45 protein-coding genes and 1 pseudogene are annotated in these 47,151 nt (G+C 61.0%); 7 read left to right on the plus strand and 39 right to left on the minus strand.

Translation table 11 applies throughout. The features are described from left to right. Positions 1–12: 12 nt before the first annotated feature. On the minus strand, positions 13–552 hold the full coding sequence (locus BA899_RS01075; RefSeq protein ID WP_159299466.1) for an SDR family NAD(P)-dependent oxidoreductase: 540 nt from the start codon (positions 550–552) through the stop codon (positions 13–15). A 53-nt stretch (positions 553–605) separates the two neighbouring features. Further along, complete coding sequence (locus tag BA899_RS01080; protein WP_200833022.1) at positions 606–941, minus strand: type II toxin-antitoxin system Phd/YefM family antitoxin; 336 nt, start codon at positions 939–941, stop codon at positions 606–608. A 50-nt stretch (positions 942–991) separates the two neighbouring features. On the opposite strand from BA899_RS01080, the gene BA899_RS01085 reads away from it, so the two are divergent. Further along, positions 992–1,879 (plus strand): fructosamine kinase family protein, encoded by an 888-nt coding sequence (locus BA899_RS01085; RefSeq protein WP_159299467.1) that lies wholly within the window; start codon positions 992–994, stop codon positions 1,877–1,879. Between the two features lie 202 nt (positions 1,880–2,081). On the opposite strand, the gene BA899_RS01090 is transcribed toward BA899_RS01085, so the two are convergent. Both BA899_RS01090 and BA899_RS01095 read right to left on the minus strand, forming a co-directional pair. Then, on the minus strand, positions 2,082–2,351 hold the full coding sequence (locus tag BA899_RS01090; RefSeq protein ID WP_159299468.1) for a Txe/YoeB family addiction module toxin: 270 nt from the start codon (positions 2,349–2,351) through the stop codon (positions 2,082–2,084). Continuing rightward, positions 2,348–2,620: a type II toxin-antitoxin system Phd/YefM family antitoxin gene (locus tag BA899_RS01095; RefSeq protein WP_159299469.1), complete on the minus strand. Its 273-nt coding sequence runs from the start codon at positions 2,618–2,620 to the stop codon at positions 2,348–2,350. Before BA899_RS01095 ends, BA899_RS01090 begins: the two co-directional genes overlap by 4 nt. A gap of 213 nt (positions 2,621–2,833) precedes the next feature. On the opposite strand from BA899_RS01095, the gene BA899_RS01100 reads away from it, so the two are divergent. Then, complete coding sequence (locus BA899_RS01100) at positions 2,834–3,385, plus strand: DUF1186 domain-containing protein (RefSeq protein WP_255425089.1); 552 nt, start codon at positions 2,834–2,836, stop codon at positions 3,383–3,385. A gap of 43 nt (positions 3,386–3,428) precedes the next feature. Here the strand turns inward: BA899_RS01100 and BA899_RS01105 are convergent, their stop codons facing one another. Beyond that, a complete protein-coding gene (locus BA899_RS01105) occupies positions 3,429–3,647 on the minus strand; it encodes a hypothetical protein (protein WP_159299471.1) in 219 nt (72 codons plus the stop codon). Positions 3,648–3,895: 248 nt separating this feature from the next. Between BA899_RS01105 and BA899_RS10080 the strand changes: the two genes are divergently transcribed. Then, positions 3,896–5,422 (plus strand): O-antigen ligase family protein, encoded by a 1,527-nt coding sequence (locus tag BA899_RS10080; protein WP_159299472.1) that lies wholly within the window; start codon positions 3,896–3,898, stop codon positions 5,420–5,422. Positions 5,423–6,925: 1,503 nt separating this feature from the next. Here the strand turns inward: BA899_RS10080 and BA899_RS10085 are convergent. The 16 genes and pseudogenes from BA899_RS10085 to BA899_RS01195 form a co-directional block, all read right to left on the minus strand. After that, positions 6,926–7,720 (minus strand): annotated as a pseudogene (locus tag BA899_RS10085) (glycosyltransferase family 4 protein); the annotation flags it as partial. Positions 7,721–7,880: 160 nt separating this feature from the next. After that, positions 7,881–9,080: a hypothetical protein gene (locus BA899_RS01120; protein ID WP_200833023.1), complete on the minus strand. Its 1,200-nt coding sequence runs from the start codon at positions 9,078–9,080 to the stop codon at positions 7,881–7,883. Further along, positions 9,073–10,011 carry a Wzz/FepE/Etk N-terminal domain-containing protein gene (locus tag BA899_RS01125; protein WP_159299474.1) on the minus strand — a complete coding sequence of 313 codons (939 nt, stop codon included), beginning with the start codon at positions 10,009–10,011 and terminating at the stop codon, positions 9,073–9,075. The genes BA899_RS01120 and BA899_RS01125 overlap by 8 nt, the downstream gene beginning before the upstream one ends. Before the next feature lie 14 nt (positions 10,012–10,025). Further along, positions 10,026–12,446 carry an SLBB domain-containing protein gene (locus tag BA899_RS01130; protein WP_159299475.1) on the minus strand — a complete coding sequence of 807 codons (2,421 nt, stop codon included), beginning with the start codon at positions 12,444–12,446 and terminating at the stop codon, positions 10,026–10,028. A gap of 105 nt (positions 12,447–12,551) precedes the next feature. Beyond that, the gene (locus tag BA899_RS01135; RefSeq protein WP_200833024.1) at positions 12,552–13,928 is read right to left on the minus strand and encodes a capsule assembly Wzi family protein; all 1,377 of its coding nucleotides are present in this window, start codon (positions 13,926–13,928) and stop codon (positions 12,552–12,554) included. 217 nt (positions 13,929–14,145) lie between these two features. Further along, positions 14,146–14,556 (minus strand): type II toxin-antitoxin system VapC family toxin, encoded by a 411-nt coding sequence (locus BA899_RS01140; RefSeq protein ID WP_159299477.1) that lies wholly within the window; start codon positions 14,554–14,556, stop codon positions 14,146–14,148. After that, the gene (locus BA899_RS01145; RefSeq protein WP_159299478.1) at positions 14,556–14,816 is read right to left on the minus strand and encodes a type II toxin-antitoxin system prevent-host-death family antitoxin; all 261 of its coding nucleotides are present in this window, start codon (positions 14,814–14,816) and stop codon (positions 14,556–14,558) included. Before BA899_RS01145 ends, BA899_RS01140 begins: the two co-directional genes overlap by 1 nt. A gap of 206 nt (positions 14,817–15,022) precedes the next feature. Next, a complete protein-coding gene (locus tag BA899_RS01150) occupies positions 15,023–15,184 on the minus strand; it encodes a hypothetical protein (RefSeq protein ID WP_159299479.1) in 162 nt (53 codons plus the stop codon). 174 nt (positions 15,185–15,358) lie between these two features. Beyond that, the gene (locus BA899_RS01155) at positions 15,359–15,787 is read right to left on the minus strand and encodes a type II toxin-antitoxin system VapC family toxin (protein WP_159299508.1); all 429 of its coding nucleotides are present in this window, start codon (positions 15,785–15,787) and stop codon (positions 15,359–15,361) included. After that, a complete protein-coding gene (locus BA899_RS01160; RefSeq protein WP_159299480.1) occupies positions 15,787–16,029 on the minus strand; it encodes a type II toxin-antitoxin system Phd/YefM family antitoxin in 243 nt (80 codons plus the stop codon). Before BA899_RS01160 ends, BA899_RS01155 begins: the two co-directional genes overlap by 1 nt. 384 nt (positions 16,030–16,413) lie before the next feature. Beyond that, the gene (locus BA899_RS10090; protein ID WP_370456293.1) at positions 16,414–16,650 is read right to left on the minus strand and encodes a zinc ribbon domain-containing protein; all 237 of its coding nucleotides are present in this window, start codon (positions 16,648–16,650) and stop codon (positions 16,414–16,416) included. 12 nt (positions 16,651–16,662) lie between these two features. Continuing rightward, complete coding sequence (locus tag BA899_RS01175) at positions 16,663–17,598, minus strand: RNA-guided endonuclease TnpB family protein (RefSeq protein WP_159299483.1); 936 nt, start codon at positions 17,596–17,598, stop codon at positions 16,663–16,665. Positions 17,599–17,608: 10 nt separating this feature from the next. Next, positions 17,609–17,893 (minus strand): hypothetical protein, encoded by a 285-nt coding sequence (locus BA899_RS01180; protein ID WP_159299484.1) that lies wholly within the window; start codon positions 17,891–17,893, stop codon positions 17,609–17,611. Between the two features lie 268 nt (positions 17,894–18,161). Beyond that, complete coding sequence (locus BA899_RS01185; protein ID WP_159299485.1) at positions 18,162–18,377, minus strand: type II toxin-antitoxin system HicB family antitoxin; 216 nt, start codon at positions 18,375–18,377, stop codon at positions 18,162–18,164. 444 nt (positions 18,378–18,821) lie between these two features. After that, complete coding sequence (locus tag BA899_RS10095; protein WP_370456295.1) at positions 18,822–19,121, minus strand: DUF433 domain-containing protein; 300 nt, start codon at positions 19,119–19,121, stop codon at positions 18,822–18,824. A gap of 102 nt (positions 19,122–19,223) precedes the next feature. Next, complete coding sequence (locus BA899_RS01195) at positions 19,224–19,532, minus strand: type II toxin-antitoxin system RelE/ParE family toxin (RefSeq protein ID WP_159299487.1); 309 nt, start codon at positions 19,530–19,532, stop codon at positions 19,224–19,226. Between BA899_RS01195 and BA899_RS01200 the strand changes: the two genes are divergently transcribed. After that, positions 19,531–20,778: an RNA-guided endonuclease TnpB family protein gene (locus tag BA899_RS01200; protein ID WP_159299488.1), complete on the plus strand. Its 1,248-nt coding sequence runs from the start codon at positions 19,531–19,533 to the stop codon at positions 20,776–20,778. The two genes, BA899_RS01195 and BA899_RS01200, sit on opposite strands and share 2 nt — an antisense overlap. Before the next feature lie 30 nt (positions 20,779–20,808). Here BA899_RS01200 and BA899_RS01205 read toward each other — a convergent pair whose 3' ends face one another. The 3 genes from BA899_RS01205 to BA899_RS01215 all read right to left on the minus strand — a co-directional run bounded on the left by BA899_RS01205 (position 20,809) and on the right by BA899_RS01215 (position 23,086). Next, a complete protein-coding gene (locus BA899_RS01205) occupies positions 20,809–21,039 on the minus strand; it encodes an antitoxin (RefSeq protein WP_235013274.1) in 231 nt (76 codons plus the stop codon). Positions 21,040–21,141: 102 nt separating this feature from the next. After that, a complete protein-coding gene (locus BA899_RS01210) occupies positions 21,142–22,314 on the minus strand; it encodes a site-specific integrase (RefSeq protein WP_159299490.1) in 1,173 nt (390 codons plus the stop codon). A gap of 13 nt (positions 22,315–22,327) precedes the next feature. After that, on the minus strand, positions 22,328–23,086 hold the full coding sequence (locus BA899_RS01215) for a hypothetical protein (RefSeq protein WP_159299491.1): 759 nt from the start codon (positions 23,084–23,086) through the stop codon (positions 22,328–22,330). A gap of 707 nt (positions 23,087–23,793) precedes the next feature. On the opposite strand from BA899_RS01215, the gene BA899_RS01220 reads away from it, so the two are divergent. From BA899_RS01220 to BA899_RS01230, 3 genes are read left to right on the plus strand one after another with little or no spacing between them, the layout of a single operon-like run. Beyond that, positions 23,794–24,804, plus strand: coding sequence for a hypothetical protein (locus tag BA899_RS01220; protein WP_159299492.1), 1,011 nt, complete (start codon positions 23,794–23,796; stop codon positions 24,802–24,804). Further along, positions 24,797–27,199, plus strand: coding sequence for a hypothetical protein (locus BA899_RS01225; RefSeq protein WP_159299493.1), 2,403 nt, complete (start codon positions 24,797–24,799; stop codon positions 27,197–27,199). The genes BA899_RS01220 and BA899_RS01225 overlap by 8 nt, the downstream gene beginning before the upstream one ends. 1 nt (position 27,200) lies before the next feature. Continuing rightward, the gene (locus BA899_RS01230) at positions 27,201–29,516 is read left to right on the plus strand and encodes a site-specific integrase (RefSeq protein WP_159299494.1); all 2,316 of its coding nucleotides are present in this window, start codon (positions 27,201–27,203) and stop codon (positions 29,514–29,516) included. A gap of 96 nt (positions 29,517–29,612) precedes the next feature. Here BA899_RS01230 and BA899_RS01235 read toward each other — a convergent pair whose 3' ends face one another. The 15 genes from BA899_RS01235 to BA899_RS01305 form a co-directional block, all read right to left on the minus strand. Further along, positions 29,613–30,929 (minus strand): nucleotide sugar dehydrogenase, encoded by a 1,317-nt coding sequence (locus tag BA899_RS01235; protein ID WP_159299495.1) that lies wholly within the window; start codon positions 30,927–30,929, stop codon positions 29,613–29,615. Positions 30,930–30,959: 30 nt separating this feature from the next. Continuing rightward, complete coding sequence (locus BA899_RS01240; RefSeq protein ID WP_159299496.1) at positions 30,960–32,135, minus strand: glycosyltransferase family 4 protein; 1,176 nt, start codon at positions 32,133–32,135, stop codon at positions 30,960–30,962. After that, positions 32,128–34,047, minus strand: coding sequence for an asparagine synthase (glutamine-hydrolyzing) (asnB, locus tag BA899_RS01245; RefSeq protein ID WP_159299497.1), 1,920 nt, complete (start codon positions 34,045–34,047; stop codon positions 32,128–32,130). Before asnB ends, BA899_RS01240 begins: the two co-directional genes overlap by 8 nt. Positions 34,048–34,060: 13 nt before the next feature. After that, positions 34,061–35,161 carry a glycosyltransferase family 4 protein gene (locus tag BA899_RS01250; RefSeq protein WP_235013275.1) on the minus strand — a complete coding sequence of 367 codons (1,101 nt, stop codon included), beginning with the start codon at positions 35,159–35,161 and terminating at the stop codon, positions 34,061–34,063. Further along, positions 35,145–36,029, minus strand: coding sequence for a glucose-1-phosphate thymidylyltransferase RfbA (gene rfbA / locus BA899_RS01255; protein ID WP_159299498.1), 885 nt, complete (start codon positions 36,027–36,029; stop codon positions 35,145–35,147). The genes BA899_RS01250 and rfbA overlap by 17 nt, the downstream gene beginning before the upstream one ends. A gap of 15 nt (positions 36,030–36,044) precedes the next feature. Next, positions 36,045–36,587 carry a dTDP-4-dehydrorhamnose 3,5-epimerase gene (gene rfbC / locus BA899_RS01260; RefSeq protein ID WP_159299499.1) on the minus strand — a complete coding sequence of 181 codons (543 nt, stop codon included), beginning with the start codon at positions 36,585–36,587 and terminating at the stop codon, positions 36,045–36,047. Then, positions 36,584–37,501 (minus strand): dTDP-4-dehydrorhamnose reductase, encoded by a 918-nt coding sequence (gene rfbD, locus BA899_RS01265; protein ID WP_159299510.1) that lies wholly within the window; start codon positions 37,499–37,501, stop codon positions 36,584–36,586. The genes rfbC and rfbD overlap by 4 nt, the downstream gene beginning before the upstream one ends. Positions 37,502–37,716: 215 nt before the next feature. Beyond that, positions 37,717–38,883, minus strand: coding sequence for a glycosyltransferase (locus BA899_RS01270; protein WP_159299500.1), 1,167 nt, complete (start codon positions 38,881–38,883; stop codon positions 37,717–37,719). A 16-nt stretch (positions 38,884–38,899) separates the two neighbouring features. Then, positions 38,900–40,042 (minus strand): glycosyltransferase, encoded by a 1,143-nt coding sequence (locus BA899_RS01275; protein WP_370456294.1) that lies wholly within the window; start codon positions 40,040–40,042, stop codon positions 38,900–38,902. 60 nt (positions 40,043–40,102) lie between these two features. Continuing rightward, positions 40,103–41,254, minus strand: coding sequence for a glycosyltransferase (locus tag BA899_RS01280; RefSeq protein WP_159299502.1), 1,152 nt, complete (start codon positions 41,252–41,254; stop codon positions 40,103–40,105). A gap of 45 nt (positions 41,255–41,299) precedes the next feature. After that, positions 41,300–42,667 carry an IS5 family transposase gene (locus BA899_RS01285; protein ID WP_235013276.1) on the minus strand — a complete coding sequence of 456 codons (1,368 nt, stop codon included), beginning with the start codon at positions 42,665–42,667 and terminating at the stop codon, positions 41,300–41,302. 176 nt (positions 42,668–42,843) lie between these two features. Beyond that, complete coding sequence (locus BA899_RS01290) at positions 42,844–43,857, minus strand: glycosyltransferase family 2 protein (RefSeq protein WP_159299503.1); 1,014 nt, start codon at positions 43,855–43,857, stop codon at positions 42,844–42,846. 769 nt (positions 43,858–44,626) lie between these two features. Further along, the gene (locus BA899_RS01295; RefSeq protein ID WP_159299504.1) at positions 44,627–44,983 is read right to left on the minus strand and encodes a glycosyltransferase; all 357 of its coding nucleotides are present in this window, start codon (positions 44,981–44,983) and stop codon (positions 44,627–44,629) included. 3 nt (positions 44,984–44,986) lie between these two features. Further along, entirely contained in the window at positions 44,987–46,741 is a 1,755-nt protein-coding gene (locus BA899_RS01300) for an ABC transporter ATP-binding protein (protein WP_235013277.1), read from the minus strand. A gap of 189 nt (positions 46,742–46,930) precedes the next feature. Next, a partial coding sequence (locus tag BA899_RS01305; RefSeq protein ID WP_159299506.1) for an integrase core domain-containing protein occupies positions 46,931–47,151 on the minus strand: 221 nt, incomplete at its 5' end.

The raw sequence follows: 47,151 nt of genomic DNA on the forward strand, positions 1-47,151 counted from the left end.
GAAATAGCGCAGCTACGGCACTGAACAGTGCGGATCGGCGGCGGAGAGATCCATAAGGATGCGCTCGATCATCTCTTTGGAGGTGCCATAGGGGGTGGCGGGGCGACCCACCGGGGCGGTTTCGGGGATGGGGACATGGGCGTGATCACCATAGGCCGTGGCCGATGAGCTGAAGATCAGCCGCCGCACGCCAGCCCCCGCCATCGCGCGGGCCAGGGCGAGGGTCCCGCCGACGTTGTTATCGTAATAGGAAAGCGGCTGTTCAGTGCTCTCACCCACGGCCTTGAGACCGGCGAAGTGCATAACGGCATCCACCGGACCCCTGACATCGGCATCACCGCCGGCAAGCAGGGCCGCAAGGCGTTGCTCGTCACGAATATCCGCCTCGACCACGGTCAAAGGCCGACCGCTCAGTGCCTCGACCCGCTCGAGCGCCGTTGGCGAGCCGTTGACGAAGTTGTCCAGACCGATCACTTCGTGACCGGCGTCAAGGAGGGCCAGCGCGGCATGGGAGCCGATATAACCGGCCGCGCCGGTGACGAGGATTTTCATGGGAAGTAGTCTAGCAAAAGGGGGATCGTGCGCTCACGCTGAACGTATCGACGCTAAAAACGTTCACTCTCCCGCGCCCGACGCATGAACAAACCGAATTCCTCTTCAGCCATCGGCATCTGATCAGTCAACGCGCACAGCCTGTCGGCATTAATGGGCTGGCGTTCGACCTCGACGGGGACAAGTCGGACAACTGGCCGTCCGTGCCGAGTGATCGTCACCGACTCACCCCGTTCGGCACGATCCGCCAGCTCATGGAGATGTGCCCTGGCCTTGGAGAGCGTTATGGAACCGGCATCCATCGTCATGCACCGCTTGGTGACCAATGTTTCGTGCAAGGTAGTCGCTGTTGCCGCGCTCAGCAACGCATTGATGCGAATCGCATCCACAGCGAGGATGGTATGCGGTTCAACACCAGCGACACGTCACGGGGCATGAAATGATTGACGACTGCTGGGCCCGCATTGAGCAGGCCATCGCCGAGGCGTCGGGTCATGCACCCGCGTCCATGCAGCGCACACCGGTTGGTGGTGGCGATATCAATGCCGCCTATCGGCTGGAGGGGCCGACTGCACGCTGGTTCGTCAAGCTCAACCGCGCCGATCGGCTGTGGATGTTCGAGGCCGAAGCGGCGGGGCTCGCGGCCATGGCCTCGGCCGCTGAAGGTCCGCGCGTGCCGCGACCACTGACCACCGCCGTCGCGGGCAATCGCAGTTATGCGGCGATGGAGTGGATCGATCTGCATCCGCGCGGGGATAAAACGGCGCTAGGCCATGCGTTGGCGAACATGCACGCAGTGACGGCGGATCAATACGGCTGGGATCGCGACAACACCATCGGCGACACCCATCAGGTCAATCCCTGGGGGCGCGACTGGGTGGCGTTCTACCGCGAGCATCGACTGCGGTTTCAGCTCGACCTCGCACGTCGTAATGGCTTTGGCGGGCGGTTGCAGGACCGTGGCGAGGCGCTGGCGGAACGGTTAGGGGCGTTTTTCAGTGACTACACCCCGCTCCCCTCACTGCTGCATGGTGATCTCTGGTCGGGGAATGTCGCGTTTGACGGGACGGGCGCACCGGTGCTCTATGACCCGGCGGTGTACTTTGGTGATCGGGAGAGTGACTTGGCGATGTCCGAGCTCTTCGGCCGACTGCCGGCGGCGGCTTACTCGGCCTACGAGGCGGTGTGGCCGCTGGATGCGGGATATCCCGTCCGCCGCGAGCTCTATCAGCTCTACCACATCCTCAATCACGCGAATCTGTTCGGTGGGCCGTATGCCCGAGAAGCGGAGGGGATGATTGATCGATTGCTGGTGGCGGTTGAGTGAAGGGAGCGCTCGGCATTTAATCGGCGATAGCGGCGCGAGCGTGCTCAGTCAGCAGCTTCAGGCTATCGATCTGTCGCGTGGATGCTTAAGCATTATTAAGTAAACAATAATCGTATTTATGAATATTTCTATGTATCGATCAGTACACACTCGCCGTGTGCACGGGGTGGGAAATACGTGACAGGGGTCGCGACCGCCAGCATCATCCCTCGTAGTGCCCGCCGAGCGCATAGATGTAGATCGCGGTCTCATCAAAGCGGTAGATAATGCGATCCCGGGCAGAAAGCCGCCGCGACCAGAAGCCCGAAAGCCTGTGTCTCAGTGGCTCCGGCTTCCCCGTACCGATGGCAGGGTCATCACACCGAATGAGTTCACGAATCACGCGGCGTGTTGCCTCATGAAGTTTGCGATCGCGCCGGCGCATCTCCTCGTAGGCGTCCCAGGTTCGGCCCTCAAAAACCACCGCCCTCATTCAGCGTTAATTTCCTCAAACTCGTCGGCCGTCGGGCGGTAGCCCCCACGCTCGCCGTGTGTCCTGATCGACTCGGCGATCTGCTCCATCAAATGACTGTTTTGCAGGACGTAGAGCGTCTCCTGCTCTCGCTCCCAGTCCGCCGCGCTCATGACCACGAAATCCTCGCCCGAACGGCGGGTAACCCGCAGCGGTTCGTGCTCGCTCAGGCAGCGCTCAACAAAGGCTTTCAGATTGTCGCGAAACTGATTCACGCTCACTGTCGCCATCGTATTACTCCAATCTGTACGGTGTTTCGGTACAGAATAGAGAAGACGGACGACCGGGACAAGCACGACGTAACGCTGAAGGGACAGGGCGACGCATCACCAACCCGCTCTCGCCCCCACTACCGGCTTTGCTAGACTCCACGGCAGACTTTCCACGACTCGCTGCTCGAGGCGATTCCCGTCGATACGATCGAGGCTTGCCTGGAGCATCTCATCCAGAGCGAATCCGGACAGGACGAGGCGGGTTACCCCCGATCGCTCATGGAGCAGGCGCTGGTGCATCGCGAGGCGATCATGCCGCTGCTACTCATGGAGATCGAAGCCGCGGCTGCGGATCCGGCGCCCTGGATCGAGGGCGATAACGCGCCACTGCTATTCGCCCTGGTGCTGCTTGGCCACTGCCGGGTGCTGGAGGCGCATGACACGCTGCTGCGGCTCGCGGCCCTGCCGAATGATGACGCCGAAGCACTGCTGGACGATGCCACCACCGAGCTGCTGCCCGTGCACCTGTGGCAGACCAGTGGCGGTGAGACCGCCGGGCTTCGGTGGCTGCTGGACGATAAAACGCTGGCCCACGCCGACGAGCAAGCCGACTCACTGACATCAGCGAAAAGGACCTGGATCAAGTACTGGCAGAGGGGAGTTCTTCTGCCCTCGCCGCGGCCCGCGAGCGCGCCGCGCGGCGGTTTCCGGAATCCATTCACGGTTATCTCGTGTACTGGGCGGGTTTTCAGTCGCCGGCGGGGGTCTGGATCATCTGCCTAGCCTGTAAGAGCCGACAACGGCGATGTGGGGTTCTCGGGTAGGTTCATGCGTGGATTCCAGCTTCGTTATTAATCGGCGTGATTTTCGCGGCAGGAAGACTCTCCGCCTCGGCCGCCGGCCGCTCGAACCCGGCCACGCACTGCGTCAGGATCTGTTCCGCCCGCGAGACATCCTGCGCGCGGCTGGCGTCGTCGAGTTCGTCCAGACGCGCCACATCCCCGATGGTGTGGAATCGGTGGCCCAGATCGTGAGTATTCCGCATCCATCATCGAGAATGGTGCAAAGGCCTCAAAGCTCTCTTCGATCCTCGCTGTTCTTGCTGCACTCGATCTCGAGTTCAGGGTCGCTGAGCGCTCTAAGGGGCGAGCGCAGGATATTGAGGCGCTTTTCTAATCGCCGCTGCGGGCAACAGGCTGGCCAATCCGATGGCCGGCCAGTTTCCCAAAAGATGTGTTCAAGCCCCAATGCCGGTACATTACGCGCTGATCACCGACGACCGGACCCCATGAATTGACCACCGCCAGCGCATCCAACCCACCCACACCAACGCCACCGACGGCGCCCCTCACCCGCAGCGAGCAGTTCATCACCGCCGCGGTGTTCCTGTTCCCGGCGCTAGCACTCACCGTGCCGGATGGCTACTCCATCGGCGCGGTGGCGCTGCTCATCGCGGCGATCACCCACCTCGTCATCAATCGCCGCACCTGGGTGCAACACCCGCCCCTGCCAGGTGCCGTCAAGGCGGTGATCGCGTTCATGATCATCTACGCGCTCTTCTGGATGGGGGACGCGGCCCTGCGCGGCGAGGGCGTGCGCGAGTTCGACCGACCCAGCCGCTTTCTGCTCGCCGCGTTCTGCCTGAGCGTCTTCGCCCGGGCGCGCATCCGACAGGCCGCCTTGTGGTTGGGGCTGGCTGTGGGCGGCATCGGGACCGGTGGCCTCGCCGTTTGGCAGAAACTCATTGAGGGCCACTCGCGCGCGAGCGGCTTCGCGCAGACCATCCAGTTCGGCAACGCCGCCATGCTGATCGGGCTGATGTGCTTGGCCGGCCTGATCTGGGCGGTTAGCCAACCCACAACACGACGCGGTCGTGCGTTCGCGATAGTGATCCTCATCCTCGGCGGCATTGGCGGACTAACGGGCTCTTTTCTCTCGGGGAGCCGCGGCGCGTGGCTCGCCCTTGGCCCGGCACTGCTCCTTGGGGGCTGGGCCGCCACACAGCTTGGCTACACACGGCGCTATCTCGTCCTCGCCCCGATCGTACTGACAGCCCTGATCGCCACCGTCTACCTCCAGCCAGCCACCGGCGTGGCGCACCGCATCACCAGTGCCACACAGCAGTTGGAGCACTACATTGATGGCACTGACCGCACCACCAGCGTCGGCTACCGGCTTGATATGTGGAAAGGCGCCTGGCGGCTGTTCGAGTCAAAGCCACTGACCGGCTGGGGCGAGCGTGGCTACATCGAGAGAACGCGTGAGCTCGGCAGCTCGGGCTACATCGCGGCTGGCGCCGGGCGATTCACCCACGCCCACAACGAGTGGTTCAACACGCTCGCCAAAAAGGGCGTCATCGGCGGGGGGATTCTGCTGGGTCTCTACTTGACGCCAGCGGTGTGCTTTGTGCGATCACGCCGGCGCGCTTCTGCGTATGCCTCGCGATCAGTGAATACGCCCTCGCTCGCAATCGCCACTGCCGGGCTTTTATTCACGTTCGGCTTCCTCGCAACAGGACTCACCCAGGTGAACTTTAACCACAACATCGGTGCGATGACCTTCGCATTCACGATGGCGGTGCTGGTGGGCCTCTCGACGGGTGCAGCGCGGCAATCCACCACCAATGGCACGCCGAGGCGGAGACGACGGCGGATTTGGGCCAAACCTATCGACGGAAGGCGGTACAGCCGAAGAGCGAGACTGCCGCGTATCAAGGCTCGCCGTGATACCCAACGCCCACACCGAGGTGACGATGACGCCACACAACGGATCGTGACTGACCGGCCAGAGCAAAAACGCGCCAAGAACCGTCCACAGTAGCCCATATGCGGTGATGACTTGGACCAGCGGCCAGGCCTTAAAACGACCGGCGCGCGAAATCGATCGCGCCCATACTCCAGTCAAACCGACAAAGAATCCTAGCGCCGGCAACCCCCCTATAAGTAGCAATGATGCGTAAGCAGACCGCTCGGCCGGCAGAACCGCCTGGGTCCCCTGATCGGCCATAACCGATCGTCCAGTCCCCGCGAGAGGGTGCTGCGCCGACGCGCGGATCACTGATCGCCAGTCATCAAGTCTTGAGACAACGCCGGGATAGCGCGTCTGCGCCTCGGTGGTCGCGCCACCGAGAGAGAAGAACGTCGCCTGAACCGGTCCCCAGTACTGCTCATCAAGCGATACGCCCGGCGGCTTAAAGGTATTCGCGAGCAGGCTCCCAAGCAGCACGGTCATGACCGTTCCGCCCACAACGCTGATACGAAGCGCACGTTGCTCGGTCGATCGCGTGGCCACAATCGCCATGGCAAAAAGTCCAATCAATCCAGCCGCGACCGCCGATTGCAATGACAGGCCGAGCAGCAAAAGGAGTAGCGTCGTCACCCCAAGGACCGCGCTCGCCAGGCTCGCCCGTGCGCGCCAACGCCGGGTGTAGCTCGCAACCCCATAGGCACCGGCACCGACCAGCACCACGAGCATCAGCGCGATGAGCAAGCCTCCGGTCTCGACACTGCCCCAGTAATCGGCGGTTCGCACATACCCGGCCTCGAGCATCTTCCAGTCCGCGGCGTACGCCCAAGCGCTAATGAGCGACACCACGGCGAGTGAGAAAAGGAGCAAAGCATGATGCCGGTAGCGCGCGAGCCACCAACCAAGCGGCAGTGCGAACACACCGGTCATCCACATTGCCGGGAGCCAGGCACTCACCACTGCTTCAGGCCGTAGGAAAACAGCCAGGGTCATCCAACCCGCCATCAGCAAGGACAGCTTGGCAATGGCAAGTTCTCGCAACGCAAAGAAGATCGCCTTTCCTTGGGCGAGCGACGCCAATCCGACCAACGCGACTCCGACAATGACCGCCCAGCCAAGACCCGCCGGCAGACCCAGGGCAACGATGTACATCCCCACAAGCGCCATGCGATCGATCACCGGTAACCGGTCCGCATCCGATCGCGCCAACGACGCCCGCAGCCGCCGGAGCGCCTTCGTGGTGCGCCACGCGTAGCGCACGAAAAAATAGTGAGCACCGGCGACAAGCAAGAGGGCCAGCCCGAGCAGCACATCGGGGACGCCGATGAACGAGCCGGTCAGGCCAATCACGGCCATAACGAGCGTAAGGCCGCTGAAAATCATTGCCGTTTGCCCGGGCGAGAACCCGGCGCGCCCCAGAATATGGTGAAAATGATTGCGATCGGCGTGGAACGGACTCTGCCCGCGCAACAACCGCCGGATCATCAGATTGAGCGTGTCGATGACCGGCAACGCCAGCACCCAGGCAATGCCCACCGGCGCGATAGGGGTGGCCGGGCGCTGCGAGACATCGATCGCCACCCACACTATCGCAAACCCGAGCATCAGCGTACCTGCATCGCCGAGGAATACCGTCGCCCGCGAGCGCCAAGGCGTGCGTAAGTTGAACACCAGAAAACCCAGACAGGCGCCGCATAGCGCCACGGCAATCAGCAATGGCAAGGCTGCGTCCGCTATTCCTGCGACAACGCCCAGCGCAGCCAACATGACCACTGCCGTGCTCCCGGCAAGACCATCGACTCCATCGATCATGTTGAAGGCGTTCACAAAGCCAACGATGGCAACCACGGTGACCGGGGCGGCGAGCAGACCCAGCGCGATCGGTGCACCACCGGGCCATGTGCCGATGCCCTCGAGGGAGAGCCCCCCCGCAGACACTGCCACGACGGCTGCTATCGCCTGCACCCCGAACTTCGGGCGGCTGCCCAGACCGCGCTGATCATCGATCAGGCCGACGATGAGCAACGCCAAAAGCGCACCGACAAAAGGCGCGCCCGTCGTCACAAGGGGAAAAAAGTCTGGATCAGCGCCGCGCAATCCCAGAATGACCGGTAACGCGACCACCAGGGCGATGCCCATCCCCAGGCCGCCGACGACTGGCGTCGGCCGCTGGTGTTGCTTACGCCCACCCGGTCGATCCACCAGACCAAAGCGTTTTGCGTGCCGGCGCAGCACCCCGATTGAGACGGCTGCAACCACCAGCGCAACCATAAATCCAGCGATACCTGTTGAGAGCAATTGTTCCAAACCGACGTCCTGTCTGGTTGTTTCCCGTGCGGAGTGTATCCGATCGGTGCCTCTCCGGGTATCCATCACGACGGTAACTCACCGCATGCTGCCTGACCCCCCGCGTGATATTCGTTGATCAGCGTAGCGGCGATAGACTGTATGAACCTTAGTCAGGATAGCTTCCGCAATCAGCGCCGGGGCCTAAAACCACAATTGTTGCCGGCCAAGAGCTGGACGAATCGTCTTAGTTAACCGAATGCGAGGCCGTATTCACCCGACTTCTCTCGTACCAACGATCTGGCAATATCCGTTTAAAAAGGGACTGGACATAACAGTCAGCGCAGGTAAATAAAATGAATATCACCAAAAACGGGTAACGGTAACGCGCCGATGTACCATAGTTGAAGACCACCAGACCGTAAACCGACAGACTGAACCCGATAAACAGCATCCAGAAGACCAGCTTTTTGGGTACCCGCCGCCAGGCCGCTCGAACCAACAGCACCAACAGCCCGAAAATGACCAGATTCTCAGCCGACTGAACAATCTGTAACGCATTCGACGCTTCCCAAGGGAATGGCTTCAAGAGAAAGTAAACGCCGCTGGTGAGGCCCTCAACGACGAATTCAGTCGGCCCGTCGATAAGATTTAATTCGTCTCTATCACCTCCGTCCTCGGCGTATAATGCCGCTCGAAAGTAGTTGACTACCGGCAGCACAGCCGGCGAAAGGATGATCAATGCAGCAAGCCCTGCTAGTGCGGTGAGAACTCCACGGAAGAGCGTAACTCCGTGATGACGGATACCAAACAGCAGATAGATCACCAGAACCGGCGCAAGGATGAGGAAATTCTGGAACTTGATGGCGTACAGCGGCGCGAACACCGCCAGCATCGGCAGCCAACGCCCTTCCCGGGCGAACTGCACGGCCATCACCATGAACACGAGTATGAAGGTGTCGCGAAGGGACAACCCGGTATAAAGTGCCATGCTGGGATAGAGCAGGAAGAACCACATCGAGAACTTGGTGAAGACGCCCTTTTGATGCAGCCAGAAGAATAACACCACCCAGATGAGCGTATTGAAAAACCCCAGACTGATGGGGGAAAGTGCCATGGGCAGGGGAATCATCGCGAATAAGGCCGCGGCCTGCTCGACATTACCGCCGGCGACGAGCGCCTCGATCAAGGGCAACTCGCCCGCTCGGATGGCATTAAACTGCCGCCAGTAGCGGAACTGATCGCCAAGATACTCTGTAGGGAACAGGAATTCGTTTAAAAAGAAGGGGAGCAGGCAGTGCAGCAGCAGCACGACCTGCACGGCCGGCTCGATGTTGAATCGCCGCGAACCGATAATGACAAACAGCACACAGAGGAAAAAGTTGGGCAGGTCATAGAATCGCAGGCCCAGAAAACCCGACGACATCACCCAACTGAGGTCACCCAAGCTTTGACTGCCTGCTTGGCCGGAAGAAACTCAGCATAATGACAATCAACACCCCCAGGAGCGCGCCGCTCAGGGTCGCGACCATGGCGATCAGCTGTCGGTTGGGGAGGCTGGGTGATCGTGGCTCCACCGCCGGGTCGATGGTTTCAAACACATACTCGGGGTTGGCATTGGCCAGCATGATCTTGCGCGTCTCGGACTCGATCAACTGAAAGAACACCTGGCGCATGCCGGTAATGCTCGTCTCCTCGATCTTATCCTCAAGGTAGGCGACGCTGCGCTGGGCTTTTGCCAGATCCTTCTGACGCATGTGGTCGTTCAGCGCCGGCACCAGGTTCTGCACCACATCCTGGGCGAACGCCGGGGACAGCGACTGGAAGGACAGATTGAACATACCCGCGCCGGCTGACCGCATGCGCAACCCGCCCCGCAGACGGCCAACGGCGGTCCGATCGGCCGGTTCAAGGCTCTGCCCCTGGTCGTTCCTACGCCAGGTCCGATCCGCGGCATTGAATCGCTCGGCGTCGTACTCAAACCCATCGCCCGGCGTATACCCCGTCGTCGCAACCAGCTCGGGCGCGTAGTCATGCCGGTTGATGAACGCTGTCAGGAACGGGCCGCTTTTAAGTATCTCCTGCGCAATGGCCGTCGTTGACGCGCCGCCACCCCCCAGCTCTAGGCCCGCAAGACCCGCCAGGCCCTGGAGATTACCGCCCGATGAGTCACCTCCACCCGGTGCCACCAGCAGCGCTCGCGCCGTGTATAGATCCGGCTGCTGTTTGGCATAGAACATCCCGGCCACGGCGGCGATGACCGTCAGGCCGATGATGATCCACTTGCCGCGCCACAGATCGGCAAAGATCGCCTTCACATCGACGCGGTCATCAACCTCGTTCCGGCCGCCCGTATGGCCCTCTGGCGCGCTATCCATTCCGCTGCCCTTGATCAGTTGGAAAGACTTTTCACAGCGGCCGCCCCCAGTGACAGCTCATAGATGATCTGCGTGACGTCCTTCGCCAGCTCCAGCCCGCTCAGACGGGTCAGACTGAGCGGGACAACGATGGTGTCCCCCGGCGCCACCGGGTCACCGCCGCTGAACCACCGGCTGCGTTTGGGCACCGTCACGGCCCCATCGGCCTGGATGACATAGATACGCCCTGAATCAGCCTGCTGGGTGAGGCCGCCGCTGCGATTAATGTAATCGTCGATGGACAGGCTCGCGTCATATCGATGGCTGGTGGCGAACTGCACCTCGCCCATGATCGTGACCGCCTGCGATTTCTCGGGCACGCTGAGCACGTCGCCATCGCGCAGCAGCACATCCTGGCTTGCCTCGCCATCAAGAATCGCCGGCAGATCAATCACCAGCCGGCCCACCGCCTGAGCGCTGCCGATTTCCTCGAGGATCTGCGCGGCGGCCTGCCCATCCCCTGGCACCGTCGACTCCTCACCTGGCGCATCCGCCCTTGACAGCGCCAGACTGCGCCTCAGCCGCCGCTGGGCCTCGTCTAGGCGCTGTTGCTCACGCTCGCGCAGGGCCTCGCGCGAGAACACCGCGGCTTTGGGGAATGCGTACTCGGTCAAGCCACCCGCGCGCTCAATCACCTCCGCCAGTGTCTCGCCGCGAAGGATGGTATAGCTGCCCGGGAACTTGACTTCCCCCTCCAGCGTGACGGTATTCGTCACGTTAAAGTCGGATAACTGTTTGATATGGATCCGGTCGCGGGGCGCCAGGGCCAGGTCGCGCTGCTGGTTATCGGCCAGCTTGAACTCGACGAGCTCGCTCTCGGCACGCTCGCTGGTCAGCTCCTGACGGATCAACTCGGCACCCAACTGATAGGAGGCATTGGTCAGTCCGCCCGCATAACCGATGGCGTCCGCCACCGTGTCCCCGGGCTTGAACGGGTATGTTCCCGGGTATTGCACCGCCCCGCTCAACGACACCACCGGCGGCAGTTGCCCGGGCAGCAGGTCCTCGCTGAGGCCGTCAATGACGGGCTGGAGCAGCGCCTCGCGGTCTTCCGAGCCGCTGAAAAGTAGGACGGTGTCGCGCTCCTGCAACACCGGATCAGCCGATGAGCCGGGTCGGGAGATGACCTGACGGGGGGTGAACACTTGAAAGCTCACGTCGTAATCATCCCCGGTGCGGCTCACGATGACGCCATAACTCAGGTCCACGTCTTCCGCCAAGTGCTGGTTACGGCTGCTGATGAAATCAGACACCCGCATCCCTTCTTCCCAGCGATAGCGGCCCGCGATGGGCGAGGCGCCCTTGATTTCGATAACGCCATTCAGCCAGTCACGGATGCGTCCGACCTGAACTTCGTCGCCGGGCGCGAGGGTGAAGGACTCACCACCCCCAAGCGAGACATCAATCAAGGTCCGATTGCTTTCCGGCTGCAGGCGACTGATCTGGATCCTGTCCGGGTCCGCCCCCGGCCGCAGGCCGCCGGCAAGGGCCGTCAGCGCCTCCAGCGTGGCGCCGGGCTCCACCTCGTAAATCGCCGGCCGGGCCACCGCCCCGCTCAGCGTCACCCGGTCGCCGACCGGCGGGATAAACACCACATCACCGGCCTCCAACTGCGCGTCGCTCTCCAGCTCGCCATCGAGCAGCAGGTTATACAGATCCAGCGACGTCACCTCCCGACCATCTCGCAGCAGGCGGATATCGCGCAGTGTGCCGCCCATGCTGATGCCACCACTCACACTCAGCGCATGGCTGAGCGAGGAGAAGGCATTGACCGCATAGACGCCCGGGTTCCGGCTTTCACCGGTGACGAAGATATCGATAGTCCGCAGCTCACCCAGCGAGACATAGCTCTGCACGCCGATGAACCGGTCCGAGATCACGCCGTCCAGGTACTCGCGCAACTGCTCCAGCGTTTTCCCATGCACGCTGAGCGGTCCCACCTCAGGGAGCTCGATCATGCCGGACCGGTCGACGGTTACACTGATATCCAGATTCCGACGGCCGGTCAGCAGGATGTCCACCTGATCACCCGGGCCGATGCGGTATCCCTCGGGGACGGGCACATCCTGCGCGGGCGCGAACGAGCTGGGCTCCCCGGCAAACAGGTCGTAGCCGAACGGCATGAGCTCGTCGGTGCCGAGGGATGACGCCTCTTTCCATTCCTCGTACTCCTGCCTCAGCAGCTCGTCCAGCACCCCGGGCGGAGTCGGCATCGACTGTGCCTGCCCCGCGCCCCCCTCGGGTGACCCACCCTGCGAGGCGCCGCCGGCATTGCTCTCTGGCTGATTGGCCTGCTGATACTGCTGCATCAGCGGCTGCCTTTCATCGGCGGGAAGGGCGTCAAGCTGGCGCTGCTGCTCCGGGGTCAACTGCGCCTCGGCCGCCTGACCGCTCATAAGCGCCACCCCCAGCAGAAGGGCTACTAACCCGGTTCTAAGGCCAGAGGCCCCGTTAAGAAAACTGTTCATGAATAAACCGCGCAAACCCGCCATAAATGATGCTCAGAATCGATAACGCCAGCTCGCACCCACCGAGACGCGATCAGCGCTACCGCTGATGAGCTCGACCTGCTCACTGGTTCCCTGAAAATTCAGATCCAGCCACCCCCGGAAAAACTCCGTGCCATAGCCAAGCTCCACCATGGCAACGTCCTGCGCCTTCGTCGGCACACTGTACGCAATATCGGCGTCGGGGGTCTGCGTGCGGACATCGCCATCCTTGTTGAACTGCACGTAGCTCAGTTTGGCGTCCAGATTATCCCCGCCCGGGAGGAAGTTGTAGGCGCCCAGGGTCATCGCCTCCGCATCGCCACCAAACGAGGCGCCCAATGGTCGGCCGTAATAGCGATAGCCGCTTTTGTAGTTGAAGTGTTCGTAGGTGATGTTGGGATAACCGTCGCCGGACAGATCACCGGCAAAGGTATTGGCGTACTCGACGAACCATTGCTGGTCACTGTCGAGGAACTGCGTGGTCCAGTCGGCACCGAACAGCCACGACACGTTGGTCGGCGCCGGAATGTCCCCGGCCTCGTCTTCGCCGATCACCTGGGTGTAGACGCCGGCCGACTGATCCCCCACCCCAAACCCGTATCGCGCATCAACCCCGGCCACCTGATTGCCGGGATCGTTCTCGCCGCCATCTTGGGAGTTATCCCGCCCGATCAGCGAATCGAAAAAGGCAGAGGCACTGTCGGGTCGCCCTTCCCCGTTGAACATGATGGTCCGCGACAGCCCGATATCCAGGCCCTGGACCGGCCGCAGCGCCAGGCGCATTCCCAGCAGCTTGGGCTCAGAAACGGCGCGCTCCTTTTCCAGCTCGCCCGCCAAGACGGTGAACTGCCACGGGCCCACCCATTCAAGCCAGTCCGTCGACGGTGCCGTCGTGTTCCGCCGGTTCAGCCACACGGCCGGGACGGGGCGGGCGTTGTTGGAGAGGATCAGACTCGACTGCCAGCCGGGCCCCCACCAGCGATCCAGCGCCCCCGCGCCAATCACCCAGTTGCCCGCCGTCCCCGCCAGGTACGACCCATCGGCGCGGTAGTTCTTGCCATCGTCCGGATCAATGGCATAGGTGCCACTCAACCCCGCCGCCAGTCGCTGTCCCTGCCACTGGACCTGGGCAGTCGCCTGCTCGGAGGCCCGGGGCGCCCCCTGAAACCCGCGCACCGTTGTGGTCTCAGTCGTCCCCGACACCCCCACCTCAACCCGATAGCCGGCGCGCATCTGTTGGTCGCGCTCGAAGTTGAGGTAGGCCAACGAGCTGCCCACGGCATCGCGATCGGTGATCGCGTTGGCGGCGACGCCCTCCAAGTTGGCCCACATCAACGGCCAGGTCGTGGTGGGGCGGTCCAGGTGACCGCGATCGGCGAGTTTCTGCATCGCGGACCGTGCCCGTGGATCCCCCGGTTCCAGCCAAGGGGCGGCATTTGTCATGGGGATAGGGATCGCCAGCGCAAGCGACACCGCCCCGATCACCATCCATATGCGAGCGCATAACGTCATATTCCGGAGCATAACGGAGCGCACTTCCCTGTGCCATAGCTTGCCCTGCCAGATGGGTAGCCTCCAATGGCAAATCCGCCCGCTGAATCCGCAGTCAGCGCTCGACGAAGGGATTGCAGACATCGACCCCCGTCGGACGGAAGTGCCGCTCGTTGCGGGTAACGACGGTTAGGCCATGAGTCAGGGCGCTCGCCGCAATCAACAGATCCGCCCCACCATTTCCATGCGCGGCCGAGAGCTCACCCCAGCGCCTTGCCGTCGCGGTATCCACCGGCAGGATCCGATCAACATAAAGTGTGAGGACACGGTCCAGCCACTGACTCAATGCCTGGGCAAAGTCGGGGTTGCGCGTCTGCTGCTGGACAATACCCCGCTCGATTTCGCCAATGGTGACCACACTGAGGTAGAGATCAGCATCGCGTTGCTGCGACAGCCACGTCACCACACCCGGGTCACGATGACGCTTGCGCGTCTCCGAGAAAATCACGGTGTCCAGCAGGAACATTAGAGCTGAACATCCCGCGGTTGCAGCGCCAGACGCTCGAACTCCCCATCGTCCTGCGGCATGGCGAGCAACAGGCTCGCAAACCCGGGGGCTGACCCTTTCTCGATCGCCGTCAGCCGCTCGTACTCCTGCGCCGAAACCACCACGCTCACGCGCTCACCGCGTCGCGTGACCCACTGCGCTTCACCGCTCATCGATGCATCAACCACAGCGCTGAAGCGATTTTTCGCCTCGTAGAGCGACCAGGTTTTTTCCGCCATCACAGACCGTCCTTCGAATTGGCTAGATTTCCTATCTAGACTGAATAGAGTGGCGTTTGGTGTCAATTAACGACATCGACAGTGTCATCACTGGTTTGCGCGCACTGCACACGATTCCGATACATCGGCGCACCACATCCAACGTGTGGCCGATGCGTGTGCGCAGGCCGTGTGGGCCGAGCGTGTGCAAGGGCCGCGTGATAGGACTACCCTAGGGCGTAGCGCCGCAGCAGCAGCTCAGCGGCCAGCGCCTCGGTCAACGCTGCATCCATCTCCTCAACGGACACAGGCTTAACGCGACGCGTCACTTTACCGAAGAGCACCGAGGCAGGCTTTTTACCGCCCGTCTGAGCTGGTTGAATCACCATCGGCGCACAATCTTTACCGGCTCGCCGGGCGCAAGAGCAGGCTGCTGGTATCACTCATCGGGCAACACGACCTGACGTTTGGCTGACAGCGTAACTGTGGACATAGAAGGGCACCGGTTAATCCCACTTGACTGAAATACACAGCCTGATCACCCGCCTTGAGACAGCCACCGGTCAAATGAACCGGTCGCCATAAACCTCGATGCCCACCTGCCGAGTCGCGGCAGCCAGTTTCTGGTCGAAAGTCGCCATCAACGCACCACTGCGGATCGCGAGGTCGAGGTAACTGGCATCGTAAGCGCTCAGCCCGAAGCGCCGTCCCAGGGAAACAACCCCCTCCTGGCGAGCGGCGGGCGATGTCGAGTCGGTCTCGATGGGTAGCTGAGAAAGGCGTTGCAGATACGTGCTCACTTGGGTTTCAGTCACCACGCCGCGACGCTCGGCAACCAGCACGGCATTGGCCACTTCGACGTGCCACAACGCCGGCACCCTGACCGTTGCGGCCTCCAGTTCCTCAAGGAGATGGTCAGCGACCATTGCTTCGCGAGAGGTCTGGCGCCGAAATAGCCACGCCAGTGCCGCGGAGGCATCCAGCACGAGCATCACCGGCGGCCTTCGCTAATCCAATCCTGCAGCTCAGCATCTGGGACACCAACCACCTGGGGTAACGCTCGCATGGCGGCAACCGCCTCACGTCGTGCGACCTCATCACCGGTTGTAATTGGCACAAGGGCCGCCACCGGCACACCGCGCGAGGTAATGATGTATCGATGTCCGTCCTGAACTCCCCTGAGCAGCGCCGGGAGTTTTGTCTTTGCTTCGTAGGAACCAATTTCAGATGTCATGACGCGTCCTCATACCGTTTACCCAACCAGTCTATCGACTAGTCTATCCGTAATCATGCGATCATGGAGAGGATGTCCACCTTGATTTACTGGCTGAAGACATCAACACACGCACGGATGTGCCCGCTGCTTTGGAGAGAAGCCCGTCAGTCAGCGCTAGACCGACTGGTGGTTTGGGTAGGCGGTAGCGTGTTGACCGATTCGGCACGTAAGCGCTCAACCAACCAGACCTTGATAATAGATTGGCGCGTGACGCCGATCCGCGCCGGTTCACGATCGAGCGATTCTTGGAATCCGACGCTAACCCCCTGCCGGCTGATCCATCCAGCCGTTCGGGGGTTGCCCGGTTCGCGCTTCGCTAAGTGCCGAGGTGCAGACATCGGATCACGCTGCCTCACCCCGGGGTCGTCCACTCTCCACGCGCTTCACTTCCCCGCTTCCCCCGGGTAGTTGTTCGAGCGCAATGCGCTCGATGTTGACCGCGGCGTTGATGTCGCGATCATGCTCGGCCCCGCACTTGGGGCATTGCCACCGACGGGTGCTAAGCGGCATGGCGGCGCGCGCATGCCCGCACCCTGAGCACTGCCGGGTGCTCGGGGCGAAGCGGTCGATGGCCACCACCTGCCGCCCGGCCTATTCGGCCTTGTAGGCGAGTTGCCGGCGGAACTCGCCCCAGCCCGCGTCATACACCGACTTGGCAAGCCGTGTGCGGGCGAGGCCTTTCACCGATAGATCCTCAACGGCGATGACTTGGTTCTCGTCAACGAGCCGCCGGGTGAGTTGGTGCAGGTGATTGGCCCGGGTGTCGGCAACCCGTGCATGAAGGCGCGCCACCGAACGCCGAGTATGATGCCAGCGCCCTGAGCCGCGCCGCTTTCGTGACAGCCCACGCTGTGCGCGCCGCAGCCGCCGCTCTTTTGCCCGCAGGTGCCGAGGGTTCGCCAGTACCTCGCCGGTCGAGAGCACCGCGAGCGACTTGAGTCCCAGGTCGATGCCAACGCTATTGTTCGTCGGCGCGGGCCCCTTGGCTGGCGCCTCTACGACCATCGCGGTGACGAAATACCGCCCGGCGGCGTCACGCCGGATCGTCACCACCTTCGGCGCTTGCGCCGGGTGAGCACCATTGCGCCAGCGCATCGCCCCGAGCCCGGGGACGAAAACCTCCTCGTTCGCCCAACGCGAAAGCGCTCGATGCTGGCGCTGGTCGATCTGCACGCGCACCGACTGGGCGCTCGATCGCTTACGAAAGCGGGGGTAGCTCGACCGGCCTGAGAAGAAGTTGGTAAACGCCCGATCCTGATCGCGGAGCTTTTGGACGATGACCCCTGCCGGCACCTCGGTGAGCCAGTTGTAGCGTGTCGTCTTTTTGAGCGCCGTGATCGCGCGCGAGACATCAACGCCGCTCACCGACTCCCCGCGCCGGCGATAGGCTTTGCTCCGACGCTCCAGCGCATGATTCCACGCCCAGCGCGCCGTGCCGAACCAGCGGTTAATCACGGCGCGTTGATCGGCATTCGGATAGATCCGAATGCGATAACTGCGCTGGATTGTTGATGGCAAATCGGTCATTACAATCAAGCTACCCGGGAGCACCGTTGCCACAATTGTGACCCAACCCAGTCCGCGTCGGATCGGGATGAAATTGGCCGCTGCCCGCGCGCCTCGCGGCGAACCAACGCCTGCGATCGAAGCTGGGTTCGCTACCCGCTCCGCGATCACTCAAGGCAGCGGGGTCCTCGATATCCATATCTCGTCCAATGCGCTTGGATTCCTGATTGGCCCGCCGTGCGGTTTTAAGCTCAAGGTCATCGATGATGTCCTCTACACCCTCATCAAACCTTTTGTCGAAGTCTTCAGCTTTCATACGGCGCACTCCCACTCTTGCGCTATTGCCTCACCGAAGTGGTTCGGATCCTTGGGCACCAAAGCATGCATGGGTAAAAAGTTTACCTGTTCCCATCTTTACTTAAGTTGCTGCGTCGGATTAACCCCTGCCGAGGGAATGTCGTGTGACCGGAACCAATAGAGAAAGGACCGGCAACCATGACTGCCAGTCCTTTCTACACGAGACGATATTCGGACTGCTCAGACACTCCCGGCCCCACCATGGGCCACCACAGGTAAGCGAATGACTAGGCAGCGTCTACCCGCACGACCTCGCTGTGCGAATGAGGCTCTGGAATAGGATCACCGCCTTCTTTCATTCCATCCAAGTGAACCTCAATGGCTTCCTGGATCGACCCTAGGACTTCCTGGCGGGTTTCACCAACGGCCACACAGCCGGGGAGGTCTGGAACGTAGGCACCCCAGCTCTCAGGGCCTTCTTCTAGAATAACTACATACTGCATGGTTTCACCTAATTCTTCAGGCCTGCTTGCGTTCTCCGCTTTATCCGCACTGAGCGTTTAGCCTATCAAGCCTTGGCCGCACCCGCGGCATCGCCGCCAACAGCGTTTGGGACGAACGGCGCGTGGCGGCGGAACAGCAGCTCGCAGGAGCGGTGGCTGAGGAGTCCGGGGTATGTCCACTCATGGATCACTTCTCTGGAACCAGGTGCAGAACAATACCCCCCGGGGTCTTGCGATCCGGGACACAATTGAGCAAATCACCGCCGCAATGGGTCTCAGCAAAGTCGATGGCTTCGCGGAGTCTCGACCATTGGTCGGAACGACCAAGTCCTGCTTCGCGCAAAGCTATGACCCCCGGACGGACTTCGCCGTCCGATGTATATGGCGGCAACAGCATCGATGCCACACTCGGCCGCCCATTCGGCTAGTCGTGGCGACAGGTTCTCATCGATTAGCAGCTTCACTCGCAGTCCGTTGCAGTCTCAGATCTCTCTTAGGCCGGCCTGGCGGATCTCCCATACGCGAGCGGACTTCCGCATATCGAAGGGCCTCCTCGCTGAGCTGGGGATAGTCTTCGGCTATCTCGCTAACGGGTACGCCTGCACGGAACTGCTCGACGATCTGAGCAACCGGAATCCGTGTGCCCTTGAACACAGGAGCGCCCGAGCAGATTTGAGCATTACGCTCGACCAACATATCCCCACGCCGAATATCCCGTATGCACTCTCGAGCCGCCCGCACCATGCCCGAGAGCTCAAAGGTGGCGGAGACCTCGCCTGATCGCCTGAGGCTATGGCCGACTCGTACCCAATCAAACTTTAGCAATTGAACCACTTGCGGCTGCTTTCAATCCAGTCGCTCGTTCAACTTTGCGATCAGGTCCATCCGCTCGTGCAAAATGGCGAGGATAAGGGCGGGACCGCTATGCTGTGGCAAGCAAAAGACATAGTGATGGCCAGCCATTCGGACGCGAACGCCCGGATAGAGATCATCACGCTGCCGATAAATGCCCTCGCCTCTCGCAAGTTCCGATGCAGTCGTTTCAATCTGCTGGAGATAACGAATGCGTTGCGCCTCACCCCATGCGCTGTCGGTGTACCTAGCGATGGCCAGGAGATCAGCTTCGGCGTTTCGCCATGGTACGATATCTACCATGCATCGCTTCCAAGCCTTCAAATTTGAACTGCGCCCGAATGGCGAACAGCGGCAGCAGATGCGCCAGTTTGCCGGCTCGTGCCGGTTCGTATTCAATCGGGCGCTGGCGTTGCAGAAAGCACGGTATGCGGCTGGGGAAAACAAACTTGGCTATGTCGATTGTGCGAAAGCGCTAACGGTCTGGAAACAATCCCCCGAGACGGCATGGCTCGCCAAGGCACCTGCCCAGACCCTTCAGCAGGCACTCAAGGATCTGGAACGCGCCTACGCCAACTTCTTCGCCAAGCGGTCAGGCTTTCCCCGTTTCAGGAAACGAGGCCGGAAAGATACCTTCCGCTTTCCGCAGGGCGTCAAGCTCGATGAGGGCAATAGTCGGATCTTTTTGCCCAAGCTCGGCTGGATGCGCTACCGCAACAGCCGTCGGGTGTTAGGTAAGGTGAAAAACGTCACCGTGTCCATAGCGGCCGGCAGGTGGTTTGTCAGCATCCAGACCGAGCGCGAGGTCGAGCCGCCCCGCCATCCGGCGCGCAGCGTCGTCGGATTGGACCGAGGCGTAGCGAACCTCGCCACCCTCTCCACCGGCGAGACCATTGCCCCGGCCAATGCCCTGAGAAAGCGCCAGCGACAATTGGCCCGCGCCCAGCGGGCGATGAGCCGCAAGCAGCGGTTCTCCCGTAACTGGACCAAGGCCAAGGCCCGGGTCGAGAAACTTCATACCCGGATCGGCAATACCCGACGCGACTCCTTGCATAAAACCACCACTGCTTTGAGCAAAAACCACGCGGCGGTGGTGGTCGAGGACCTGCAGGTACGGAATATGTCCAAGTCGGCGTCGGGGACGGTCGAACAACCGGGGAGAAACGTCCGCGCCAAGGCGGGGCTCAATCGCGCCATCCTCGATCAGGGATGGCATGAGTTCCGCCGCCAGCTTGAATACAAGCAGTCATGGCGCGGTGGGATGGTGGTGGCGGTGCCGCCGCAGCACACCAGCCAACAATGCTCGGTGTGTGGGCATGTGGCGGCGGCCAACCGCCCCACCCAATCCCGATTCGAATCTGTTGCCTGCGGCCACACGGCCCATGCCGATGTGAACGCCGCTTGCAACATCCTAGCGGCAGGGCATGCCGTCATGGCCTGTGGAGGGGATGTAAGTCCGGACCGGCACCTAGGTGACGATCCGGCCGCCCCGATGAAGCAGGAACCCGCCGAGGCGACTTTACCCGCGGCAGCGGTTGAAGCGCGGTAGGAATCCTCGTCCTTTAGGGCGAGGAGGATGTCAATTGCCCGAAGACTGAGCAGCGCGTTCCGCAATCTCCATCACGCTACCATCGGCCAACTCACCCCGCTGCGCCTGTGCAACACGCTCAGCCAGCAGCGCTTTAATCGGCTCCAGCGCCTCAGGACCGGAACTGTCCACTGAGAAAAGTCGCTCCAGCGTGAACTGCTTGATCGTCTTTCCCTCAAGGGCAGCCATCGCTTTGAGGGCTTGGTGTTCCTGATTCGTCATATCAATCCTCAAGGAGACCATAGGGCTCCCCAATCGATCGCCACTGAAAAAGGTACCACAAATGTAGGTTTGTGTGCGGGCTCAGAGCGCTGACTTCGGAGGTCACGCCGCCCGCCTCGCCCGCACCCGCGCCATCATCCCCTCGAACGCCGCCCCGTCGCCCCCCACAGCGTTGGGGACGAACGGCGCGTAGCGGCGGAACAGCAGCTCGCCGGAGCTGTGCCCAAGTAGCCGGGAGATAAAAATCGGGTTCTCCCCAGCGGCGAGATGCAGGACGGCTGCGGTGTGCCGAGTCTCGTAGACCCGCCGCGGCCGCAGGCCGAGGGCCTTTAGCGTCGGATGCCAGACCCGGCGCGAGACCTTGGAGGGATCAAGCGCCCGGCCATCCTCGTCCGGGAATACATACTCATCGGGGTCACGACCGGCGATATGCGCGGCGAGCGCCTCGGCCAAGGCCAATGACACTGCCACGTCGCGCCGGGCGGTGGCCCGTTTGAGGCTCGTCTGCATGCCATCCACCACCGCCTCGCGAATGCGCAGCCGAGCACGCTCGACATCGACGTGTTTCACCTTCAGCCCGTTGATCTCGCCGGTGCGAAGCCCGGTGTGGAAGCGCACCTCGAAGTAAAGCCGAAAGGCCGGGTCGACGGCATCCAGAAAGGCCCAGACCTCCTCGGCGGTCAGGGGCTGGACGTCCGGGCGCTCCTCGCGAAGGGTCCGAACATGCCGCATCGGGTTATTGATCCCAAGCTCACGCTCGGCGAACTGCAGGATCCCGGAGAGCGGCGACATGATGGTATTGATTCGGGTGTTGCTGATCGCCCGGGTGCCATCGGTCTCCGTCTCGGCGGCGAGCGACTCCCTAAAAGCGAGAATCGCGCGCTCGTCGATCTGGCGCACCGGTTGCTCACCAAACGCCGGGATTGGGTAGCGCTCGATCACCTGCTCGATGCGCTTTGCGTAACTCGGCTTCCACCCCTCCCGGTGCAGCGCCCACCACTGCCGGGCGTAGCGGGTGAAGCTGCTCGCCGGCTCACGCGGATCCCGGTCATGAATCCAGCGCATCGCCTCATCCTTCTTGAGGCTTTCGGGAAACCACGCCCCGTAGTCGAACGTCCCGGTCTCGAGCTCGGCGTTGATGCGCTTGACGTTCCGGCGGATCACCCGGCGGTTTTCCGGGGTATTCCGCAGGCCCGTGCCCTCGCGAAACCGCCGGCCGTGGAGGAAGAGGTCGTACTGGAGGATGCCGTTGGGTCTTACAACAAATGTCGCCATCTTCGCCGCCCCCTCAGTCTTCCACCGACGCTTCGACCGCCCCGAGCCGGACCATGCCAGCGGTCGTGATCCCCACGAGGGCAAGCATCGCCACCTCGGATATCAGGGACTCACCCATTTCATAGACCATCACATAGCCAAGCGCGTTAATCAGGGACAGGAACAAAAGCCGCATGCGGTAACGATCACCCGTGGCGGCGATTCGCTCGCGGTCGACCCGCCACCGGCCTTCGGTGGTCAGCGCCAGCGGATAAAAGGCATCGACGATGACCGCGAGCCCATCGGTGATCCGGTGGACGAGGCCGCAGCGCAACGAGCGGTGCGATGATCGGCGAGATCCGCCCGCGGCGGTCGACCTGTCTCCGCCGCGTCGTTCAAGCGAATCTGCTATCGAGCGCATGGCACTCGCGCTCCCTGAGCCCACCAATCGTCTCTTGCTACCCGGGCCGCGATCGATCCAGCGGGGCGCGTTCTCGAAGCCGTGGCGCAGCAAGAGCTCCCAAGGGCGGATTTTGAACGCCCTCCGTGTGATACCCATCTCCGAGAACGGGCAGACATCATAGACGGCATCCCACCACTCGGGGGTGGCGGGCTCGACGCGATTTGGCCGCTCACCGGCTTCGATCGTATCGAGCACATCGAGCAGATCGAGCCCGCGCAGGATGGCGAGGGGCGATTCTATGAAAAGCTCCCATGGGAGCGCGAGATCTTCGAGGCCGCAGGCGTTATAAACGACAATCCAATCGGCTTGGCTATTGCGCCGGTACATCATGGTGAATGTGTCCTTCTGTTGCTGACATTCACCCCATGGATATCACATTATCTCCGCACGCAAAGGGGGGGCATGAGCTCTCTTTAGGGACCAAGAAAGTGGCCAGACGAGCTGATAACACGAGTCCCTCATGCCCCCGTGATTACTCACTCGATTTGTCTCGTCGCGAGCCAATCGTAACGCGTGCGTTGCTGCGAGGTGCGCTGGTTCTTTTTAACGGCATAGGCCGGGTATTTCAAATTCTCGCGACGACCAAAATCGATCTAGATGCCAACACATTTGGACGATTGAGCTGAGCAGCCAGATCTCCCCGACGGACTCCACCCTGGAGGTCACACCGCGAGTCATACCCTGGGTATCACCGGGTTACACCCTTGGTCCCACCAAGGCGGTGGCCGCGTTTTGGGCGACCGAACTATCCGGCTTATCGGACCCCCGACGTTCACACTCTATCGGACGTTGAGGATGCGCTAGAGCAAAAGCCGATGAGGCGGTGGAAAAGAATATCGGCACCTCACTGATCAGATTACCTCGACCCCAAAAGCTGCGTCCTCTATGCGCGATTGATCAAGCGGATCGTACCTATCATAAACGTTCCCAAATTCACACCCCCAGTCATTACTCATTTTGCCCAATTAGAGGCCCCCACCTCTCTGAAAAAACCCCCAAACTTGTACTCATGATCGAAGCGACACGGTACTCGACCGATGGCCTTACTCACGATTTGTAAAACTTATCTGCCCCACTTCCAGACCTACAGCTCGACCCTGATCCCTGCGCGCGTCGCGGGCGTTGAGCCAGGGAGCGTGCTCGCCCATTGGGAATCGGGCGGGCCGAGCGAGCCGGACGACGGGATCATCGAGCTCTCCGTCGCCCCGGTCTTCCTCCATCGGGGTGGGACGTACGAGCTCCTGAACTATGAGTCGATGCAGGGCTTTGACGCGCGCTGGAGCGGACTGCCACCCGCGATGGCGCAAAACCCGGGTGCCCTGATCAGGGCCTACATCGTCGACAACAACGATATCACGCACGACCAGGAGCTCATTCTTCTGTCTTACTTCGGCGATATCGAATACCGGATCCTGCCTTTCAGCGACTATCCCTGGCGACCGCTTGTCGATCAATTCCAGGCCGACCCGGGCACTGAGCGCTTGTTCTCCGAGCATATCTTTCACACGCCGTCCGCTCAGTTGAGCGCCGGACAGATGAGCAGGCTCTTCCACGGGAAAGTCAGCGAGGACTCGGTCCGCCGGTATCGGAAGGAGCTGCCGCCCCGGCACGCCGTGAGCACGGTAAGCCCCGCCCCGCTCCACGCCCCCAGTGACGACAAATACGAGCCAACTGAATACGTTGCCGCCGCGCATTCCCTCAACACGACGCAGACCCCGGACGCCAGCGCCGAGGCACCGGTTTCGGCGGCCTCGGCGGGCGAAACCATCGAGCCCGCAGACCCGGTGCCCGATGATGAGCCACCGGACAAGACCTCACCTAATGACGAAGTCGCCCACAGCGATGCGGCCGGGACCGGCGGTGATGAGCACTCGAGGGACCCGGGGGATGACGAAGCGCGCCCCGATGCCGCGCCGACGGAGCCGAAGGAACCGCCCGATCCGACCGAGCCTACCGAGTCCACCGAGCTGAACCATTCCGGACCCACGCGCGGACGGAGGCTCTTGAACCCCCTCAAGTGGCGTCACCGGAGGATGCGTGATGAGTGATAACAACAACGCCTGGACAACATCAGGCCTTCAGACCCAGTGGAAGCCCTCTCTTGAGGGCCTGAGCGCCAGGGACCGGTCGGCGATGGAAGCGGCGATCAACCAGCTCATGATCCCGCCTTACCAGCAGTCGGTCTGCTTTGCGCGGGCCATTCAGGATGAGTTCGGCATCCGCATCCCGGACACCATCTGCCAGGCCACACTGGAAGGCGAAAAGCCGAGGGCCTACTACACCCGCTACCCGCTCTTCGCCGCGCTCCACAAGACCTTCGGGCGGATCGATCATGCGGGCGACCGCGCCGCGCGCCGCATTATGGGGGATTTCTTCGCCGATCCACGTGGCGCGAATACCCGGCTGTACTACGAGCAGGCGCTTTGTATTCGCCGCTGTCTCGAGGCGGTGGTTGAGGAGCTAGGTGCTGTACTGGAGGCCGACGACGGCGCGCTGGACGGCAAGGACCCCGCCGCGATCACCCTTCAGCTCCACGCCGAGACGCTCAAGCACCCGAGCGCTCGCAGCGAGCGTGCCACGCAGTGTCATAACGTCTTGAAGGGCTTTGTTGAGCGGCGTCGCGCCGCGGGCGTCAATGTGGTGACCCAGCGGACGGCCGGAGCGGCCAGCGAGGCACCCCCGGTTCCTGACACCCAAGTCAGAAAGCGCACGGCGAGCGAAGCGCGGGTGGCCAAAAAACTCCGCCGGGGTGACTACGACCGCCCCAATGGCGGGACCATCAATATGGAACGCGCGCCTAAGCCGGACATCGACACGGGCCGCGCCATGGACGACGTGCTCGCCGGTGGCCAGACCGGCGTCAAGCATACGCATCGAACCGTGTTTGATGAGGACGGGACGCCCGCCTTCTTCGAGCCCTCCAAGCCCTCGTTTCTGAGCACGAGCGATCGGCGGGTGTTGATGCAGCGAAGGGCCCGGATGGCGCCGACGGATGCGCTCGCCTCCGTCGCCGACGAACATCGGCTGAGCAAAGGCGCGATCCGCGAGACCCTCGCGCACCTCGCCGATCGCCCGCTGCAGTTCATCTTCGCCTGGCTGGTGCTCTCAACGGCCATGCAGCCCTCGCGCCTTGAGCGGATGCGCAATGGCTCACCGCACTCCGATGAGGCGGCGGCCCCCTGGTTCGATGGGCGTGCGCTCCGCTATCAACTGCTCGATGGGCCGAGTGAGGATGCAAACGGCGCGCCTAATCGCGAGGTCGTGATCGATCTCCCGCATCGCATCGCCGAGCAGCTCCGGCACAATGCCCTTGGCAAGCCGCAGCCGTTTGACGGGCTGACCGAGCAGATCAACGGGCGGCTTGACTACGCCTTTCGCATGGCCGGCGGCACAACCCCGACGATGTCGCGCCTGCGCGCGAGCGCCGAGCTTGGCCTCGAGCAGACCCTCAATGACCCGACGCTCACCCGCATGATCTCAGGCGAGCTCTCGGTGGGGTACTCAGCGCAGGGCGCCTACCAGCGCCTGCCCGCCGATGAACTGCGGGAGGCGATCGCGCCCTACCTCGAAGGCGAGGCCCAGAAAGCCAAGGCGGACCCGGCCCATGCCGAGGCGATCGACCCGTGGCTCGATGGCCTGTCCGTGCCCGAGGAAAGCTCCGCCCATCACGTCATCGGCAGCGCGCGGGTCATTGAGCCGACTGAATTTGCCGGGCTGCTCCAGGACATCGAGCTCAAGGCGCGCCGGCTGCTCCGTGACGTCAAGCGCTCGCGCCTGCGCGGCGTCGATCGGGTGACGACGCGGGCCCGTCTGTGCCATCTCATGGATCTACAGGCCGCCCACGCCGCGCTCAACTGGATGCTGCTCACTGGCAGCCGGCCGATGGACAAAAAAGGGCTCGCGACCCTGATCCCCCGTGGGACGGTCTCGAACCGTCACGCCGTGATCTATCTCGATGACAAAGCCTCGGCGCGTTATCGCGAGCGTCGCCTCTTGCCCTATACGCCAACGCTCGAGGCGGTGCTATCCGCCCATCAGGCCCTCATCGGCACCATCCAGACGATTCTCGCGGAGCTGGATATTGCGGTCGAGGACCCGCGCGGTCGGGATCAGCGGCTCCTCCCGGCGCATTTTATCGAGATGAGCACCGGTGGTGTGCGCATCGAGCCACTCCGCAGCGCGGATCTCAGCGCGGTGCTTGAGGCGCACCACATCCATGACCGCCGGCCCGCGAATAACGCGACCCGGCATTCGGTGAAAAACGCCCTGCTCGAGACCCTCAGCCCCGCGCAGGTCGACACCTTTCTCGGTCATGATCGGCTGGGCCGAGGCCTCCATGCCCCGAGCAGCCTGGCCACCTACGACCTCGATGGTCTCGTGAAAGCGCTTGAGGCGATCGCCAGGCGCTATACCTGCAACCCCCTCACCCTGGCCGTGAACTAAGATGAGTAACCGAAAAAATGGTATCCACCAGCGGCTGCACGACACCGCCCCGCAGTACTTCAGCGAGAAGAAGTGGCCGCTCTACCGGCCCTACATCTACGCGGTCATCGCAGCACTGTTCCGCTACGGGAGCATCGATGGCGATGTCCTGAAGGTCCTGGAAAAGCGGCTTCGCCGCCGTCTGGGGCGGCTCGGGAACACCCACTCCGCCGAGGCGCGCCGGCGCCGGCTCTATGACGTTCTGCTCGCCGCGAACGAGACCGGCGACTACCTCTGCGTGCTGCCGCCAACGCCCACCAAGGTTCCGCGGCCGAAGAGCGTGGCCACCAGCGCGCGGGTGGCCGAGCGCGAGATCACCGCGGCGGGCATGGCGCGGTATCTTTCTGACTGGCTCAAGGCCAACTCCGATGACGAGGCCCGCTGCCTCGGCCTAGCCATGCGGTTGGTGAGCCGCATCGGCCTTGGCCCGCGTGTGGTGCTTGGCACGCTCTCTCGGGTCACCCCTGCGGATCGGATCGAGGAGGCCACCCTCGCCATCCCGGTCGACCCGACGGATTGGGGGAAGAGCCGCTATCACCTGCCCTTGCCCGCGCAATGCCGGGCGTGCATGCCACGGCGCACGCGGGGAGCCCCCCGGGATGATCAGACCCTCTACCCAAGCGTCCTCGGTGCACTGCTCACACCCGAGGGCGATAAGCTGCCGGATGCCAAGACAGTGAAGGCCGCCATGAATGAAGTCCGCGACGGGCTCGAGCGGGTGTTCACGCGTTTTCTCGCGGATTTCCGTCGCGACTGTCCCGAGGCCATCTTCGGGCCCGTCAATACCTGGCAGCAGTTTGCCCAGAATGCCCGCCGCCTGCCGATGCGTTTTGGCATTCCGGCCGCCTGGATCGAGCCCTTCCGCGACTATCCGCTGCCCGCCTCGATGCCGCCCGAGGCGATGAAGCTCCTATTCAAACGCCCGAGCCATCGGGCGCAGCGCGCCGCAACGGATAGCGATGAGCCGCCTCCCGCCATCGCCTGGCCACAGTCGATCGACGACCCCGACGAGACCGGAGCGAATAGCGAACCGACGAGCGTCTCACCGGATTTCGCCAGTACACGCCTTCGCTTTATCCGCGCCTTCCTGCGGGAGGCCGAGCAATATAAAGGTCAGCGCAAAGAGAAGATCACGAAGAATGGGCTTAAGAAGCTGGAAGCGCGGCGCGATCGGCTAATGACGAACGCGAAGCAGACCACACCCGGTCGGCTCAACCTCGCCGTCATGGCGATCGGCTGGCTCTACTCCGAGCTCGAGAAGGGCAACAAGCTCTCGACGGTGCGCACCTATATGTACCGGATTTTCCGGTTCGAACTCTTCTTGATGGAAGAAACGCTGGAGATACGCGACTGGGACGATGAAACGGTCCAGGAGGTGCTTGCCAGCCAGATGGCGAATAACGACTGGGATCGCTCCACCATTGCTTACTTCAAACAGACCTGGCTCGGGTTCCTGCGCTATTGCCAACGCCTGGAGGTGCTCACCGAGGTCGAGTCGCTACCGCAGGCCACCGCCGCCGGACACTCCGCGACCCGGACCGGTATCCTGAAGCCTTTCGAGTTCGGCCTTGCCTGGGATCGGTTAGTGTTTGACGGTGACGAGCGAATGACCCTGCAGGCGCGCCCGGCGCTGGGCCTTGGGTTCTGCGCGGGATTAAGATCCAAGGACGTGCTTCGACTCACCGTCTGGGACATCGAATGTCACCCCGGGGAGCTCTACGTTCATATCCAGCGCGGCAAGACGGCCGCGGCGCGGCGAAAGATCCCGCTGCATGCAACGGCACCGCCGCACGTGCAGGAATACATCAAGGCCTGGGCTGATGCCCGCGGGGCGGAGTTCGATGGCGAGCTCCCGCAGACGATCCCGCTATTCGGCCCAGCCGGCGAGAAGATGGGCTACGAGTGGAAAGCGTTCATCTCGCCGCTCCTCGGCGAGATGCAGACGGTTTTCGGACCGGGGTTTGACTTTCATCTGCTCCGCCACAGCTTCGCGTCCTGGACGTTGTTGCGGCTGCATGCCATGCGCGTACCGACATTCGCCTCTAAGCTCCCGTGGGAAGATGATTGGCTGTTTGCCGATGAGTCGCTCGATGCCCTTAGCGAGGCGATTGATGGCGAGCGGCCGGAGTCGCCGGACAACGGCCAGAACGACTGGCTGCATCTGAGCAAGCTGCTCGGTCATCGAGACCTTGCCACCACGCTCATCACCTACAACCATCTCATGCACTGGGTCCATGCCGATGTCCTCGACCGGGCATATGGCGGGCGGCGGAAATGAGGTGGGTGATCAAAAGCGGCCGCCCAGAAACGCAAAAGGGCCGGCAACCGAGGCTGCCAGCCCTTTTGGAGATCGTGCGGCTTGTGAGCGCGGAGGTTACAACCGCCCATCCACGGCATTGGCCGGAAAGGCGTATTTGACGTCGTACAGGTACCCTTCCGGCTTGAGCCAATGGCGGATGCCCTCCGCCCCCGCCTCCGCGAACGGGCGGTGGGCGACGGCGAGGATGGCGGCGTCGTAGCCGGTGGCATCGGTGGCGGTGGCCACGGCCCGTTGCGTCAATGCCTCGGCCGGTACCAACTCCAACCCAAACTCTTCCTGCGCCTCTTCGGCATCCACCACCGGGTCATGAACCATGGCCGTCGCCCCGTAGTCCTGGAGCTCGCGGACGATGTCGATGACGCGGGTGTTGCGCAGGTCCGGGGTATCTTCCTTGAAGGCGAGGCCGAGCACGAGGATGCGTGCCTCGGGGATGCAGACACCACGCTGGATCAGGCCTTTCACCACTTCATGCGCCACATGGGCGCCCATGCCGTCATTGAGGCGCCGGCCGGCCAAGATCATCTCCGGGTGATGGCCCACGGCCTGGGCCTTGTGCGTGAGGTAGTAGGGATCGACGCCAATACAGTGACCGCCCACCAGCCCCGGGCGGAAGGGCAGGAAGTTCCACTTGGTCCCTGCGGCCTCGAGCACGGCTTCGGTATCCAAATCCAAGCGGTTAAAGAGCATGGCCAGTTCGTTGACGAGCGCAATGTTCACATCACGCTGGGTGTTTTCGATGACCTTGGCGGCCTCGGCGACGGCGATGCTCGGGGCATTGTGCGTGCCGGCAGTGATGACCCGGGCGTAGAGGGCATCGACGAAGTCGGCGACTTCGGGCGATGAACCGCTGGTGACCTTGACGATGTCGGTCACCCGATGGGCCTTGTCGCCGGGGTTAATACGCTCCGGGCTGTAGCCGGCGGAGAAGTCCTCGCCATAGGTGAGGCCCGAAACCCGTTCTATGACCGGGATGCAGTCTTCCTCGGTGGCACCGGGGTAGACGGTGGATTCATAGATGACCACAGCCCCGGGCTGGATAGCCAGCCCCACCGTCTCACTGGCCTTCAGCAGCGGCGTCAGATCCGGGCGGCGATGTTCGTCAATGGGGGTAGGCACGGTGACGACAAAGACATCGCAGTCGCGCAGGGCCTCGGGATCACTGGTGTAGCGGATGCCGTGGGCAGCGGCGGTTGCCATTTCCTCGGCACTCAGCTCCTCGGTCCGATCGCGGCCTGCCTCGAGCTCACCAATACGCCGTGGATCAATATCAAAGCCGGTGACGGCATAGGCCTCTGCGAAGGCCGCCGCCAGCGGCAGACCGACATAGCCAAGGCCGATAACGGCTATATGCGGGTTAGTGAGTGAGTTCATAGATCATGGGTTCCGTTGTGGGGGCTCTTCTTAGGATTCTTTCGCCAGACCGCCCCCGGCGGGAGGTATGAGCTCATCATAAACCGCCATCGTCCGCTCAATGACGATCCGCTCATCGAACTCGGCCTGGGCCTTTCGCCTTGCCGCATCACCCAGCCGCTTGCACAACGCGGGATCGCGCACGAGTCGCTCGATGGCCTCGGCGAGCGCCGCCGCGTCCCGCACCGGCACAAGCAAGCCATCGACTTCGTCGGTGACCACTTCACGACAGCCGGGGACATCGGTGGTCACCACCGGCAGGGCGCATCCGGCCGCCTCGATGAGGCTTTTGGGCAGGCCCTCCCGATAGCTTGGGAGCACCACTGCATGCACCGACTGGAACAGAGTCGGCATGTCGTCGACCTTGCCGAGCCACTGAATAAGCCCTTCTGCCTGCCAACGGCGGATAGCGTCTTCGGGCACGGCCGCGGGGTTGCCGGCATCGGGCTCGCCGGCGAACAATACCTCCACCGACAGCCCGCGGGCCTTCAACTGCCGCGATGCCTCAACCAGCTCGCTCACCCCTTTGTCCCAGAGCAGCCGAGCGGGCAGGACCACCCGGAAGGGCGGCGACGCCAAGGGTTCGCGACGCGGAGTAAACCGCGCCAGATCCACCCCGGAGCCCTTGATCAGCCGGATGTGATCCGGATTAATCAAGCGCGCCTGCTCGAACACCCCCACATCATCCCCGTTTTGCAGGATCAGGCGGCCGCTCCGCCCCCCCAGCGCCGCGCGCAGCACCCATCGAACCAAGGGCCGTAGAAAGCGCGCCTTCAGAGACGGGTTGATGAATACATAGCCCATCCCCGCCACGGCGCCCACCCGGGGCCGGTTACCGGCGAGCCGGGCGGCGAGTGCGCCATACACCGCGCATTTGATGGTGAACCCATGCACCAGACCGATCTGCTCGCGTCGGATCAGCCGAATCAGCCAGATCAGCAGCCGCAGTTCGCGCAGCGGGTTCAGACTAAGCCGCTGCATGGGCGCCGGCATCCAGCGCAGGCCGAGCGCCTGCAGCCGCTTACCGTCCGGCCCAGGTGGCGAGAGCAACAGCACCTCATGCCCCGCCTGCTGCAACGCGAGGGCCAGCGAGCCACGGAAGTTATAGAGATACCAATCGGTATTGGCGAAGAGCAGGAGGCGCTGGCCGGTGCTGGGTTCAGCCACCGACTGAATTCTCCTCGAGCCAGGCCTGAAACATCAGCACATGCCAGATCTGCGCATGCCCGTGGGAGCGCCCCGCGAGGTGGTCATTCCAGCAGCGGCGCACCATAGCCGCATCCAGAAACGCCTCACGACGGATGCGTTCCTCGTCCAACAGCGCTTCCGCCCAGTCCCGCAGGGGCCCGCGAAGCCAGTCACCCAGTGGCACGGCAAAACCGGCCTTGGGCCGATCCAGGAGCGATTTCGGCACATAGCGATAGAGCATCTGCCGGAGCAGCCACTTGCCCTCGCCGTCGCGCACCTTGAACCGATCGGGAACCGACCAGGCGAATTCCACCAACCGATGATCAAGCATCGGTACCCGGGCCTCGAGGCTTACCGCCATGCTGGCGCGATCGACCTTGGTCAGGATGTCATCGGGCAGATAGTTCTGCATGTCCGCCAGGATCATCTGCTCGCGCAGATTAAGCCCGTTGATTGAGTCATGGGCATCACCGCTGGCGAGCCCGGCCTCGCTCGCCCCACACACTAACTGTGTCGCCGGCGCTGGCCAGATGGCCCGCAGGCGGTGGTAGAAATCCATGCCATCCGCCGCGCCCAGCGCATCGCGGAGCTTTTCGAGTTTTTCACCGAGCAGCGGAATGCGGCTTGATGCGGTGAGACGCCGCGATCGCAGCGCGAGCGTCAGCGAGGCTGCGACGGCCTGGCGCATGGGCCGCGGCAGCCGCCGGAGGCGATTCCAGAGCCGCGGCCCCATGACATGACGGTTATAGCCAGCGAAAAGCTCATCGCCCCCATCGCCGGAGAGGCTGACCGTGACCTGCGATCGGGCAAGTCGGCTCACCAGATAGGTGGGGATCTGCGAAGAATCCGCGAAGGGCTCGTCGTAGATCGCGGGCAGGCTGGGGATGACTCCCATCGTCTCATCCGGGGTGACGTAGAGCTCGGTGTGCTCCGTGCCCAGGTGCCTGGCGACGGCGGCTGCATGCTCGGCCTCGTTAAAGCCGGATTCAGTAAAGCCGATGGAAAAGGTGCGCACCGGTTGCATGCGCTGCGCCTGCATTTGCGCCACCACCGCCGAGGAGTCATAGCCGCCGGAGAGGAACGCCCCCAGTGGCACGTCGGCCTCCATGCGCAGGCCCACGGCGTCCCGCAGGCGGTCATCGAGTTGATCAATGACCGCGTCGGCGCCCCAGGATTCATCCGGGCCATTGGCCGCGATGGCTGGCAGATCCCAATAGCAGACCGGCTCGCTGATCCTCTGGCCGCCATCGCTGATCACCACATAGTGCGCCGGTGGCAGTTTGCGAATGCCCTGATAGATGCAACGCGGAGCCGGCACATTGCCATCACGCATGAACGCCGCCAACGCGCCACGATCGATCGCCCCCACCCACTCCGGGTGGGCGGCGAGTGCCTTTAGCTCGGATCCAAAAAGGAAAGTGCCGTCCGCATGGCCGTAATAGAGCGGTTTTTCGCCCATGCGATCACGGGCGAGGGTGAGGCGGCGACGCTGCCGATCGTACAGCGCGAAGGCGAACATGCCGTTCACCCGTTCGAGCGCACCCTCGATGCCCCAGTGGCGCAGGCCAGCCAATAGGGTCTCAGTGTCCGAGTGGCCCTGCCAGTCAAAGCCCCCCCCTTCGGCCTCAAGATCCGCCCGCAGCGCGCGGTGGTTGTAGATCTCGCCGTTATAGATCAACACATACCGCCGGCAGGGCGAGTGCATGGGTTGGTGACCCGCGGGCGAGAGATCGATGATGGCGAGACGCCGGTGGCCGAGCGAGAGGTTGTCCTCGGGGTCGTGCCACTGGCCATCGGCATCCGGGCCGCGGCTGTGGAGGCACGCCGTCATCCGCTGGATGGCGTCGGCGTTGTGGGTGCGACCACCCCAGGCGCCGGCGATACCGCACATTAAGAGGAGTCCATTATGCGCAGGCCGACCTCAGAAGCTCAGCGATATGGGGTCCTTGTACGCGGAGGCTATATTGGCGTTCCACCAGCGCTCGAGCCTGACCACCCATGCGCTGCCGGAGGGCATCGTCAGTCACCAACGTGCTCAAGGCCTCGGCCCACTCCAAAGGCGTATCTGCGAGAAAGCCATTCACGCCGTGATCAACGATCTCCCGGTTCACGCCCACCGGTGAAGCGACCACCGGGAGTCCGCAGGCCATATACTGAATCAATTTGTAGCCACATTTCCCACGCATCCAGGGGGTGTCCGGCAGTGGCATAATCCCGATGTCCATTGCCTGGATATCAGCTACCTCCCGATCCTCTGACCATGCTCGGATCGTTAAGTCGGGGAGTTGATCGGCTAAAGGCCCGGCACCCACTGCCATGAGACGGGCGTCAAGTCCGGACAGGGCAGCCTTTATGTCCGGCAGAAACGGCATAACGCAATCCTGCCATGTGCCCGGTGTGCCGACCCAACCGATGGTGACCGTCCTGTCACTATCCCGTTTTGCTGTCGGCGCATAGGCATCCGCGTCAACCACCGTTGGCACAACCTCAACACGGTCGGCCCCCGCGCGAAGCGCGTAGTCCCGTAGGTAGTGATTGCCTGCGATGACCAGGTCGGCACGGGCCATGACCTGCCCGATCTTCCCGCCTAAGATCGCTCGAACAACCGCAGATCTATGCCGGTCATAGCGATGGAACACGGCATCGTCATAATCAACGACTAACGGGGCATCACGGGGGAATAGCCCATGCTCGATTGCCGCCGGAACCCAGGGTAGGGCCTCTTTCTCGAGCCAAATGACATCCGCGTCTTTTGCCTTCATCAGACTCCGGATCCGACGTCGATAAGCCGAAAAGATGTCACCGTTAGCGCGTTGGCCCATGTAGAGCGCTTCCAGATATTGATCGCCGAACAGGTGCTCAACGCTAACCTCGCACCCGCTGGCCTCCAGCCCGGGCACATACTGCATCATGCGGAGCCGGCTGGACGCACCCTTGCGGCCATAGCGCGAGAGGATGAGCACCTTCATCCAATTAACGCCACACCAATCAAAAGACTCGCTCATCCAGCAACTGCAGCAGATACTGCCCATAGCCGGTCTTCGCAAGCGGCGCCGCCAGTTCGCGAACGCTCTCCGCATCGATAAAGCCCATTCGATAGGCCGTCTCCTCCGGCGAGCAGACTTTAAGGCCCTGGCGCTTTTCGACGGTCTCGATGAAAGTGGCCGCCTCAATCAGCGACTCATGGGTGCCGGTATCCAGCCAGGCCATGCCGCGGCCCATGACCTCGACGTTGAGGGCACCCTGGTCGAGGTAGGCATGGTTCACGTCAGTGATCTCGAGCTCGCCACGGGCCGACGGGCGAACCCCTTTAGCAATATCAACCACCTGCGCGTCATAGAAGTACAGGCCGGTCACGGCATAGCGCGATCTTGGCTGGGACGGCTTTTCCTCCAGGCTGGTCGCGCGACCGGATTCATCAAACCCCACCACGCCGTACCGAGCCGGATCCGTCACCGGATACGCAAATACCGTCGCACCCTCACGCTGTGCCGCCGCCTCAGCAAGCAGCAGGCGCAGGTCATGGCCATGGAAAATGTTGTCACCGAGGACCAGCGCGCTTGGGTTGCCGTCGATAAACCGCTCTCCAATCAGGAACGCCTCGGCGAGGCCGTTAGGCTCTTCCTGTACCGCATACTGCAGATCCAAACCCCATTGGCTGCCATCGCCCAGCAGGCGCTTGAAAAGCGGCGTGTCTTCTGGCGTCGAGATCACCAGAATCTCCCTGATCCCCGCCATCATCAGCGTGCAAAGCGGGTAGTAAACCATCGGCTTGTCGAAAACAGGCAACAACTGTTTCGAGACCGGGAGGGTCACGGGATAGAGGCGCGTGCCGCTGCCACCCGCAAGGATAATGCCTTTGCGTTCGCTCATCGCCAGTATTCCGCCCTAGGAGAAGTGTTCGGCCGTGTGGAAAGTATCCGCTCGCTGATCCTTGTCAGAAACGATCGGGGCGCCCGTCAGCGGCCAGTCGATGCCCAGCGCGGGGTCGTCCCAGCGGATGGCTCGTTCATGGGCCGGAGCGTAGTAGTCGGTACATTTATACTGGAAATCCGCTGAGTCACTGGTGACACAGAACCCATGCGCAAAACCTGGGGGGATCCAGAGCATGTGTTTGTTATCGGCCGTCAGGGTTTCCCCCACCCATTGACCGAATGTCGCCGAGTGCCTGCGGATATCAACGGCTACATCGAACACCTCACCCGAGGTCACCCAGACCAGCTTTCCCTGTGGTTGCTGGATCTGATAGTGCAGTCCTCGCAGCGTGCCATAGGCCGACCGGCTGTAGTTGTCCTGTACGAAGTCGTGATCGATGCCGATCTCGGCAAACCGCTGCCGCTGCCAGGTCTCCATGAAAAAACCGCGCTCATCGCCAAAGACGGCAGGCTCGATGAGCAGGACATCCGGGATGGTGGTTGGGGTGACATTCATACTGATGTCCGCATTTCGCACGCCAGGATTTCCGCGAGCGCATGGTCCACACCCTGCTCCCATGGTGGCATCTGCAATCCGAAGGCCTGCTCAAGGCGGGAGCAATCCAGCCTGGAGTTGTGAGGACGCTGCGCCTTCGTCGGGAATGCGTCGGTGCTTACCGGTGTGAGGTTGTCGCGATTGACCCTGACTGGCCAGTCGGCCTGACGGGCCCGTTCGATGACCCGGTGAGCGTAGCCATACCATGTGGTTTCCCCAGCCGCGGCCAAATGGTACAGCCCGCCGATCTTGGGCTGCCTTATAACCTGCTTCAGGGCATGCGCAGTGACATCAGCGATGAGTGACGCCCCGGTCGGCGCGCCATGTTGATCGTTAATAACCTGGAGGGTTTCGCGTTCTGCTGCCAAGCGCAACATCGTACGAATGAAATTATTGCCCAGCGCTGAGTACACCCAACTGGTGCGAAATGTTAGATGCCGGCAGCCGCTATCCAAGATCGCACGCTCACCGTCCAGCTTGGTATGCCCATAGACATTGAGTGGGGAGGGCACATCTTCCTCATGCCACGGTTGCACCCCGCCGCCATTAAAGACGTAGTCAGTGGAATAGTGAATGAACCATGCACCCATCAAAAAGGCCTCGCGGGCGAGCATTGCTACCGCCTCCGCATTGACTGTGCGCGCTCTGGACGCGTCGGTCTCGGCTTGGTCGACCGCCGTGTACGCCGCCGCGTTGACGATGACATCCGGCGCCAGACGACGAATGGTCTGCATCATTTCACGCGGCTTCTCGAGATCGCCGGAAAACCTATCGTCGCCCGTTCGAGTTGCTGCAGTGACGCTGCCTAACGGTGCCAGAGACCGCTGCAGTGCCCAGCCCACTTGGCCGTTACTTCCGAGCAGGAGGATTTTCATAAACAGCGGCAATTCGATTTGCAATTTGCCACGAACGAGGAAGTGAAAAAAATCAAATATCCATTCAAAATCATTATTTAATATTCTGTCATATTTCTCATGTAGATCGCGTTCTATGACCCATATCTGACATGTACCAATTCCTATGATTATCCCGATTAACCGAACTATTCAGAACTTTTCTAGGTGTGATCTCTCAATAGGTTGTATCGGCCTCATGATGTATCTATGTCCAAAGCGGCCAGATAGCTATCTACCGACGCCTTCAAAGAAAAGTGAGCCAGGCCCAATTCCTGTGCACGTCTGCGAAGTGCAAGCCGATTCGGAATGACATTATCACGTACCCATGGCCAGACTTGCGAAACGTCGTTTTTCAAAGGGAACATCACGCCCGCCTCAATTAGCGGCTCAACCGGACCTACGCTCTCTGTGCCGATTACTGGAAGGCCAGCCAACACGTACTCTCCGATCTTGATTGGAGCAACGCCTTGGGTCGAAAAGGACGGCTGTCGCAACGCCAGTGCTAGATCGCATTGCATCAATGCGGCTGGCATCTCCTGTGCAGGTAATCGAGAAACCTCGATCCAACTGCGGTCAGAGACTCCTGACTTATCCAAGACGATGTCAAGATTAGTCTCGTCGCCGGTAAAGATACGAAACACCAAATTGGGAATATGTGTACGCAGACACTGGGCCAGCTCGATCATCTGGTCGGGCCGGTACTGTGCACCAAGCGACCCAGCATAGCAAAGGCGGAACTCGTTATCGGTTCGCCGGGGCGAACTGCCGAGGAAGGCAGTGGGGTCTCGGCCGTTACCGACGACGTGAAACTTCCCTCTGTCAGTTTTCGAGCGTTCACAAAGTATGTCGATGGCACGAGGTGTGCGGACAAGGACACGATCAGCCACCCGCACGGTGTGCGCTTCAACTGCGCGCAAGACCCTATAAGTAGGACTCTTCGAGGACAGCCCTCCGAAGTCCACACGTTCATCTACAGCAAACCCATCCGCATCAAACACTAACTTCAATCCGCTACGGGGCCCCATTGCAAGAACCGCCAACGCTGGCATCAGGCTCCTGGGCATCAACGTATTTATATTCCAATCGCGCACTGCGCGCCAGATGTGTCTTTGCCCTAAAACAGCAGAGGCAAAAGGACCGGCGGTCCCTGCTCTTCGCCATACAGGTACCGCCCGATATGGTACGTCCACTACCTCAGAGATATTTTTGATACCCGCAAGACGGTCCGCTTCATCCCATGTGAATTGAAGGACATGAATCCGATGCCCATGCACACCAAGCCTTTCGAAGATGGGGAGAAATAAAGCTTCTAGATAGCTGGTTTGCGGACCGTCCCAAGTGATAAACAGGCAGTTGGACATTTACGATATAGACTTTTTATCGAAGTGCTTCAGCATAAAGATCGGCAATATCCTTAATGTAACGATCCTCCGAAAAAGCAGATCGAGCTCTCTCGAGTCCTGCAGACCGGTATGATTGAGCCGCTTCATGATCCATCAGTAGGAATAAGACGGCATCTGCGATTTCCCTGGGTTGAAGTGACGGAACCAGAATTCCCGCCTTACCATGATCCAGTACAAAAGGAATGCCGCCCACCTCGGTAGCAACCACGGGCACACCCGATAACATCGCTTCCACCAAAACCAGTCCAAAAGCTTCGTGGGCAGAGGCAAGCACAAAGACGTCCATCAAATGATACAAATCACGTGGCTCACCCTGATAACCTGCAAAAATGATTGCATCGGTCAGACCCAACTCTACAGCCAATTTCTGCAGCATAACGCGATCAGGCCCATCCCCGATAATGAGCAACCGTGCTTTTGGCTGGTCGAATCGTATACAGACTAGCGCGCGAATAAGATCACTAAAACGCTTATGACTATCAAAAACCCGCCCCACGCTGCCGATAATTATATCATTCGTATCAATCCCCAGCATATTTCGCAATTCCGCAAGCCGTTGCTCAGATGGGTCTGGCATCTCTGACACCGCATTGTTGATAAGCCGAACCTTGCGCTCAGGAATGCGTAATGTGTTATGAAGATAATCGACGACTTTCGGCGAAACACCAATGCAGGCATCAGCTCGCAAGCACATAGCCCGCATAAGGGCATTGCCAGTCCACCGGCGATTCACGGGGTCAGAGGTCTCTTCCATGATGACCTTGACGGTTGGCATGCGGAGCCCGATGCCACAGGCCAGCGCCTCACCTTCGTATACCGCCCCATGCACGATGTGTGGTTGGAACGCCCGCGCAATGGAGTGAGCACGAGCGTGCCACATTCGACTCAGAATACTGGGCGCAACTCCTATCTCATTAATGCTCCAACCCGCATCTCGTAAAATCTCATGAACTGGGCCATCCGCCTTTTGGCAAATGAGAGAATGTTCGTATTGTTCCGACCTAAGACCCTTAGCAAGCATAACACGACATCGCTCGACTCCACCCCCTGTTACCCAGCCGAGTGTGTGTAGAATTCGTACTTTCTGGTTGGGCACTCTCTGTCGCCTTTTAGTCACAATAATCGAGCCAGCTTGCCAAGCAAATTTCAGGCCATAGATGTCCCTTATACAACTGGTTCATCTTTCTTGGACAGACTTTAAGATCGACCCATACAGGGTCTCCAGCTCGCGCATATATATTCGCGGCTCAAAACGGGTGATAATCGCGTCGCGGCCGGCTTTCCCGAGAGCCGCGAGCTGAGTTCGATCTTTCCAAGCTTGTTTAAGCATAACCACGAGTTCTTCCATAGATGGCTCTTCGAGCAACCATCCAGTACGGCCATGTTCGATTATCTCGGGCGCTCCTCCCACCGCCGTGGCGAGCACCGGGACCTCACAGGCCATTACTTCTACAAGCGCAAGGCCAAACCCTTCTGAAATCGAAGGCTGCACATAGAGATCGCACTGAGAAATATATTGCGCGGGATTTTCCTGATAACCAAGAAAGGAGACATACTGCTCAATCTGAAGTTGTTTCGCTAGAGCGGCAAGCATCTCGCGTTGGCTACCATCTCCGACCAGCCAAACTTCGGCCGGTATGCTTGCTGAGCGAAGCTTCGCTACGGCTTCCAGTAGAACAACCGGATTTTTAACCGGTTCCAGTCGACCCACGAATCCCAGCCGAAACTGGCCAGGAACCTCGCCGGGTATCGCCTTTATGCTATACGTGAGGTCCACAGGATTATAAATCCTCACAGCCTTGTCGGCCGGCACCTCGTCGTTGTCAACCAACCACCCTGTCACAGCCTCAGATATGCCGATCACCCGGTGCGCCAGCCGATAGACCATACGGAAAACCCAGCGGCCTTTGGCACTATGAGACGGGATGCCAACCTCTTCTCCTATGCGGATTGGTACGCCCGCGAGCCATGCTGCAATAAGACCATGGAAATTAGCCTCGGCCCCATGAGTGTGCACCACATGTGGCTTCATATGCGAAAGGACACGAAATAGAGTCCAAACTGCCATGATGTTTGGAATCTTCGTTGACTGGCCCAGGCAGGTCACGCGCTTTGATAGGGCCTCAATGCGAGTAGCAGTTAAGCCGCCACTTCCAATCGCAAAAAAACAGTGTTCACAGCCACTATAGCGGGTTGACCGCGCAAGTATTTCCATGTGTTTTTCAACGCCACCAAAATTCAGTGAAGTCGAAATATGCGCCACAAGGTTGGCTTCCGTATTCTGATCAACGCTCATGGCCGGACAAAATACTCCAAAAAGGAATTCCACTCATAAAATTTTTGGTAAACCCTTTAGTCGACCCTTAACATTCTGCTATGCGGCCGCTAGCATGACTTTTGAATGGGCATCGGTCTCACCCTGATCCAGTAGCCGCAGAACGGCGGATAATATCCGGCACCAAATAATCACCATCCACCGCATCAGCCAGCGGATGTTGAAGCCGGCAGCGGCCAGGATCGGGTTCATGGCATCACCCAGGGCACCTTTGAGGAAGTTCCGGCGCATGCGGTGGTCTGCTTTTAGATGCCCGATGCTCGGCTCCACCGCCTGGCGGCGCTTGAGCAGCCGCTTCTCCGCCTTGCTCATGCGCTTTGGCTTACCGCGGTGGAGGATGCGGATGCCGTCAACTTCCCGGCCGCGGTAGCCCAAGCCGACCAAGTCGGTTTTCACCGGCGTATCCGTGAAGATGGCCGTCTGCTCGAGCTGCTCAGCGAGGGTGTCGCCATCGTAGGGGTTACCGGGGAAGGATCGGGCGCCAACGATCAGGCCCTTATGAGCGGTGACGGCAAAGCTCGCCTTCACGCCGAATTCATAGGGCTGGCGGGCCTTGCCCTTGCTGATGCATTCCACCTCCGGAGCATGGAAGGCGTAGAGCTTAATCTTGCTCTTCGTCTTCTGCTCTTTCAGGCGCCGGGCGCGGTGCATGGTCTCGGCAAGCTGAGCCATCTGGTCTGGGGTGGCCTTGCGGTCAATGTCGCGCAGCAGCCGTCCAACGATGGTGCGCTGGCGTTTGATCACCCGGCGCATGCGCTTGTACTGCCGGGCGTGGGCATAGCGCCCGGCGTGGCGGTTGAGCCGCGGGCCTGTACGCGCGTAGCTCTGGCGCAGGTTGATGCCGGCCTCGGCCGCACGCTCAGCAAGCTTTGACCGGGCCACCTCCAACAAACGGCTGTCGGTGGGATGCGCGACGATCTTCTCCTGCACCGTGGTGTCGATGGAGACCACCCGCAGCTCGCGGGGCCGGATGGCCTTCAGTGTCTTCGCCGCCTCGATGGTCTGAGCGAGCAGTTCTTCTGCGCCGGCCTCGTCCAACCGGTTACGCCAACGCGTCAGCGATGAGGGATCACATGGCAGCTCATGCTGGAAGTACACCTCGCCGGTGAAGTACTGCATGTACGGCGACTCCAGCCAGCGCTCGAGGACCTGATCATCGGAGAGGTTGTAGGCGTACTTGAGATACAGCAGACCCACCATCATCCGAACCGGCAGTGAGGCGCGGCCCGCGCCCTCTGGCGTCGGCGGCAGCAGGTCGGCGACCTGCTCAACGATACTGTCCCAGGGCATCGCATCCGCAAGCCGGACCAGTGGATGATCCGACCGGATGATCTGATCCAGGCGAGCTCGAAACAGATCGTCACTGCGGTTGTATGGCTCGTCACTCGGCGAAGGTCGATGGCCCATCAAAAACCCATCCGATATTGCAAGGAAACTGCCCATATTATCCCAGTTTCTTGCAATCACTGCGAGCGCAAATCGCCGATTTATGCAGCGCAATCAGGGGGTTGAAAATTGTTCAGGACCGACCAATTAAGGGGGCTATACGGCAATCGAATCTCTCGTGTTACAAGATAAGAAAATTAAACTCTTTTAGGTCTAGCTTTGCCTGATCGCAGATCTTGGAGGTAGTTATATCTTGCTATCTTTAGCTTGTATTCAACATAGAATGCAAGTGCTTTTGTTCTCAATGGCTCTCCCGCTCTAAGAATGATTTTTGCCGCATTCATTGGGGGCATGTAAGACCGAATTGGAGATAGCGAATACGCTTTATTTGCAGAGAAGCATCCACCAATAATTCGAAAGTGCTGCCCAGAAAGCTCTGCCCAAGAAATCCGAGCAGGATGCCACACCATTGCCTGCGGTGCATACAAAATTGAAAACCCCTTGCTAGCGGCTCTCATATTCCATTCTGTATCGCCGCCAGAGAGCAGCTCTTCATTGAATAGCCCAGCGTCTTCAAAGACCTCCCTTCGAGCAAATAAATTTGCTGTAACTTGTGGTCCGTGCCTGAGACCTTGCATCTGATCGAAGGCAAATATTTTCTCATGGCATTCTGTTGGCGTTAATGGATAATTTTGCGTAAAAATCTGCACCCGGCCGGAAATTCGGTCGACCCCTTCTAATTCGAGAGTACTAATTCCTTGATGAAGCCAATCGACAGAAGGGATACAATCAGAATCGGTAAAGCAAAAAACCTTGCCTTTTGCAGCCTTTATTCCAGCGTTCCTTGCTGCATAGCTTCCGGGTTTTTTCTCGGCAACGACCCGAAATCTACTATCGGGAATTGCTATTTTAAGGTCCGATGAATCGTTGTTGACAACGATGACCTCGAAATTTGTGAATTCTTCCTGTCCTTTGAGGGCGGAAATGCACTTCTGCAAGCGTTGTTCGTCGCGGTACGTCGGTATTATAACAGATGCGTATGGCACTGGTCGCTTCCTTAGCGGGTTGCTTAAGAAGTGTGATTTGCAGGGTAGGTTGCTGCTAGTTGGCTTTAAAGGGCTTGCGGTGGCTGCTTTTGAATGCACAATTGTTCCGCGCAACTTCGGGGGGATAGTCAGCGCAGTCTCGAAAGCAAAGTCCGGGACTTTCATGTCGCCAGTCGTGCAGGGACACCGCGTATCCCATGCTGGGCCATGTTACACCGAGAAAGTCTTGAATCCGCGCTAAAGTCTCTTCCTGCCGCTCGGGGCGTCCCAGACGCGGCACATAGACAGGCTCCAAGTGGTCGAACTCGGCAAGCGTCACGCGATCGGCGTAAGATGCTGCCGCGGTGAATCAACATAATGATGCAGCCGCTCCACCAGTAGGGTAATGCGGTCAGGCCGCGCCGTCGTTGTAGCGTCCAGGTGGTGATACATCCCCGCGCCTCGGCGATTTCGATTGACGCCATGTGGTGCAACAGGCGCTCCCGCCGCAGGTACAGGACCTTGCATTGCCGCGAGCTCACTCCCGTGAGCCAGCCGCCCGTACCACCCACCTACTTCCATGACGTCAGTTGATAGGTTGTGATATTGATTTCAAGATGCTCGCTCTACTGCCGCGCGCGACGTTCTCGACGAAGTGCCGGAGGATTGCCCGCAGCGCCCCAGGAATCTCTTCGTGGCACGCGACCTCCGAGTGCGTGTCAAGTGTGCTGGTCGACAGTGTCGAGCTGGTGCACCCCTGCGTGATGATCAAGAAGCCCACTGGTAGCCGCCGGCGGAGCGCATCGCGTAAAGTCCTGAATTCATTTTTCGATCCATCCTGTATCATGCGCTCAAGGAGCGGTGCTCATAGACTTCTATAATGCACTCGTGGCGAATCAACCAAAGCATGTCAGCTCCATGATCTCGCGCAGGCGGACGGTGGTGTAGTCGTGGGTTAAGCGCGACTCGACGCGTGCGCCACCGGCGCGGCCCGTTGTCTCGTCGCAGGATCGTTCAGGAGGGTGGGCATCTCCGCGGCAATACCGTCCATGTCGTTCTCAACGACGAGGAGGCCCACATCGCCGCCGGCGATGCGATCGCGGAAACCGTTGTGGTTGGTCATGGTGACTACCACTAAGCTCGCCGCCGCTTCCGCCGCACAGGTAGCGGAGGATTCCATATCACCGTTTTGTCCCTTCACGGAGTCCTTGGCGAGCAATGCACCGGGAGCGGAATTGAAGCCGCCACCCTGTCTCGTGGGTGAAATCTCAACGGAACCCGCAATTCCGCCCGCTTCCTGCGCCCAGCGCAACCGCTACAACGCCTGCGCCGCCACCAGCCGCCCGAACCTCGACTCCCCATCATCCCGCAACGCCTCATACGCTCCATCCTCCACCAGCCGCCCACGATCAAACACATACACATGGTCCACATTGCGAATGGTCGAGAGTCGGTGCGCGATGATGACGACGGTGACCTCGCCCTTCAGCGCATCGATGCTCTCTTGGATATGGCGCTCGGAGTCGGTGTCGAGGGCGCTAGTCGCCTCGTCAAGGATCAACAAATTGGGCCGACGGAACAGCTCTCGAGCGATGAACAGGCGCTGACGCTGCCCGCCGGAGAGGCGTACGCCCCGGTCACCCACCACCGTCTGATAGCCCCCCGGCAGGGTCTCGATGTGATGGGCGATGTGAGCCCGACGGGCCGCCTCGCGGATGCGTTCCATCAGCGCCTCATCGCGCTGCGGGTCGCCCTGCCACATGCAGATATTGTTGGCGATGGTGTCGTCGAACACCACCGTTTCCTGGCTCACATAGCCGATCTGCTTCCGCCAGCTCGCGAGCTCGATTTCTGACCCGGGGATACCGTCCACGCGAACCTCGCCGAACTGGGGCTTAAGCATCAGGGTCATCAGATCCACCAGGGTGGACTTGCCGGCACCCGACTCGCCGACCAGCGCAACAGAGGTGCGCACTGGGATACTGACCGAGACGTCCTCAATCACTGCACCTAAGCTATCATCGTAGGCAAACGACACGCGATGAAGCGTGATGCCCTCGGCAAGGTCCGGTGCGGGTCGCTGTCCGTCCGGCTCACGGTGTTCGGCCTGATCCGCAAACTCATCCCGCACCATTTCAAGCGACCCGATCTTGCTCAACATGCCCTGCCAGGTGCCCTGCATAATCAGCGTCGCGTTCATGCCGCGGTAGAACAGCAGGATGGAGACCATAATCGGCGCAAGTGGCTGTTGCAGGAACACCAACTGGATGATTACAATGATCATGATCGACACCACAGCAATGGGCTCCTGAACGGCGCCAGTAAACGCCTGCGCGATGCCGCTGCGCATCTCATACCCGGTCAGCCGCCCCACCGACTGCGTCACCCGTCCCCGCAGCGGTTTCGCCTGCCCGGTTGCGGTCAGGTACTTGAACGCATGCAAAAACTGGATGAGCAGCTTCGCCAAGTGACCACTCTCCTTCGCCTTGCGCCGAGAGAGATCGCGGACGTATTGGTTCAGGCGCCGGAACAGCCACATCAGCCCAATGCCGAAGGCGAGTGCCATTAGCCCGAAGCGCCAGGCCACCACAAAGGCAAGCGCGATATACACCAGCGTGCTGATCAACTGCGTGAAAAACTGTGTAAGTGACGCAAAGGCACCCAGCGCCCCGTTGGTCTGCTGGTTAATCACATTGGTGAAGTGCCCGGTATCCCGCTCGACGTAGTAGCGGTATCGCATCCGCGCATAGCAGTCGAAGAGCTCGCCCTTCAGCTCGCGCAGCAATTGCCCGCGCAGGTAGGCGATGTACCCCTTCGCGCCGAAAAGCAACGCCCCCTTGAGCAGGAACGCGACGGTGATTACCAGCAACACCGCGATGGTGGAATCCGCCCAGCCGAACACACCGAGCATGTCTTCCATTACCTTAGCGACGCCGGTGGCCGGCTCACTGGCACCGCCGCCCCCGGCATCCACCCCACGCAGCAGTGGCAGCAGCATAAGGATGCCGAAACCCTCGGCGAGTCCCGCGAAAAGCGTCAGCCCAAAGGCCAGATATATCCGCGAGCCCAAGTAGGACTGGAAGACGCGGAGGTAATGTGGGAGGTCTTTGAAGGGGTTAGTGGATTGCATTAACTCTGCACATTAGGCTGTCTCAATAGACACTGATCCGCACCTGCGGCCTAACTGGTGAGGTGGACCCCATCCTTCGGACCACTGGTAGCGGTTAAGTTGTAAAGACCGGTGGCGTCTCCATCGGCATTAAGTTTCCGGCATATGAGCCCAGTGGACCTCAGCCGGGGTTTTTTGATCAAGCGCGGTATGTGGCCGCTCTGTATTGTAGAAGTCGATGTAACTGCCGAGCCCTCGCTCCAGGGCCGTCGGGCTGTCGTAGGCCCGCAGGTAGATGTCCTCGTACTTCAGCGTGCGCCACAGTCGCTCGACGAAGACATTGTCGAGGGCCCGGCCACGGCCATCCATGC

Origin of the sequence: Spiribacter sp. SSL99 (assembly GCF_009805925.1) — a bacterium.
Classification (GTDB): Bacteria; Pseudomonadota; Gammaproteobacteria; order Nitrococcales; family Nitrococcaceae; genus Spiribacter; species Spiribacter roseus.

Excerpts from the sequence above, each read along its gene's own strand:
- BA899_RS01250 (WP_235013275.1), bottom strand. The coding sequence starts at position 35,161 with ATGAGCGAGTCTTTTGATTGGTGTGGCGTTAATTGGATGAAGGTGCTC.
- BA899_RS01155 (WP_159299508.1), bottom strand. The coding sequence starts at position 15,787 with ATGCTCGTGCTGGATGCCTCCGCGGCACTGGCGTGGCTATTTCGGCGC.
- BA899_RS01095 (WP_159299469.1), bottom strand. The coding sequence starts at position 2,620 with ATGGCGACAGTGAGCGTGAATCAGTTTCGCGACAATCTGAAAGCCTTT.
- rfbD (WP_159299510.1), bottom strand. The coding sequence starts at position 37,501 with ATGAAAATCCTCCTGCTCGGAAGTAACGGCCAAGTGGGCTGGGCACTG.
- BA899_RS01105 (WP_159299471.1), bottom strand. The coding sequence starts at position 3,647 with ATGCGGAATACTCACGATCTGGGCCACCGATTCCACACCATCGGGGAT.
- BA899_RS01085 (WP_159299467.1), top strand. The coding sequence starts at position 992 with ATGATTGACGACTGCTGGGCCCGCATTGAGCAGGCCATCGCCGAGGCG.
- BA899_RS01075 (WP_159299466.1), bottom strand. The coding sequence starts at position 552 with ATGAAAATCCTCGTCACCGGCGCGGCCGGTTATATCGGCTCCCATGCC.
- BA899_RS01130 (WP_159299475.1), bottom strand. The coding sequence starts at position 12,446 with ATGAGCGGTCAGGCGGCCGAGGCGCAGTTGACCCCGGAGCAGCAGCGC.
- BA899_RS01270 (WP_159299500.1), bottom strand. The coding sequence starts at position 38,883 with ATGTCCAACTGCCTGTTTATCACTTGGGACGGTCCGCAAACCAGCTAT.
- BA899_RS01140 (WP_159299477.1), bottom strand. The coding sequence starts at position 14,556 with ATGTTCCTGCTGGACACCGTGATTTTCTCGGAGACGCGCAAGCGTCAT.
- rfbC (WP_159299499.1), bottom strand. The coding sequence starts at position 36,587 with ATGAATGTCACCCCAACCACCATCCCGGATGTCCTGCTCATCGAGCCT.
- asnB (WP_159299497.1), bottom strand. The coding sequence starts at position 34,047 with ATGTGCGGTATCGCCGGCGCCTGGGGTGGTCGCACCCACAACGCCGAC.
- BA899_RS01285 (WP_235013276.1), bottom strand. The coding sequence starts at position 42,667 with ATGGGCCATCGACCTTCGCCGAGTGACGAGCCATACAACCGCAGTGAC.
- BA899_RS01180 (WP_159299484.1), bottom strand. The coding sequence starts at position 17,893 with ATGAAAGCTGAAGACTTCGACAAAAGGTTTGATGAGGGTGTAGAGGAC.
- BA899_RS01175 (WP_159299483.1), bottom strand. The coding sequence starts at position 17,598 with ATGACCGATTTGCCATCAACAATCCAGCGCAGTTATCGCATTCGGATC.
- BA899_RS01185 (WP_159299485.1), bottom strand. The coding sequence starts at position 18,377 with ATGCAGTATGTAGTTATTCTAGAAGAAGGCCCTGAGAGCTGGGGTGCC.
- BA899_RS01220 (WP_159299492.1), top strand. The coding sequence starts at position 23,794 with ATGGCCTTACTCACGATTTGTAAAACTTATCTGCCCCACTTCCAGACC.
- BA899_RS01230 (WP_159299494.1), top strand. The coding sequence starts at position 27,201 with ATGAGTAACCGAAAAAATGGTATCCACCAGCGGCTGCACGACACCGCC.
- BA899_RS01195 (WP_159299487.1), bottom strand. The coding sequence starts at position 19,532 with ATGGTAGATATCGTACCATGGCGAAACGCCGAAGCTGATCTCCTGGCC.
- BA899_RS01215 (WP_159299491.1), bottom strand. The coding sequence starts at position 23,086 with ATGATGTACCGGCGCAATAGCCAAGCCGATTGGATTGTCGTTTATAAC.
- BA899_RS01150 (WP_159299479.1), bottom strand. The coding sequence starts at position 15,184 with ATGGTGATTCAACCAGCTCAGACGGGCGGTAAAAAGCCTGCCTCGGTG.
- BA899_RS01235 (WP_159299495.1), bottom strand. The coding sequence starts at position 30,929 with ATGAACTCACTCACTAACCCGCATATAGCCGTTATCGGCCTTGGCTAT.
- BA899_RS01160 (WP_159299480.1), bottom strand. The coding sequence starts at position 16,029 with ATGACATCTGAAATTGGTTCCTACGAAGCAAAGACAAAACTCCCGGCG.
- BA899_RS01200 (WP_159299488.1), top strand. The coding sequence starts at position 19,531 with ATGCATCGCTTCCAAGCCTTCAAATTTGAACTGCGCCCGAATGGCGAA.
- BA899_RS01090 (WP_159299468.1), bottom strand. The coding sequence starts at position 2,351 with ATGAGGGCGGTGGTTTTTGAGGGCCGAACCTGGGACGCCTACGAGGAG.
- rfbA (WP_159299498.1), bottom strand. The coding sequence starts at position 36,029 with ATGAGCGAACGCAAAGGCATTATCCTTGCGGGTGGCAGCGGCACGCGC.
- BA899_RS01290 (WP_159299503.1), bottom strand. The coding sequence starts at position 43,857 with ATGAAAGTCCCGGACTTTGCTTTCGAGACTGCGCTGACTATCCCCCCG.
- BA899_RS10095 (WP_370456295.1), bottom strand. The coding sequence starts at position 19,121 with ATGGTGCGGGCGGCTCGAGAGTGCATACGGGATATTCGGCGTGGGGAT.
- BA899_RS01125 (WP_159299474.1), bottom strand. The coding sequence starts at position 10,011 with ATGGATAGCGCGCCAGAGGGCCATACGGGCGGCCGGAACGAGGTTGAT.
- BA899_RS01205 (WP_235013274.1), bottom strand. The coding sequence starts at position 21,039 with ATGACGAATCAGGAACACCAAGCCCTCAAAGCGATGGCTGCCCTTGAG.
- BA899_RS01135 (WP_200833024.1), bottom strand. The coding sequence starts at position 13,928 with ATGCAGAAACTCGCCGATCGCGGTCACCTGGACCGCCCCACCACGACC.
- BA899_RS01225 (WP_159299493.1), top strand. The coding sequence starts at position 24,797 with ATGAGTGATAACAACAACGCCTGGACAACATCAGGCCTTCAGACCCAG.
- BA899_RS01210 (WP_159299490.1), bottom strand. The coding sequence starts at position 22,314 with ATGGCGACATTTGTTGTAAGACCCAACGGCATCCTCCAGTACGACCTC.
- BA899_RS01145 (WP_159299478.1), bottom strand. The coding sequence starts at position 14,816 with ATGGCGGAAAAAACCTGGTCGCTCTACGAGGCGAAAAATCGCTTCAGC.